This is a genomic window from Aquamicrobium sp. YD-1-mutant5 (assembly GCF_059509755.1).
This window is the reverse complement of sequence record NZ_JCAKKP010000007.1, coordinates 1-53,954: the sequence shown is the minus strand read 5'-3', so window position 1 is coordinate 53,954 and position 53,954 is coordinate 1. Positions and strand designations below refer to the sequence as shown.

Below are 53,954 nucleotides of genomic sequence, written 5' to 3'. Positions count from 1 at the left end.
CCACGATCCTGCGTTCCTCATCGGCGGCAAGCGAGACGGTCAGATCGTGTTTGGCTTTGAATTTGTCATGTTTGGCAGCACTGTCGGGAGAAATGCCGATGACTGTCGCGCCAGCCTTGTCGAATTCGGGTTTGAGCTGCGAAAAGGCGATGGCTTCGCTGGTGCAGCCGCTGGTGTCGTCCTTTGGATAAAAATAGACGATCACCGGTTTGCCGGCGAAATCGGCCAGCCGCAGCGTGGCGCCGCCGTCGCCCGGCAGTTCGAACAGTGGGGCCGTGTCGCCGATCTGAAGTTCGATTTCCCTTGTGGCTGTCATAGCTATGCCCTTGTTTGAGGTTACGCGGTGGGGCTCAGCAATATAAGCTTCTGCCGGGATTCGCGTTTGAGCACAGATGATGGCAAGAGCATAGGATGCGGCAAGCAAAACCCGAAGACGGCTTTGTGGTCTGAGCTTCCAACCGGGCATTGGTGTGGATAAGCAACTTCCGCAACATGAGAAGATCAGGTTTCGGCGCACGGAGATCGTGGATCTCGGCGCCCTGCCTTCTGCCGGCTGCGCCCCGCCGCTTGGACGCGCGTCATTGCGGCGGCGTGCGCGCTGGCTGAAGCGTTTTCTTGCATCCGTCGCCATTCTCGCGGTGCTGCTGTGTGTGGCGGTCTATGGCATCGGTGCGTCGGGTGTCGGAACAGCGCGCCTCCAGCAGGAGGCTGAGGCTGCCATTCGCCGGCTGGCCGAGACCGATGTGAAGGTCGAGAGCGGCCCGGCAGGCGTCACGCTGGACGGATCCAGCTTCCTTGCCCTTCAGGTCCGTGACCTCAGCCTCCTGAGCGAAGATGGCAGGCCCATGCTTCAGGCGGGCAGTGTCCGGTTCGGTATGCGGGCCTTGCCGCTGGTGACGGGCGAGGTTCGCCTGACCAGCGCCAGACTGTCCGATGCGCGCATCGACCTTGCGGCGCTGCCTTCAGCCGGGGGAGACTGGGCGTCCTCGCTGCGAGACGGGCAGGGGCTGATCGATCCCGACAAGGTCATTGCCGCTGTCTTTGACGGGGTTCGCGAGGCGCTGGATGCCGTCAGGCTCGATTCCGTGCGCAGCATCAGGCTGATCAATGTCGAGGTGGCGCTGCCTGAGGCAAGTGGTTTGGGATCCGTGAAGATCGCCGATGCCGTGGTCCGGCAGGCGGGGGCCGATCGCATGGAGCTTTCCACATCGGCCTCGATCGATGGCCGGGCCATCACAGTGGCTGGAACTGCGGCGCAGGAAGCCGGAACGCGGCGCATCACCGATCTCGACGCCACCATCGAGATAGCCGGAGACCGGCGTGAGCTTTTCTGGCCGGGCGCAGGCCATGAAGTTGGTTCGGGAACGCTTCGGCTGACCGGAGCTGAAGGCGCCGGAGAAAATCAGTCGCGGCTGAACGCGGTGCTGAAACTTCAGGGCTCGGCACTGGATCTGGGAAAAAACGGGCTGGTGGCTGGAGACCTTGCCATCGAAGCCGTTCTGGAAAACGGCTCGAACAAGATCGATGTCAGCCGGTTGCAGCTTAACACCGGCCAGTCGAGCTTCGCCTTTGAGGGCTCGATCGGACCCCGGCCGGTTGGCGCGTCGCCGGAGGACAAGCCTGCCTACCGTTATGATTTCGTCAGCGACGGATCGAGCCTTTCTCCGGATGATTCGTCGGAGCCGGCGCTGAAATTCCTGACCCGGATTGCCGGCACTTACGACGTGGAGAGCCGCAGGCTCGTTGCCGATACCATCGCTGTTCGCTCGGGCGCGGGTGGGGATGCCGTCGGCATGGGGGCGGTCCAGTTTGCCGAGGGCAAGGTGCCGGGCGTGTTTCTGGCGCTGACGGTTCACGATATGCCCGTCTCCCATGCCAAGCAGCTGTGGCCATGGATGGCGGCCGGAAGTGCCCGCCAGTGGGTGCTGAAGAATCTCTTCGGCGGGCGGGTGAAGGAAGCCAGCCTGCACTACGATTTGCCGCCGGGACGTCTTGGCTCCGGTTTGCCTCCGGGACCTAAGGAGGTGTTTGGCCGGTTCGATGTCGAAAACACGCGTTTCGATACGGCCGGGCATATCCCGCCGGTGCGCGATGCGGTGGGGCGGATCGAGTTCGAGGGCACGAAAGTGCGCATCTCGCTCGATTCCGGAACCGTCTACATGCCAAGCGGGCGCATTGCTGCGGCAAGCAACGGCACGCTGACGGTCGACGACGCCGAGAAGCGCCCGGTGATCGGCAAGCTGGACATCGATGTCGAGGGCGAGGCCGACGCGATTGTCGAGCTTGCCTCCTACGAGCCGATCAGCGCCATGCGCTATGTGGGCATGAAGCCGGAGGATTTTTCCGGCCATGTGACCGGCAATGTGAAGGCCGATATCCCCCTTCAGTCTGGCGCCGATGTCAGCAAACTGCATTGGCTGGTTGCGCTCGACTACACGGATCTGGGGCTTCAGCGCGAATTCGACGGCCAGAACGTGTCGGGCGCCAACGGCTCGATCGTGGTGGACCCGGATAAGGCCACCATTACCGCTAACGCCACCCTGAACGGCATCCCGGCGGAAATCAGTCTGGTGGAGCCCCTGAAACCGGGGGAGAGTGATGCCCGCAGCCGCAAGGTCGCTCTGATACTGGATGACAAGCTGCGCGAGAAGATGATGCCCGGACTTGCCGGGCTCCTCAGCGGCACGATGAAGGTTGGGCTGGAGAACAGGCCCGACGGCTTGCGCGCCCTTACCACCGATCTGACGTCGACAAAGCTGACGATCCCATGGGTAGGCTGGAGCAAGGGAGCGGGCATCCCTGCCCGGCTTTCCCTTTTGATGAAGACCGAAGGCACCAACACCAGGCTTTCCAATATCAGTCTGGACGGAAAAAGCTTCTCCCTGCGCGGAGAGGTGCAGCTTGCAGGCGGCGCACTGTCTTCCGCGACCTTCGATAAGGTACGGCTGAACCGTGATGACGATGTCGCCGTTTCGATTCGCCGCAACGGGTCTGGCTACAAGGTGGATGTGTCAGGCGCTGTTCTCGATGCCCGCTCGGTGATCAGGCAGTTTACCGCCGAGCCCGCCGGTTCGGGCAAGAAGGGGACGAATCGCGACGCGATTTCCCTGACCGCCAACGTGGCGCGGCTGAGCGGCTTCCATGGCGAGGTGCTCGGCGGCTTCAGGCTGAACTACGACGCGACCGGCTCGCGTATCAACGCGCTCAAGGCAAGCGCGATGACCGGCGATGGCGCCACGGTGACAGCCGAGGCCGGCACAAGCGGCAACCAGCGCACCATGACGATGCGATCCGCCAATGCGGGAGCCGTGCTGCGTTTTCTCGATGTGTACCGGAACGTTCAGGGTGGCGGCATTTCCATTGCCCTGCAAGGTGGCGTTGATGGCCCGCTGCGCGGCAAGATCGATGCGCGCGATTTTCTGGTGGTCAACGAGCCGAAGCTCGCCTCGATCGTATCCACCACGCCAAAGGGCGACAGCCGCAGCCTCAATCAGGCTGTACGCGGTGACATGGACACTTCCCGCGTTCAGTTCGAGCGCGGTTTCACGGAGGTGGAGACTGGCACCGGCTATGTGAAGCTCGCCAATGGCGTGTTGCGCGGACCGCTGATCGGCACCACTTTCCAGGGCATCCTCTACGATCAGAACGACAATATGGACATGACCGGCACTTTCATGCCGGCCTATGGTTTCAATCGCATTTTCGGCGAATTGCCTCTGGTCGGCGCGATTCTGGGCAATGGCCGCGACCGGGGTCTGATCGGCGTCACCTACAGGCTGCGCGGAAAAGTGAAAAAGCCGGAACTCGAAATCAATCCGCTTTCGGTCATCGCACCGGGAATCTTTCGCTCGATCTTTGAATACAGATAGAGCCTGAACGAGGCTGCCCTGCCTGCCATTGTTTAGCAGGCAGGGCAGTGCCGCGCTTACTCCGCCATCAACCGCATCTGCGGCTGGCCATTGCCGCGCAGGGCCGGCGAAACACCGCGCTCGTCCACAGTGGCGGTAACACGCTGGCGCAAAGCGGCGAACATGAGGTTGGGCGTGACGTTCACCGGCTCGTCGAACAGCACCGTGACTTTCAGGCGCCGCATGCCGGAAACAAGCTGCGCGCCGATCAGAACCCCTGAAAAGGGTTGTTCGAGATAGAAGCCACGCACACGCATGCCGATCTGAAAGGGCACGGCCGTGCGTTCCGGCAGAACCGCACGCGCGGTGTTCCAGTCCCGGTAGCCATGGGAGCGGGCTACCGCTTCAAGAGCAGCGCTGTGGGTCATGGGTTGGCCGGACCGGGCGTGATGCTCACGAAGGTTTCTGGCCTCGGTCTTCAGCGATTGTGAAGATGGGGTGTCGAGGGATAAAGACATGTCGGGTCTCTCCGAAATGGAGGCGACTTCCTGCATGGGAGCCCGCATTGCCATGATGCGCCCTGGGAGAAAACAACCGAAGGGTCATCGATAAGGCTGGGCTTCACCATGGATCACGCGATCCGCGGGCGGCAGGCGCCAGCAACCGATGCTCCAGATGGGCTCTCTTCGGCGACAAGTCAAGGGCGACGCGGCCGGACGGGTGCTGCGCGTCGCACCCATCCGGAAAAAGGAATCTGGCCGGTCCGGTCAGGCCGGACGAACCAGAAGGTGTTTTTTCTTGCCGAGAGAAAGCTTTGCGACATTTTCCGGATTCAGATCCTGAGCCGTCACGACGAGCTTGTCATCGGCCACGGGCTGGTCGTTGAGACGGACGGCGCCGCCCTGAATGTGCCGGCGGGCCTCGCCGTTGGACGATGCCAGACCGGCACTGACCAGCAGCGACAGGATGCCGATGCCGGCCTCAAGTGCTGCGCCCTCCACCTCGACGGTGGGCAGGGTCTGCGCCAGTGCGCCTTCCTCGAAGGTTTTGCGCGCCGTTTCCGCGGCCTCTTCGGCAGCCTTGCGGCCATGCAGCAGAGCCGTGATCTCGGTGGCGAGGATCTTCTTCGCTTCGTTGATCTCGGCACCGCCCAGTGCCGCCAGCTTCGCGACCTCATCGAGCGGCATCGTGGTGTAGAGCTTCAGGAAGCGCTCGACGTCGGCATCCTCGGTGTTGCGCCAGTACTGCCAGAAATCATACGGGCTCAGCATGTCCGGGTTGAGCCAGATGGCGCCGCCGAGCGACTTGCCCATCTTGGCGCCCGAAGCGGTGGTGAGCAGCGGCGTGGTCAGCGCGTAGAGCTGCGGCGTACCCATGCGGTGGCCGAGATCGATGCCGTTGACGATGTTGCCCCACTGGTCAGAGCCGCCCATCTGCAGGCGTATGCCATAGCGCTTGTTCAGCTCCACATAGTCGTAGGCCTGCAGGATCATGTAGTTGAATTCGAGGAACGACAGCGACTGGTCGCGATCGAGTCGCAGCTTCACGGAATCGAAGGACAGCATGCGGTTGACCGAGAAGTGCCGCCCCACATCGCGCAGGAATTCCAGATAGTTCAGCGGCAGCAACCAGTCGGCATTGTTGACCATGAGCGCATCGCGCGGGCCCTCGCCAAAGGTCAGGTAGTTGGAAAACACCTTTTTGATACCATCCATGTTTTCCTGAATGGTCTGCGGCGTCATCAGCTTGCGCGCCTCGTCCTTGAACGAGGGATCGCCGACCATGCCGGTGCCGCCACCCATCAGGGCCACAGGACGATGACCGGTCTTCTGCATCCAGTGCAGCATCATAATCTGGATCAGACCGCCCGCGTGAAGGCTCGGCGCAGTCGGATCGAAGCCGATATAAGCCGATACCGTCTCCTTCGCGAACAGCTCGTCGAGGCCGGATTCATCCGAAATCTGGTGGATGAAGCCGCGTTCACTCATGATGCGCAGGAAGTCGGATTTGAAGGCGGTCATTTTTCTTTTCCCGAAAGCACCGGCAAACTGGCACCGGCGTGGCAAGTGTGACCGCGCGCGTTTAGCATCCGTTGACATGGAATCACAAGGACGGCGAGCCAAATGGCGACAATCTGCGCACTCGGCCTGATGAGCGGCACCTCGATGGACGGTATCGATCTCGCTCTGCTGCGGACCGATGGCGTCGATATCGTCGAACAGGGTCCCGGTTCTTTCGTGCCTTATGACGCCGCATTCCGCGCGCGCATCGTGGCGGGGCTGGAAGAGGCAAAGCAGATCGGACAGCGGGTGGAGCGGCCGGGCAGCCTTGCAGCGCTTGAGCAGGAGATAACCCGCCGCCATGCCGATGCGGTGGCTGCATTTCTCGCCGGTGCGGCAGGCTCATGGGGAAAGCCCGAACTCATCGGCTTTCACGGGCAGACGGTCCTGCACCGGCCGCAGCAGGCGCTCACCGTTCAGCTCGGCGACGGGCAGATGCTGGCCGACCTGACCGGTCTGCCGGTGGTGTTCGACATGCGCGCCGAAGACATGCGCCATGGCGGGCAGGGCGCGCCGCTGGTGCCGGCCTATCATGCCGCGCTGGCACGTTCGCTGCCGTCCGGGCTTGCGCGGTTCCCGGTGGTGCTGGTCAATATCGGCGGCATTTCTAACATCAGCTATGTGCCGGAACATGGCGAACCGATCGCGTTCGACACGGGGCCGGGCAACGGGCTGATCGACCAGTGGGTGGCGCGAGAGGCGGGCGTGCCTTTCGATGCCGATGGCGCGATCGCCGGCAAGGGCACCACGGTCCGGGAGGTTGTCGCCCGCTATCTGGCAAAACCGTTCTTTGCGCAGGGCGGGCCGAAGTCGCTCGACCGCAGCGATTTCACGCTAGCTGAAGCCGAGGAGCTGAATGTGGCGGACGGGACGCGCACGCTGGCGGCAGTCTCGGCAGCCGCGATCCTGAAATCGGCGGAGCACCTGCCGGAAAAGCCGAAGCTGTGGATCGTCTGCGGCGGCGGTCGCAAGAACCCGCACATCATGCACGACCTGAAGACTGGAGCAAAAGTCGCCGGCTCCGAAGTGATTTCCGCCGAGCAGGCCGGTTTCGACGGCGACGCCACCGAGGCGGAAGCGTGGGCCTATCTGGCGGTGCGGTCGCGGAACGGGTTGCCGCTCACCTTTCCGACCACGACGGGGTGCGAAAAGCCGGTGAGCGGCGGGGTAATGGTAAAGCCGTTACCTTAGGCGCTTGGGGCGCGGATCGGACAGCTCGCCTGCGAGACGGCGGTCGAGATAGTCGGCACACTCTTCGAGAAGCAGCTCGGCGTCATTGGAGAAGAAATGATTGGCGCCCGGCAGGGTCTTCTGCGTGATGGTGATGCCCTTTTGCGTGTGGAGCTTGTCGACCAGTCCCTGAACATCCTTCGGCGGCGCCACCTTGTCGGCGTCGCCGTGGATGATGAGCCCCGACGAGGGGCAGGGTGCGAGGAACGAGAAATCGTAGGTGTTGGGCTGCGGCGCGATGGACATGAAGCCCTCGATTTCCGGGCGGCGCATCAGCAACTGCATGCCGATCCACGCACCGAACGAATAGCCCGCAACCCAGCAGCTCTTGGAATCGGGATGCAGCGACTGAACCCAGTCCAGCGCGGCGGCCGCATCCGACAGTTCGCCCACGCCATGGTCGAATTCGCCCTGGCTGCGGCCGATGCCGCGGAAATTGAACCGCAGCGTGGTGAAGCCGCGCTTCTGGAACATGTAGAAGAGGTCGTAGACGATCTTGTTGTTCATCGTCCCGCCAAACTGCGGGTGCGGGTGAAGGATGATCGCGATGGGCGCGCTCTTTTCCTTCGACGGCTGATAGCGACCTTCCAGCCGACCGGCGGGACCCGTAAATATGACCTCAGGCATTAAGAACTCCGACTGAAAACCAACCGGCGGTGCCAGAACATTTCTTGAACGCTTCCCACAAGATTCGACCTTGACGTAGGGCGATGACCTTCTTAGAAGCTAGATTAGAATTGTTCAAAACTGAGTGGTCAGCCCACCCACGCCGCGAATGCGTAGATAGGACGGCTGGCCTCATGATTTCAAGGAAATAACGCCAGAGCCTGGCGTGAGCCTTCATGCAGGGAGAATTGGGCAGGGAAATGGCTGCTGTTCGCGCCTATCTCGACTACAACGCCAGCGCGCCGCTGCTTGGCCGCGCGCGCGAGGCCGTGGTCGCAGCGCTGGACGTTGCCGCCAATCCTTCGTCGGTCCATCAGGAGGGGCGCAATGCGCGCCGCCTGATCGAGGAGGCCCGCCGTCAGGTCGCGGCGCTGGTCAATGCCGGGACGCAGCATGTCGTCTTCACATCCGGCGCCACTGAGGCTGCCGCCACGCTGCTGACGCCTGAATGGCGCATGGGCAAGGCCGACCTGCGCATGGGGCGGCTATATGTGTGCGCTGCCGACCATCCCTGCCTGCTGAGTGGGGGGCGCTTCCCTGCGGAACAAGTTGAGCGCATCGGTGTCGATGGCGACGGCGTTCTGAAGCTGGATGAACTGGCTGCTGCTCTGGCGGCTCACGACAAGGAAACCGGCCTGGCGCTGGTTGCGGTTCACGCGGCCAACAATGAGACCGGCGTGATCCAGCCGATCGAGGAAATCGCCGCTGTCGTGAGAGCCGCCAGCGGTGTGCTGGTGCTGGATGCCGTGCAGGCGGCAGGGCGTGTTTCGCTCGATATGTCAAAGCCTTGCGCGGATTATCTGATTCTTTCCGCGCATAAGATCGGTGGTCCCAAGGGCGTCGGCGCGATCGTTGCCGCCGCCGATCTGATGATGCCGAAGCCGCTGGTGAGCGGTGGCGGGCAGGAGAAAGGGCATCGCGGCGGCACCGAGAACCTTGCCGGCATCGCCGGTTTTGGCGCTGCCGCCGCCAGCGCGCTGGAAGCCTTGCCGTCCATAAGCCGGATCGCAAGCCTGCGCGACGGCTTCGAGGCTGCCATTCGTGATCTGGTGCCGGATGCGGTTTTCTTCGGCCGTGCTGCGCCGCGTCTGGCCAATACGAGCTTCTTCGCCATTCCCGGCCTGAAGGCCGAGACGGCACAGATCGCTTTCGACCTTGCCGGTGTGGCTTTGTCGGCCGGCTCCGCCTGTTCGTCGGGCAAGGTCGGTCCCAGCCATGTTCTGGCAGCGATGGGAGTCGATGAAATACAGGGTGCGCTGCGCGTGTCGATCGGGCAGGAGACGAGCGCGCAGAACCTTGAACTGTTCCGGTCGGCTCTGGAGGGCATTGCAGCCCGCCGGGCCGGAGGAAGCAGGGCTGCCTGAGGGTGGCCGCGGGCCTTCGGCCCGGTGAAGCGGTGCGGGATGTGCGGGTGTAAATCCGGGCGCTCCGCACTATATGAAACTTACGTCGCCCCCCCGGCGATGCCATAGTTTGAAAACTGTCGGGCCTTGCCCCCGATAAGGATGGAGAACGCCTGTGGCTGCAGTGCAGGAAACGATCGATGCCGTTCGTGAGATCGACGTCGATCAGTACAAATACGGTTTTGAAACCGAAATCGAGACCGACAAGGCCCCCAAGGGCCTAAACGAAGACATCATCCGCTTCATTTCTGCCAAGAAAGATGAGCCGGAATGGATGCTCGAATGGAGGCTTGAGGCTTTTCGCCGCTGGCTGACCATGGACGAGCCGAACTGGGCGCGCGTTTCGTATCCGAAGATCGATTTTCAGGATATCTACTACTACGCCGCGCCGAAGAACCAGTCCGGCCCGAGGTCCCTCGACGAAGTCGATCCGGAACTGCTGCGCACCTATGAAAAGCTGGGTATCCCGCTGCGCGAGCAGGAAATTCTGGCCGGCGTGCAGAAGCCTGCCGCGGAAAACGGTGAAGCGAGCGACAATGTCTACGCTTCCGGTCGCGTCGCCGTGGACGCGGTGTTCGATTCCGTCTCGGTCGTCACCACCTTCAAGGAAGAGCTGGCCAAGGCCGGCGTCATCTTCTGCTCGATCTCGGAAGCGATCCGCGAGCATCCCGAACTGGTCCGGAAATATCTGGCTTCCGTGGTGCCTGTGTCGGACAATTATTATGCGACGCTCAACAGCGCGGTGTTCACCGACGGTTCGTTCGTCTACGTGCCCAGGGGCGTGCGTTGCCCGATGGAACTGTCGACCTACTTCCGCATCAACGAGAAGAATACCGGCCAGTTCGAGCGCACGCTGATCATCGCCGAGGAAGGTGCCTACGTCTCCTATCTGGAAGGCTGCACCGCTCCCCAGCGCGACGAGAACCAGCTTCATGCCGCCGTGGTCGAGCTGATCGCGCTCGATGATGCCGAGATCAAATACTCGACGGTCCAGAACTGGTATCCGGGCGACGTCGAGGGCAAGGGCGGCATCTACAATTTCGTCACCAAGCGTGGCGATTGCCGTGGCGACCGCTCCAAGATCTCGTGGACGCAGGTCGAGACGGGTTCCGCCATCACCTGGAAGTATCCGAGCTGCATTCTGCGCGGCGACGACAGCCAGGGCGAGTTCTACTCGATCGCCGTTTCAAACGGCTATCAGCAGATCGACAGCGGCACCAAGATGATCCATCTGGGCAAGAACACCCGCAGCCGCATCATCTCCAAGGGTATCGCCGCCGGCTTCTCGCAGAACACCTATCGCGGACAGGTTTCGGCTCACCGCAAGGCGACCAACGCCCGTAACTTCACCAATTGCGACTCGCTGCTGATCGGCGACCAGTGCGGCGCGCACACCGTGCCCTACATGGAAGCCAAGAACGCGACCGCCCAGTTCGAGCACGAAGCGACGACGTCGAAGATCTCCGAGGATCAGAAGTTCTACGTCATGCAGCGCGGCATTCCCGAAGAGGAGGCCATCGCGCTCATCGTCAACGGCTTCGTCAAGGATGTCATTCAGGAACTGCCGATGGAATTCGCCGTCGAGGCGCAGAAGCTCATCGGCATCTCGCTCGAAGGTTCGGTCGGCTGACCGCATACAGATATTCAGGAAGAACACATGCTTGAGATCAAGAATCTGCACGCCCGCATCGCCGAGGACGGCACGGAAATCATCCGCGGGCTGAACCTGACCGTCGAGGCCGGCGAGGTCGCCGCCATCATGGGGCCGAACGGCTCCGGCAAGTCGACGCTGTCCTACATCCTCGCCGGACGCGAGGACTACGAGGTGACGGAAGGCGAAATCATCTATAATGGCGAGTCCATCCTTGAGATGGACCCGGCCGAGCGCGCCGCTTCCGGCATTTTCCTGGCTTTCCAGTATCCGATGGAGATACCGGGCGTCGCCACCATGGAGTTTCTCAAGGTGGCGATGAACGAGCAGCGCAAAGCGCGCGGCAAGGAGCCTCTGAAGATTTCCGAGTTCATCGCCCGTGTGAAGGAAGCTGCCGGCTCCCTCAACATGAACATGGATATGCTGAAGCGCCCGCTCAATGTCGGCTTCTCCGGCGGCGAGAAGAAGCGCGCCGAAATCCTTCAGATGAAGCTTTTGCAGCCAAAGCTGTGCGTTCTCGACGAGACCGACTCCGGCCTCGACATCGATGCGCTGAAGATCGTGGCCGACGGCGTGAACTCGCTGCGTTCGCCCGACCGTGCCTTCCTCGTGATCACGCACTATCAGCGCCTGCTTGAGCACATCGTCCCGGATACGGTTCACGTTCTCTACAAGGGACAGGTGATCAAGTCCGGCGACAAGTCGCTGGCTCTGGAACTGGAAGCCAATGGTTATGCCGGCATAATCGGCGAAGCCGCCTGAGGCGGCGCCAAGGTGAGGTGAATGCAATGAATGTACATGCAACCCCCCAGCGCACGCCGGCAGAGACGGCCCTGATCGAGGCTTTCGGCGAGCGACTCGGTCTTCTGCCGGGCGACAGCGAGGTGATGATCCAGCGCGATGGCGCCATTGAGATGATCAAGGCGGGCTTTCCCACCCGCCGCATCGAGAGCTGGCACTACACGGATCTGCGTCGTCTGCTTGGCAAGGTGCCGGAATTCGATGCCACTGCATCGGTCAGGGCACCGGATCCCATTCTGGAAGGCTCCGGACTGGTTACGCTGATCAATGGTGCGATTTCGGGCAAGCCGTCGCTGGCCGAAGGCGTTTCCTTTGCGTCGCTGGCCGAGAAGCTGACAGATGGTTCTGCCGCGGCTGAGCTGAAGACCTACGGCTCGGATGATACGATCGGAGCCATCAACGCGGCGTTTGTCGCAGACGGTGTTTCGCTCGATATCGCTGCCGGAACGGAACTGGAGAAGCCGGTTGAGCTGCAGAACCTGCAGGCCGGTGGCCAGACCCATGTTCGCATGGTGGTCAATGCCGCGGCAGGCTCGCGCGCCGTGATCGTGGAGCGTCAGACGGGCGAGGGTGCCGGACTGGTCAGCACCGTCAGCCAGCTCACCGTCGGCGATGGCGCTGACGTGACATGGCTGATCATTCAGGAGCAGCCGGAAACCGCCCAGCATCTGGCCCAGTTCAAGGCTGAGATCGGCGCTGACGCTAAGCTCACCCTGTTCATCATGAATGCGGGTGGCAAGCTGGTGCGTCAGGAAGTGCATGTGAAGGTGTCGGGCGAAGGCTCGGACTTCCAGCTGCGCGGCGTCAACCTGCTTTCGGGTGACAGCCACACCGACGTGACCATGGTGCTGGATCACGCCGTTCCGCACACCGGCTCGGTCGAGGTGGTGCGCAATGTGGTGACGGGCAAAGCGCATGGCGTGTTTCAGGGCCGCATCAACGTGCATCAGGTTGCGCAGAAGACCGATGCCCGCATGGCCTGCAACACGCTTCTTTTGTCCGACGATGGCGAATTCTCGGCCAAGCCGGAGCTTGAAATCTTCGCCGATGACGTGGCTTGCGGCCACGGCGCTACGGTGACCGAAATTCACGGCGATCATCTGTTCTACCTGATGTCGCGCGGCATTACCGAAAAGTCCGCCCGTGGCCTGCTGGTCAAGGCATTCGTTGCCGAGGTGATCGAGGAGCTGGAAGACGAGCAGATCGTCGAGGCCCTTGAAGCCCGCCTCGATGACTGGTTCGCCACGCACGGCTGAGTGCCGTTTGCGATTCGATGTCCCGGCCTTTTGCCGGGGCGTCGCAACTGCGGTGCAGAGAAGAGATATGGACCAGAAGATCGAAACCGCACCCTATGATGTCGAGGCGATCCGCCGCGATTTCCCCATTCTTGCCCGGCAGGTGCATGGCAAGCCGCTGGTCTATCTCGACAACGGCGCCTCGGCGCAGAAGCCGCGTGCCGTGCTGGACACCATCCGCCACGCTTATGAGCAGGACTACGCGAATGTTCATCGCGGCCTGCATTTCCTCTCCAATGCGTCGACAGATGCCTATGAAAAGGCACGCGAGAGCGTGCGCCACTTCCTGAACGCGCCGTCGACGGACAATATCGTCTTTACCTCGAACTCCACGGCTGCCATCAACACGGTAGCCTATGGTTTCGGCATGCCGAATATCGGCGAAGGCGATGAGATCGTCCTGTCGATCCTCGAACACCATTCCAACATCGTGCCATGGCATTTCATCCGCGAGCGGCAGGGCGCGAAGCTGGTCTGGGTGCCCGTGGATGATCTGGGTGCGCTGCATCTGGAGGATTTCGAGAAAAGCCTGACCGATCGCACGAAGCTGGTTGCCATCACCCATATGTCGAATGCGATGGGCACGGTGACGCCGATCCGCGAGATTTGCCGCATCGCCCATGCGCGCGGCATTCCCGTTCTGGTCGATGGCAGCCAGAGCGCCGTTCACATGCCGGTCGACGTGCAGGATCTCGATTGTGATTTCTTCGTTTTCACCGGCCATAAGGTCTACGGACCGTCCGGAATCGGCGTTCTTTACGGCAAGAAAGAGCGGCTGGAGGCAATGCGCCCCTTCATGGGCGGTGGCGAGATGATCGAGGAGGTGACCGAGGACAGGGTCACCTACAACGCCCCGCCACACCGCTTCGAAGCCGGCACGCCTCCCATCGTGCAGGCGATCGGGCTGGGGGCCGCGCTGGATTATATGGACAGCATCGGCCGCGAGCGCATTGCCGCCCACGAAGCGGATCTGACCGCCTATGCGCATGAGCGGCTTGGCGCCATCAACTCGCTGCGCATTTTCGGCAATGCGCCGGGCAAGGGCGCCATCGTGTCCTTCGAGTTGCAGGGCATCCATGCGCACGATGTGTCGATGGTCATAGACCGTCAGGGCGTTGCAGTGAGGGCAGGCACCCATTGCGCCCAGCCGCTGTTGAAACGCTTCGGCGTCACCTCCACATGCAGGGCATCGTTCGGCATGTACAACACCAGAGCCGAGATCGACGTTTTGGCCGAAGCGCTGGAAAAGGCGCGGAAATTTTTCGGATGACGGATATGGACGACACCACCACACGTGTTGAAACCGACGGGCAGACTGAGCAGGAAGCCGTCGAAACCGGGCCGGTTTCGACCATTCCCGAGGAAGAACTGGCGCGCCTGACCGACGACATCATTTCCGCGCTGAAGACCGTCTACGATCCGGAGATTCCGGCCGATATCTATGAACTCGGTCTCGTCTACCGCATCGACATCGAGGACGACCGCACCGTGAAGATCGACATGACGCTGACCGCCCCGGGCTGTCCGGTGGCCGGCGAGATGCCGGGCTGGGTGCAGAATGCGGTGAGTGCGGTGGAAGGCGTTTCCGGCGTCGAAGTCAACATGACCTTCGATCCGCCATGGACGCCCGACCGCATGTCGGAAGAAGCCCAGATCGCCGTCGGCTGGTACTGAGGACCGACGCCGCACTTGCCTGCTGTCGGGCGGCAGGAGCCGCTCTTGCAGAGCCTTCCAAATTCCCCCATCTTCAGGGGGAGATATGAAATCATTCCGGCAGGCCTTTAACCTGCATGGCATGGAGAAGACTGAGATGGCACGTTTTTCCATCATGAAGCTGACCGACAAGGCGGCGGAGCGGGTGCGCGAAATCATCGGTGCGCGTTATGGCGCGCACGGCATCCGGCTCGGCGTGAAGAAGGGCGGTTGCGCCGGCATGGAGTACACCATCGATCTGGTCACCGAACCTGACCCGAAGGACGACCACGTCGAGCATCAGGGTGCACATGTTTATGTCGCGCCGGAAGCGGCACTGTTTCTGCTCGGTACCGAGATGGATTTCGAGGTCACCACGCTGCGCACGGGCTTTGTGTTCCGCAATCCCAATCAGTCTTCCGCCTGCGGCTGTGGCGAATCGGTGGAACTGAAACCAGCCGACCTGAAGGCGCTGGCCGAGGCCCGGGCGACAGCCGAGGCCTGATTTCCCTCCATGGACAACGGGCGCATCGAAGAGCTTTTCGAAGGGCTTGGTCCCGTCACCATACGCCGCCTGTTTGGAGGCAAGGGCATCTACCATCGCGGCGTCATCATCGCCATCGTCCTGCAAGGCGAACTGATGCTCAAGGCGGATGCCATAAGCGCTCCCGATTTTGTTTCTGCGGGTGCGCGCCAATGGACCTATGCCGGAAAGGGCAGGGAGGTGGCCATGCCCTACTGGACCACTCCCGATGTTGCGTTCGACGATCCGGACGAAATGGCGGCGTGGGCGCGCAAGGCGTATGATGCGGGTTTACGGGCGACAGCTCAGGAAGCCCGGCGGGAAGGCTGAACGGAACCGGATGCGATTCGGGCGGCCGGAAATTTTCTCCGGGTGTTCGTATTCCCGTTAAACCGGTCCGGTATCGTGGACAAAATGGGAACTTTTGTGGAATTCCAAAATAAAACAATTGGTTAATCCCTCTTGCAAAAATGGAACAAAGAGGGTACAAAAATCTGAGCGGTCAGCGAATTGTCCGTCTGTCATTGACGACCAAAAGGTACTGTATCATGGCTCAGAATTCATTGCGGCTTGTAGAGGACAATTCGGTGGACAAATCAAAGGCTCTGGACGCTGCGCTGTCGCAGATCGAGCGGGCTTTCGGCAAGGGCTCGATCATGCGCCTTGGCGCAAACGAGCAGGTGGTCGAGATAGAAACGGTTTCGACCGGTTCTCTCGGTCTCGATATTGCGCTGGGTGTTGGCGGTCTGCCGCGCGGGCGCATCATCGAGGTCTATGGCCCTGAAAGCTCGGGCAAGACGACGCTGGCTCTCCATACGGTTGCGGAAGCGCAGAAGAAGGGCGGCATCTGCGCCTTTGTCGATGCCGAGCACGCGCTGGACCCGGTCTATGCCCGCAAGCTGGGTGTCGACCTTGAAAACCTCCTGATCTCGCAGCCGGACACCGGCGAACAGGCGCTGGAAATCTGCGACACGCTGGTGCGCTCCGGTGCGATCGACGTTCTGGTGGTGGACTCGGTCGCGGCACTGACGCCGCGCGCGGAAATCGAAGGTGAGATGGGCGACTCGCTGCCTGGTCTTCAGGCTCGCCTGATGAGCCAGGCGCTGCGCAAGCTGACGGCTTCGATCTCGCGCTCCAACACCATGGTCATCTTCATCAACCAGATCCGTATGAAGATCGGCGTCATGTTCGGTTCGCCCGAAACGACCACCGGCGGCAATGCGCTCAAGTTCTATGCGTCGGTACGCCTCGATATCCGGCGTATCGGCTCGGTCAAGGATCGCGACGAGGTGGTCGGCAACCAGACCCGCGTCAAGGTGGTCAAGAACAAGCTGGCTCCGCCCTTCAAGGTGATCGAGTTCGATATCATGTATGGCGAGGGTGTGTCCAAGACCGGCGAGCTCATCGACCTCGGCGTTAAGGCCGGTGTGGTTGAAAAATCGGGTGCATGGTTCTCCTATAATTCGCAGCGTCTCGGGCAGGGGCGTGAGAACGCCAAGCAGTTCCTGCGTGACAATCCGGACACGGCGCGGGAGATCGAACTGGCGCTGCGCCAGAATGCCGGGCTGATTGCCGAGAAGTTCCTGGAAGACGGAGGCTTCGAGGCTGAGGCTGGCGAGGGCTGATGCGCTGATCGGCACGGATTGTCCGGCCCCGGCCGAATGAACTTAAAGTGAAAAACGCCGGTCTCGGGTAGATCGGCGTTTTTCGTTGCGGGCAGCATTTTTTGAAAGAGTGCCTCACCGTTGAGCAAGGCCTCAGCGGTGAGGCACCTGAGGTTTCGCCGGCGATCTTTCCTCATTCTGGACAGGGTGCTGGCCGACCGCTAAAAGGCTGTGTTTTCCGCACTGGCGCCGCAGGCGTTTTCCTGAACAAAGGCATCTTTCATGAGTGGTGTTAACGAGATCCGGTCGGCTTTCCTCGACTACTTCCGCAAGGAAGGTCACGAGGTCGTTGCCTCCAGCCCTCTGGTGCCGCGCAACGATCCGACGCTGATGTTCACCAATGCCGGCATGGTTCAGTTCAAGAACGTGTTCACGGGTCTGGAAACGCGCCCCTATAACCGCGCGACCACCTCGCAGAAGTGCGTTCGTGCCGGCGGCAAGCACAATGACCTCGACAATGTCGGCTACACCGCGCGCCATCACACCTTCTTCGAGATGCTCGGCAATTTTTCCTTTGGCGACTATTTCAAGGAACGCGCCATCGAGCTTGCCTGGAACCTGATCACCCGCGAGTTCGGGCTGTCGAAGGACAGGCTGCTGGTCACGGTCTATCACACCGATGATGCATCTGCCGAATTCTGGAGGAAGATCGCAGGTCTTTCCGACGAGAAGATCATCCGCATCCCGACGAGCGACAATTTCTGGGCGATGGGCGATACCGGCCCCTGCGGCCCCTGCTCGGAAATTTTCTACGACCATGGCGACCATATCGCCGGCGGACCTCCCGGCAGTCCGGATGAGGACGGCGACCGCTTCATCGAGATCTGGAACCTCGTCTTCATGCAGTATGAACAGGTGACGAAGGGAGAGCGCATCGAGCTGCCGCGTCCGTCGATCGACACCGGCATGGGGCTTGAGCGTATCGCTGCCGTGCTGCAGGGCGTGCATGACAATTACGACATCGACCTGTTCAGGGCGCTGATCCGCGCCTCCGAGGAGGCCACCGGCGTACCGGCGACCGGGACGAACCGGGCGAGCCATCGCGTCATCGCCGATCACCTGCGCGCTTCCTCCTTCCTCATTGCCGACGGGGTGCTCCCCTCCAATGAAGGGCGCGGCTATGTGCTGCGCCGCATCATGCGCCGCGCCATGCGTCATGCGCAGCTTCTGGGCGCGCGCGATCCGCTGATGTGGCGGCTGGTTCCCGCGCTGGTGCGCGAGATGGGGCAGGCCTATCCCGAGCTGGTGCGCGGCGAGAGCCTGATTTCCGAAACGCTCAAGCTGGAGGAAACCCGCTTCCGCAAGACGCTGGCGCGGGGCATCACCCTCCTCAACGAAGCGACCGAAGGGCTGGACAGCGGAGGCCGGCTGGACGGCGAGACCGCCTTTAAGCTCTATGACACCTATGGTTTCCCGCTCGACCTGACGCAGGACGCGCTGCGCCAGCGCAACATCGCCGTTGATCTGGAAGGCTTCAACGCGGCGATGGAGCGCCAGAAGGCCGAGGCCCGCGCCAACTGGGCCGGTTCCGGCGAAGCGGCGACCGAGACCGTCTGGTTCGGCGTGCGTGAAAAGTCCGGCGCGACCGAATTTCTTGGCTATGACACCGAGCAGGCCGAAGGTATCGTCCAGGCACTCGTGCAGGACGGCAAGGAAGTGGAGAGCGCTTCCGCCGGCGAGAGCGTCGCCGTCGTCGTCAACCAGACGCCGTTTTATGGCGAATCCGGTGGTCAGATGGGCGACACCGGAATTATTTTGGGCGAAGGATTCTCCATCGAGGTGGAAGACACGCAGAAGAAGGGCGACGGCGTTTTTGTCCATCTCGGCAAGGTGGTGAAGGGCACGGTCCGGCTGGGCGCAGCCGCGGAGCTGAAAGTCGATCATGCTCGCCGCAACCGCCTGCGCTCCAACCACTCGGCCACGCACCTCATCCACGAGGCGTTGCGTGAGGTGCTGGGCACGCATGTGGCCCAGAAGGGTTCTCTGGTTGCGCCGGAGCGCCTGCGCTTCGACATTTCCCACAACAAGGCGATTTCGCCGGAGGAGCTTGAAGAGGTCGAGCGCATGGCCAACGAGATCGTGGTCCAGAACGGCCCGGTCACGACACGGCTGATGTCGGTGGACGACGCCCGCGCCGAAGGCGCCATGGCGCTGTTCGGCGAGAAATATGGCGACGAGGTGCGCGTCGTGTCGATGGGCACGGCTTTGCATGGAGAGAAGGCCAACAGGCCCTATTCGATCGAACTGTGCGGCGGCACCCATGTGAAGGCCACCGGCGACATCGGGCTGGTGCGTATCGTTTCCGACAGCCCGGTGGCAGCGGGCGTGCGCCGCATCGAGGCCCTGACCGGGGACGCTGCACGGCAATATCTGGATGAGCAGGAGCGCCGGCTGAAGTCTGCGGCGGCACTGCTGAAAGTTTCGCCCGCCGAGGTTCCCGCGCGCATCGAGGCTCTGGTGGAAGAACGTCGCAAGCTCGAACGCGAGCTGACCGAGGCCCGTCGCAAGCTGGCGCTCGGTGGCGGTTCCGGCGGTGGCGCTGCGTCCGAAGTGAAGGATGTCGCCGGCACGAAGTTCCTCGGCAAGGTGGTCGAGGGCGTTTCGCCGCGTGATCTGAAATCACTCGCGGATGAAGGCAAGAAGTCGGTCGGCTCGGGCGTCGTCGTCTTCGTCGGCGTGGCCGAGGATGGCAAGGCAAGCGTCGTGGTTGCGGTGACCGACGATCTGACTTCGCGCTTCTCGGCTGTCGATCTGGTGCGCGCCGCATCCGCAGCGCTGGGCGGGCAGGGCGGCGGCGGCCGTCCGGACATGGCGCAGGCCGGCGGGCCGGATGGAGCGAAGGCTCAAGCTGCCCTGGAGGCAGTTTCGCAGGCCCTGGAATAGAGCATTTGCAGTCAGACGGAGTCGTCTGACGTCGCATAAGTTCAGCCATGGGAAAACAAACTGGAGCGGCGGAGCTGTGTTCGTCAGAACGCCCGAAGCTCCAGCGACGAAACTCAGGACGGATCGCGTTTCAGATCCGCTGCGAGTGTTTCAGTCCCGATACAAAAAAGGCGGCCTTAGGCCGCCTTTTTCCGTTTCTGAAGACGTTTTTACTCGTCTGCGAAGATCGCCTTCCAGATGGCTGCGCCAATCGCGGCGCCGACGATCGGGGCAAGCCAGAACAGCCACAGCTGTCCGATCGCGCCGGTCTCGGCAAACAGGGCAACGCCCGTCGAGCGGGCAGGGTTGACCGAGGTGTTGGTCACGGGGATCGACACAAGATGGATCAGCGTCAGCGTCAGGCCGATGGCCAGCGGCGCGAAGCCTGCCGCAGCCTTGGCGGTCGTCGTTGCCAGAATGATGAAGATGAAGAAGGCGGTCAGCACCACTTCGATCGTCAGGCCGGCCAGAAGTGAATATTTTCCGGGCGACAGCTCGCCATAGCCGTTGGAAGCAAAGCCACCGGCGGAGAAGCCGGGTTGGCCGGAGGCTATGACATAGAGCACAGCGCCAGCGACGACGCCGCCGACCACCTGCGCGATGATGTAGCCGACCAGATCACCGGCCGGCATGCGGCCGCCGACGACCATGCCGACGGAAACGGCCGGATTGAAGTGACCGCCGGAAAAGCGCCCCACAGCATAGGCCATGGTGACGACCGTCAGGCCGAATGCAAGCGAAACGCCGAGCAGGCCGATGCCGACATCGGGGAATGCGGCGGCAAGAACAGCTGATCCGCATCCGCAAAAGACCAGCCAGAATGTGCCGAAGAATTCGGCTGCGAGTTTCTGAGGCATTTTCTCTCTCCTTGGGAGTTTTGAAGCGCAGAACGGAACATTTCCAAAATCCGGAACTTCAATGGGCGCTGACAAGGTAAAGCTGAGTGCGTCGTCCCCCACATCACAACCCGACCGGGCAATAAACTACCTTGAGTCGTGACAGGGAGAAAGGCCGGTCGTTGCGGACGGTGGGGCAGCACAGGGTCCACCTCTGCCGCAGGCCTGTGTGGGCGGAATTTCCCGGTAATCAAGCATTATCAGGCGCCAAAGAAAAAGAGCGGCTTCCGTTTCCGGAAACCGCTCTTTTGTCATTTGTCAGCCTGCCGGGCGAACCGGGCAGTCGTCAGTGTCGTGGGGATCAGGCCATGGCCTTCTGCAGGTTCTCGTCCACCTTGTCGAGGAAGCCGGTGGTCGACAGCCACGGCTGGTCGGGACCGATGAGCAGCGACAGATCCTTGGTCATGAAGCCGCTCTCGACGGTCTGGATGCACACGCGCTCCAGCGTCTCGGCGAAGCGCTTCAGCTCGGCGTTGTCGTCCAGCTTGGCACGGTGGGCGAGGCCACGCGTCCAGGCGAAGATGGAGGCGATCGAGTTGGTCGAGGTCTGCTCGCCCTTCTGGTGCTGGCGATAATGGCGGGTCACGGTGCCGTGGGCGGCTTCGGCTTCCACGGTCTTGCCGTCCGGCGTCATCAGAACCGAAGTCATCAGGCCGAGCGAACCGAAGCCCTGCGCAACCGTGTCGGACTGCACGTCGCCGTCATAGTTCTTGCACGCCCACACATAGCCGCCGGACCACTTAAGCGAGGAGGCGACCATGTCGTCGATCAGGCGATGTTCGTACCAGATCTTGCGTTCCTTGAACTGCGCCTCGAATTCCTTCTCATAGACTTCCTGGAAGATGTCCTTGAAGCGGCCGTCATAGGCCTTGAGAATGGTGTTCTTGGTCGACAGGTAGACCGGATAGTTGCGCAGCAGGCCGTAGTTCAGCGATGCGCGCGCGAATTCGCGGATCGATTCGTCGAGGTTGTACATGGCCATGGCGACGCCGGAGCCGGGCGCGTCGAACACTTCGTGCTCGATGGTCTGGCCGTCTTCACCCACGAACTTGATGGTCAGCTTGCCCTTGCCGGGGAAGCGGAAATCGGTGGCGCGGTACTGGTCGCCGAAGGCATGGCGGCCGACGACGATGGGTTGCGTCCAGCCGGGCACCAGGCGCGGCACGTTCTTCATGATGATCGGCTCGCGGAAGATGGTGCCGCCGAGGATGTTGCGGATGGTGCCGTTGGGTGACTTCCACATCTTCTTGAGGTGGAATTCCTCGACGCGGGCTTCGTCCGGGGTGATGGTGGCGCACTTGACGCCGACGCCGTGCTTCTTGATCGCGTTGGCGGCGTCGATGGTCACCTGATCGTCGGTGGCGTCGCGATGCTCGATTCCGAGATCGTAATATTCGAGATCGAGGTCGAGATAGGGGTGAATCAGCTTGTCTTTGATGAACTGCCAGATGATGCGGGTCATCTCGTCGCCGTCGAGTTCGACGACCGGGTTCGCCACCTTGATCTTCGCCATGAAAACTGCCTCGTCTTGGAAAGGGCCTTGCCGGAAGGGTAGGCCGTTTGGGATGCGCCCCTATACCAAAGCAAGCGAAGGTGCGCAAACGGACACGGCGTTCCAAACAGGCCTTCTGATGAGGGCACGCTATCCGCGTTTTAAGAGTTGAGAAGAAACCGGCCGCCGGTGAGCGCCCGGACCACGGCTTCCAGAATGTCCTGCTTGCTGAGCCCGGCAGTGTCGATCCGGTGGTTGTCCAGCCGGTCCAGTTGCGAGAACTGGCTGTGCAGGTCGCTGATCGGGATCGGGTCTGCCAGCGTTTCGCCGCCGCGCAACTGACAGCGCCTTATCGCCTCGTCGAGGTCGGGGCGCAGCACGATGTAATGGAGAGGACGGCTGACGGCGCTGAATGCAGGCAGGAACCATGGGCCTATGATGCCGTCGATCACCACGAAATAGCTGCCTTCCGCATAGCGTTGGGCTGCCGCGCAAAGCGCGCTCATCACAACCTGGTTTTGCCGGCGTGATTCCGGCAGGTATGGCGGGATGGCTCCGTTTCGTATGAAGTGCCAGAAATCGTCGGCATGGATATGCACCGCCGGCTGGCCGCAGCTTTCGACGAGGCTGCGCGCTGTCGTCGTCTTTCCCGCGCCGGGCGTGCCGGTGACGATGAGGATCTGTCCCGAAAGGTCGATCATGGGGTGATGATCGACCTGTATCGGCAAGAGGTCAAGCGCTCCGGGGAAGTGGCCTGTCCTCTCCTGACTGGCCATGTGGGAGCTTCAATTTCGCACCCGGATGTGTCAGGGACAGCAAAAAGCCGCAAAGCGAAATGCATTGAAGCCCATGCCATCTCAAGAACAGCCTTCAAATTCCCCCGTCGCCGGTCCGGTCATCATCCTTGTCGAGCCGCAGCTCGGCGAGAATATCGGCATGGTGGCGCGCGCCATGGCCAATTTCGGGCTGAGCGAGCTGCGGCTGGTCAATCCGCGTGACGGCTGGCCGAGCGATAAGGCGCGGGCGGCGGCAAGCAAGGCTGACCACGTCATCGATGCGGTGCGCGTGTTCGACGATCTGCCGTCCGCAATCGCGGACCTGAATTTCATCTTCGCCACCACGGCCCGCGAGCGCGACGGCTTCAAGCCCGTGCGCGGCCCGGTCGAGGCGGGCAGGGCGCTGCGGACGCGGTGCGTAGCCGGACAGCGAACCGGTATATTTTTCGGGCGCGAGCGCTTCGGTCTCAACAATGACGAGGTGGGCCTTGCTGATGAGATCGTGACCTTTCCGGTCGACCCGGGCTTTGCCTCGCTCAACATCGCGCAGGCGGTGCTGCTGATGTCCTATGAATGGATGAAGTCCGGCTTCGAAGACGAAACCCGCACCAATTTCCGCGGTCCGGACATGGAGCCGGCCACCAAGGACGAGCTGCTGGGGCTGTTCGGCCATCTGGAAGAGGCGCTGGAGGCGCGCGGTTATTTCCGGCCACCGGAGAAAAAGGCGAAGATGGTGGACAATCTGCGCTCCGTCCTCACGCGGGCCGGCTTTGCGGGTGCGGAACTGCGCGTGCTGCGCGGCGTCATCACCTCGCTGGATCGCTTTACCCGCAATTCGCCGCGCGGGGCCGCCTACACCCGCCCGTCATCCGGCCATGCCGCGTCGCCCGGGCAAAACCGGCCAGGCGAAGAGGAGGACACAGGCCGTGACTGAGCAGCCGATCCTGATGTTCGATTCCGGCGTTGGCGGCCTCACCGTGCTGCGCGAGGCGCGGGTGCTGATGCCGGATCGCCGGTTCATCTACGTGGCCGACGATGCGGGCTTTCCCTATGGCGCATGGGAAGAGCCGGCGCTGCGGGCGCATATTCTGGACCTGTTCGCTTCCCTGCTCGATCGCTACCAGCCCGAAATCTCGGTCATCGCCTGCAATACCGCCTCGACGCTGGTGATCGACGATCTGCGCCGGCGCTTTCCGGGGCATCCTTTCGTCGGCACCGTTCCGGCAATCAAGCCTGCCGCCGAGCGCACCCGTTCCGGGCTGGTGTCGGTGCTGGCGACGCCCGGAACGGTGAAGCGGCAATATACGCGCGACCTCATCCATCAATGGGCCACGAAATGCCATGTGCGGCTGGTCGGGTCGGAGCGGTTGGCCTCGCTTTCCGAAATCTACATGCGCGATGGCTTCGTGGATGAGGAGCAGGTGAGGGCGGAGATTTCTCCGTGTTTCGTGGAGCAGGACGGAAAGCGCACCGACATCGTCGTGCTTGCCTGCACGCACTATCCGTTTCTGGCGAACCGCATGCGCAAGACTGCACCCTGGCCGGTTGACTGGCTCGATCCGGCGGAAGCGATCGCAAGGCGCGCGCTTTCCCTGCTGGAGAGCGACGGGCGTTCGCAGCAGGATGCGGCTGTCGCGGAGCCGGATATCGCCGTGTTCACTTCCGGAAAGCCAGACTTCGCCACGCGGCGGCTGATGCAGGGTTTTGGCCTCACCGTTCCGGTTTGATGGAACATGCGGTGCGGACGGTCGTTTTCTCCTGATAAGGAGAACGCCATCATGCCTGCAAAATCGAAAGCCCAGCAGAAGGCAGCCGGCGCTGCCCTGTCTGCCAAGCGCGGTGAAACGCCGAAGAGCAAGCTCATCGGTGCTTCAAAGGAAATGTACGAATCAATGAGCGAAAAAGAGCTCGAGGAATTCGCCGAAACAAAGCACAAGGGCCTGCCGGAGCACAAAAAGAGCGGGTGAGGGCTCTATGGCCCCCACCCGGAGGCGTCAGCCGGCCTGCGTCAGCACCGGCACTGCGTTCCTGGTGAACCATTCCTCGAAGGACTGAGGTTCGCGTCCGGTCAGCGCCCTGAACTCCGCGTCGGAGCCGGCAAGGTTTCCGGCCGCTGCCGCGGCGTCGAACGAGGCGAACACGCGGGCCACTGGCTCGGGCAGTCCGGCACCGGTCATGCCTCTGACCAGATCGTCGACCGAAACCTGCACGACTTCGAGCGGCTTGCCGGTAGCCTTGCGGGTGAGTTCTGCCACCTCGTCAACAGTCCACGGCTTCGCGCCATAGAGGCTGAGCGTGCGCTTGCCGGAAAAGTCGGCGGCGAGTGCGGTGGCGGCCGCCAGCGCGAGATCGTCGCGCGCAATGTAGGACGTGCCGCCATTGCCGGCAGCGGTGAACCATTTGCCGGTCTCCAGAGCATGGGGAAGGGCATGCAGAACGTTTTCCGAGTACCAGCTGTTGCGCAGCAGCGTGTGGCCGGCAATCGCGCTTGTCTTGATCGCGGCTTCAGTGCCGGCGTGGTCGGGGGCGAAGGAGACGGCCGAGGTTTCTGCATCCGGCAGGGATGTATAGACGATGTGCTGAACGCCCGCCTTGTCGGCGGCCTCGATAGCGGCATTGTGCTGGCGCAGGCGCTTGCCCGGCTCGTCAAGGGCGTCGGTGCTGATGAGAACCAGTCGCTTCACGCCGGAAAATGCGGCTGAGAGCGTGGCGGGATCGTCGTAGTCAGCCTTGCGGACGGTGACGCCGCGCGAGGCCCATTCGCCGAGGTCCTCGGGCTTGCGGCTGGTGGCGACAATCCGCGCTGCCGGAACCCCCAGCGTACCGATGAGATGATTGAGCACTGCACGGCCCAGATGGCCGGAAGCGCCGGTGACGAGAAGGTCTGCGGTCTGTGTCATGATGGTCTCCTGCGTTTTTGCCATACAAAGGCACGTTGCATAATCTGGTTACTGACAGTAACTATATAGCCGGGTGCGATGGTGTTTGTAAGAACGCATGATTTCGTGCTCAGGTTACATGAAGGGAACCGCCATGAATGCTATCCTTGGAACGGCTGTTGCGGGCAGACCCGAAAATGAGGCACCCGCCCCCTTGCTGCAAGCTTCGCCGGGCTTTGCCGAAGACGGTAAGGGTGGTTGCCCCATCCGTGACGTTCTCGACCGGGTGGGCGACACGTGGAGCCTGCTCGTCATCATCAGCCTTCAGCCGGCGCCGATGCGGTTCAATGCGTTGCGGCGTTCGATCGAAGGCATATCGCAGCGCATGCTGACCGTGACGTTGCGTTCGCTGGAGCGCGACGGGCTGGTCAGCCGCACCGTGCGGCCGACCACGCCGCCCGAAGTCGAATATGCCCTGACGGCGCTCGGCCGTTCCATCGCCGTGCCCATTGGTGCGCTGGGGGACTGGGCGGCGCAGAACAGGGGGCAACTGGCGGCTGCCCGCGCGGCCTTCGATGCAGCCGCAGACGGCGCCGGCGCTTGACACCGGGGCCCGATCCCTCTAGTGGAAACCGCGAAGCACCGGGCCGCAAGCCCGGTTGTTTCATTTGACGTGTCCCGTGGATCGTCCGTCGCTTTGCGCGGCCGATCCTGTCAGGTCTCGAAAACGGAGGCCAGAGGAGGGCGCGTTTCCTTACCCGCAGCCATGGGGCCGTGGGTGATTTTTTGAAAGGGAATGCGATGAGCAAGCGCGAATCCGCGAAATACAAGATTGACCGCCGTCTTGGCGAAAACATCTGGGGTCGTCCGAAGTCTCCGGTCAACAAGCGTGAATACGGCCCCGGCCAGCATGGCCAGCGCCGCAAGGGCAAGCTGTCGGACTTCGGTCTGCAGCTGCGCGCCAAGCAGAAGCTGAAGGGTCACTATGGTGACATCTCCGAGAAGCAGTTCCGCAAGACTTATGAGGAAGCTGCACGTCGCCGTGGCGATACTCCGGAGAACCTGATCGGCCTGCTCGAATCGCGCCTCGACGCCATCGTCTACCGCGCCAAGTTCGTTCCGACGATCTTCGCTGCCCGTCAGTTCGTCAACCACGGCCACGTCAACGTCAACGGCCAGCGCGTGAACATCGGTTCCTACCGCTGCAAGCCGGGCGACGTCATCGAGGTGCGTGAGAAGTCGAAGCAGCTCACCATCGTTCTGGAAGCCGTGTCGCTCGCCGAGCGCGACGTGCCGGACTACATCGAAGTCGACCACAACAAGATGGTCGCCACCTATGCCCGCGTTCCGGGCCTGTCGGATGTGCCTTTCGCCGTCCAGATGGAGCCGAACCTGGTCGTCGAATTCTATTCGCGCTGATCATACTGCATTTTTTGCACTGGAAAGGCCGCCTTCGGGGCGGCCTTTTCTTTTCCGGGAAATCGCGGCATCGAAACGGAAAAACCCGATTTCACTATTCGCTCCGATGCTCTATTGCGGGCGTTTACAGGAAAGATTGAAGGCACGCTCGTCATGGATATGCCGATGCTTACCGAGGATGCTGCACCAGAAGCCAACGCCGATGGTTGCCACCAGATGTTCAGAGCCGCTCCCGGCGGAGTTGAGTTCAACAAGCTGCGCAAGCGTCTTCTGCGGCTGACGCGGCAGGCCATCGAGGATTATGCCATGGTCAGGCCGGGAGAGCGCTGGCTGGTGGCGCTTTCCGGCGGCAAGGATTCTTACGGGCTTCTGGCACTGCTGCTCGACCTGAAATGGCGTGGTCTGTTGCCCGTCGATCTTCTCGCCTGCAATCTCGACCAGGGCCAGCCGGATTTCCCGAAGCATATATTGCCGGATTATCTCGATGCCAACGGCATCGCGCATCGCATCGAGTATCAGGACACCTATTCGATCGTGACCGACAAGCTGCCGGAGTCGAGCACCTATTGCTCGCTGTGCTCACGGCTGCGGCGCGGCCATCTTTATCGCATCGCGCGTGAAGAAGGCTGCTCGGCGCTGGTGCTCGGCCATCACCGCGAGGACATTCTCGAAACCTTCTTCATGAACCTCTTCCACGGCGGGCGCCTTGCCGCCATGCCGCCCAAGCTCGTTAATGACGAAGGGGATGTGATGGTGCTGCGGCCGCTGAGCCTTTGTGCCGAGGCGGATCTGGCGAAGTTCGCCACCGCCATGCGCTTTCCGATCATCCCCTGCAATCTGTGCGGCAGTCAGGACGGGCTTCAGCGCAACCTGATGAAGGCGATGCTGGACGACATTGAAAAGAAGATGCCCGGCCGCAAGGACACCATGATCCGGGCCCTGGCCAATGTGCGGCCTTCGCATCTGCTCGACCGCAACCTGTTCGATTTCGTGGGGCTGAACCTTGGCGGCGCAGCCCCGCATTGACGGCTGTCAGACCGGCTTGTGGTGCGCGTGGAACAGCTTTCCACGCTCGGCGATCAGAACAAAAACAAGGCCGATCACCGCGACGCTGACGAAACCGAACGCCAGCGGCGTCGTGGTGCCATCGAAAGCCTGACCGATCAGCGCGCCGATCAGGCCGCCACCGGCCGTTCCCATGAAACCCAGGACCGAGGAGGCCGTGCCGGCGACATGGCCGAGCGGCTCCATGGCCAGAGAGTTGAAGTTCGAGCCGATCAGGCCGAACTGGAACATGGCCAGCGCGAACAGGGTGATGAACAGCGGGAAGGGCACCGTTCCGAAAAGCGAAAGCACGAACCAGATGGCGCTGACGATCAGGAAGCCGATCAGCGCGCCATGTGAGATCTTGCGCATTCCGAACCGGCCGACCAGCCGCGAGTTCAGATAGGACGACAGGGCCATGAAGGCAGCCACGGCGGCGAAAGCCACAGGGAACATCGTTCCCAGATCGTAGATGCCGACATAGACCTGTTGGGCCGAATTGATGAAGCCGAACAGCGAGCCGAAGATGAAGGTGCTGGCCAGCGTGTAGCAGAGCGCCAGCCGGTTGCTGAGCACGATGCCGAACGCCTGCGCGATCGCGCGCGGGTTGAAGGGCCGTTTGTCGGCCGGATCGAGCGTTTCGGGCAACCTGAGCGCCATCCAGAGGGTGACAATAATGCCCGCCAGCCCCATGAACACGAAGATCATGTGCCATTCGGCAAACAGCATGATCACCTGTCCGGTGCCCGGCGCGATGACCGGAACGATCATGAACACCATCATGACCAGAGACATGGCCTCCGCCATCTGCCGCCCGCCGAACACGTCGCGGATGATGGAGACGGTGATGACCCGCGTGGCGGCGGAACCGATACCATGCACGAAGCGCAGCAAAAGCAGGCTTGTAAAGGTGGGGGCAATCGCACCCGCGAATGCGGCCACGATGTAGATGCCGAGGCCGATCAGCATCGGCGTGCGTCGTCCGAACCGGTCGGCGAGCGGGCCATAGGCCAGCTGTGCGAAGGCGAAGCCGAGCAGATAGGCCGAAATCACATATTGCCGGTGGTTCTCGTTCTCGACGCCGAGAGTGGAGCCGATTTCCTGCAGACCGGGAAGCATGATGTCGATGGCCAGCGCGTTCAGGGCCATGAGCATCGCCATCAGCGCGATGAATTCCATCTTGCCCATTCCGGCAAGCCGCGGCGGTGCGGTTTGTGCGGATACGTCCATGAAATAACCTTCAAATCTTTCCGACGTTTACGGGCTTGTGAGCGCGTGAAAACGCACCCGGAAACGCAGTTTCCAAAGAGCAGCAAAGGCGCTGGTGGGTGCCAGCGCCTTTGTCCGGAATCTGTGGCGCTGCCGCAGCAGCGCAAAAATCAGGTCAGGCGGCGCCTTTGACCTTTATGCCTTTTTCGTCGAGGAACGACTGCAATTCGCCGGCCTGGAACATTTCGCGCACGATATCGCAGCCGCCGACAAACTCACCCTTCACATAAAGCTGGGGAATGGTGGGCCAGTTGGAGTAATCCTTGATGCCCTGTCGCAGTTCGCTTGAATCGAGCACGTTGATGCCCTTGTAGTCGACCCCGACATAGTCGAGAATCTGCACCACCTGCCCGGAGAAGCCGCACTGCGGGAAGCCCGGAGTGCCCTTCATGAACAGCACGACGTCGTTGTTCTTGACTTCGCTATCGATGTAATCGCTGATTCCGCTCATGGCCAATCCTTTCAGGCCTGTAGGAAATCAGGCCGCAAACCTGCTATTCAAATAGCCCCGAGCGCGCGCAGACACAAGACCGCTGCGTCAGGCTTCGCCCCTGCGGGTGCCTGACCACTGCCAACATCCGGATTGAGGCATGAAAAAACTGGTGCTGTTTCTCTGTGCGGCGCTGCTGCTTGTCATCGCCTGCGCGGTTGTCTGGCAGCTACGTTCCCGAAAAAGCTCCGCGCCGCCCACCAGACCTGAAGCGGCTGTTGCCCTGCCGGAACCGTGCCGCGATGTGACGTTTGAAGGCACGCCCCACATTGTCTGCGTGCTGTCTGCGAACCGCTATGATGTCCGCATCCTGCATGAAGACCCCAGCGGCAAGCCCTTCGGCACGGTCGCCGCCGCTGACCAGAGTATGGCGGCGCAAGGCAGACCGCCGGTGCTTTCCATGAATGCGGGCATGTACCACAAGGATCTTTCACCGGTCGGGCTGCTTGTGGAGGAGGGGCAGGAGAAGGCGGCCCTCAACCTCGACGATGCCGAAGGTAATTTCTTCATGAAGCCGAACGGAGTTTTCATGATCGACCGCAGCGGGCAGGGCGCGGTGATCGAATCGCAAGCCTACCAGAGGGAGAAGCCCGAAGCGCTCTATGCGACACAATCCGGGCCGATGCTGGTGATCGATGGCAACATCCACCCGCGATTCGAGCCCGACGGAGCATCGCGCTACATCCGCAACGGCGTCGGCGTCGATGGCCAGAACCGCATCGTGCTGGCCATTTCGCGCAAGCCCGTCAGCCTCGGCAGTTTCGCCAGACTTTTCCGCGATGAGCTGGATTGCCGCAACGCGCTTTTTCTTGATGGCGCAATATCGACCCTGACCGCAGGCGGACAGACCGTCATCGGCGGCAAACACCCGGCGGGGCCGATCCTCACGGTTTTTGCGAGAAAATAGCCCTTCTCCTTCCCTGATCGGTGGAGAAGGGCGGCTTCACATCAATCCGGCGCGCTGGTCTGGAGAGCGAGCGCATGCAGAACGCCGCCCATATTGCCCTTCAGGGCATCGTAGACCATCTGGTGCTGCTGAACGCGGCTCTTGCCCCGGAAGCTCTCGGCAACCACTTCTGCGGCGTAGTGATCGCCGTCGCCGGCAAGATCGCGGATCGTGACCTGGGCGTCAGGAATGCCTTCCTTGATCAGCCTCTCGATCTCGTGCGCGTCCATTGCCATGTCGTTTTCCCTGTCAGGTACCCATGAAGCCCGGGAACCACGATTCGTGCGTGGTCACCAGTTCACTGACGGGTATGCCACGCGCCTGCCCAAGTTTCAATTCGGCGCCCCCGGTGGTGCCGATGTGGTGGACAACCACGCCGCTCTTCTCAAGATCGGCGAGCAGAGCGGTCCATTCGGCAGTGCTTGGCAGGACCGAAAGCGTGAGCAGGTAGCGGCCCTGATCCTCGCCGAAGAAGGCGGCAACCGGCTCGGCCGGCGGCGCATCCACCGCTGCGCCGATGCCCGACGCCATCGCCATTTCGGCGAGCCCGACGGCAAGGCCGCCATCGGAAAGGTCGTGGCAGGCGGTGACGATGCCGGAGGCGATCAGGCCGCGCACGCAATCGCCCACCCGCTTCTCATGGGCGAGATCGACCGCCGGCGGCGGCCCGTCGGTGCGGCCATGCACATCACGCAGATAGATGGACTGGCCAAGGTGGCCACCCCAGCCTTCCGGTGCGCCGATCATCAGGACCGGCTGGCCCTCCGCTGCGAAGCCGATGCGCGCCATCTTCTGCCAGTCGCCGAGCAGGCCGACGCCACCGATAGTGGGGGTCGGCAGGATGCCCTGTCCATTGGTCTCGTTGTAGAGCGAGACGTTGCCGGAAACGATCGGGAAGTCGAGTGCGCGGCAGGCCTCGCCGATGCCCTTGATAGCATGGACCAGCTGACCCATGATTTCCGGCCGCTCGGGATTACCGAAATTAAGGTTGTCGGTGGCGGCGAGCGGCAGCGCGCCGGTGGCCGTCAGGTTACGCCAGCATTCGGCAACCGCCTGCTTGCCGCCCTCGTAAGGATCGGCCTCGCAATAGCGCGGCGTCACGTCCGAGGAGAAGGCGAGCGCCTTGCTCTCGTGGCCTTCCACGCGCACCACCCCGGCATCGCCGCCCGGCCGTTGCAGGGAGTTGCCCTGGATCATGGTGTCGTACTGTTCCCAGACCCAGCGCCGCGAGGACAGGTCCGGCCCGCCGAGCATCTTCAGGAGTGCATCGGCGATGTCGGCCTGCGGCACATCGGTCGAGGCAAGCGCCACCGGCTTTGCCGGCTCCACCCACGGGCGGTCATATTCGGGAGCCTCGTCGCCAAGCTCCTTGATCGGCAGGTTGGCCACTTCCTGGCCCTGATGAAGCACGCGGAAGCGCAGATCGTCGGTCGTCTTTCCCACGATGGCGAAGTCGAGTCCCCATTTGGTGAAGATCGCCTCGGCTTCCTTCTCCTTTTCGGGACGCAGCACCATGAGCATGCGCTCCTGGCTTTCCGACAGCATCATCTCGTAGGCCGACATGCGCTCTTCGCGCACCGGCACCTTGTCGAGGTCGAGCTCGATGCCGAGGTCGCCCTTGGCGCCCATCTCGACGGCCGAGCAGGTGAGGCCGGCAGCGCCCATATCCTGAATGGCGATGACCGCGCCGGACGCCATCAGCTCCAGGCAGGCCTCCAGCAGGCACTTTTCCGTGAAGGGGTCGCCAACCTGCACGGTGGGACGCTTTTCCTCGATGGAATCGTCGAATTCGGCCGAGGCCATGGTCGCGCCGCCGACGCCATCGCGGCCGGTCTTGGCGCCGAGATAGACGACCGGCAGGCCGACGCCCTTCGCCTGCGACAGGAAGATGCCGTCGGTCTTCGCAAGGCCGGCTGCGAAGGCGTTGACGAGAATGTTTCCATTGTAGCGGGCGTCGAAATTCACTTCGCCGCCCACTGTCGGCACGCCGAAGGAATTACCGTAGCCGCCGACGCCGGAAACCACTCCGGCCACCAGATGCCGCGTCTTCGGATGATCGGGCTCACCGAAGCGCAGCGCGTTCATCGCTGCGATGGGGCGCGCGCCCATGGTGAAGACGTCGCGCAGAATGCCGCCCACGCCCGTCGCCGCGCCCTGATAGGGCTCGATGTAGGAGGGGTGGTTGTGGCTCTCCATCTTGAAGACCACGCAGTCGCCGTCGCCGATATCGACCACGCCGGCGTTCTCGCCCGGACCCTGAATGACGACCTCGCCCGTGGTCGGCAGCGTGCGCAGCCACTTCTTGGACGATTTGTACGAGCAATGCTCGTTCCACATGGCCGAGAAGATGCCGAGTTCCGTAAAGCTCGGCTCGCGACCGATGAGGTCCAGAATGCGCTGATATTCGTCCGGCTTCAGCCCATGGGCCGCAATGAGCTCGGGGGTGATCTGCACGGTGTTCGGAATGGTCATCTGTTCCTGTCTCGACTGCATGGGCTGCGATCGCCTGCGCGGCAGGGATCAGGGAAGGATTTAGACTTTGGCATCGGATAAGTCAGGTGTGGCGGTAAATCCAGATCGAACAGGCCAGCGTGTAGCAATAGGCGAGCATTTCCAGCGTTTCCTCGATGCCTTCCTGATTGTAGTGCTCGGCCAGTTCTCCAGCCAGCAGCATGATGAACGCAACGCCCAGCGGCCAGAACACAAAGCTCCAGCGCGGCTTCAGGGCGTCCAGAAAGTCGGCGCGCCTGAGGAACAGAAGGACGGCAAGACCAACGGTGAATATGACCCACAGTGCTTCTTTCGCTGTTCTCGTCAGACAGATGCCGCCGGGATAGAAAGGACTGTCGCAACGCGGCGTCTCCCGGACCATGGCATGCAGGAGCACGTAAACAACGGCGATGCACAGGAATGCCACAGGGCCTTTGCTGCGCCAGCCGCGCGCGGCGAAAATGGCGGCAGCGACGCCCAGAACAATGGTTTGCGAGCCTTCCACAGGTCCGTTTTCGGCAAACAGATAATAATCGAGATCGGTATAAACTTCCCCCAGATATCCGGCCAGCGCCCCGCCCAGCAACAGGACAAGGCCCCAGCCGATCCACGTCGCGGGCCGGGGGTAGATAATGGTCTTCTGCACTGGCGTTCCTGTCGGTGGTCATTGCCGGAAAACACACCGGCTGCTTTTCAGATTTCTGTACCTATGCCGAAGCAGAGCAGGCCGGATTGCCACTTTGCCAGCGTGTAATATCAGCACTGATGCGGGAGCCGAGGGCATCGCCCATCAGCGGTCCGAAAACATCGACGCGACTTGAGTTGCCGGTCGCCTGCACCACCAGAAGCGGCTTGGCGCCGTAATTTCGTGCAGGAACCAGAAGGAAGCGCGGCGTGCCTCCGAAATTATTGAGCTCATTGGCCATCTGGTAGGAACGGAAAGCGGGATCCTTGCTGGCAAACCAGCATTTGTGGGCTGCCGTCGCCACCTGCTCCATAGATCTCAGGGCGGCGCTCTTTCCTGTGGGTTGCGAAGGCGCCTTTGAGCCCGACTGACAGGAGGCGAGCGCAAATGTCGCCGCGACCAGCACCGCAAACCTGAGTGTCATCGAGGTAGCCGTCATCTGCCCGCCTATATCGAACCGCAACTCTTTCAGCAGAAGCCACGCCGCACCGGGGCGGGGCTGCCACAGTGCATCAGGCCGCTATGCCCAGTGCACTTTCAAACAAGGCACGGCCGTCGGTCCCGCCATGCGCTGCTTCAATCAGATTTTCCGGGTGAGGCATCATGCCAAGGACGTTGCCCTTGTCGCTGACGATACCCGCTATGTCGTTGACGGAACCATTGGGATTGGTGCCCTCCGCATAGCGGAACACGACCTGCCCCTGACCTTCCAGCCTGGCCAGCGTCTCCGCGTCGGCGAAAAAGTTGCCGTCGTGATGCGCGACAGGGCAGCGGATGATCTGGCCGGCCTGATAGTTGCGCGTGAAAGAGGTGTTGGCGTTAGCCACCTGAAGCTTCACTTCACGGCAGACGAACTTCAGCGAGGTGTTGCGCATCAGCGCGCCGGGCAGCAGGCCGGCTTCCACGAGAATCTGGAAACCGTTGCAGACGCCGATCACCATCACGCCCCGGGCAGCGGCTTCCGCCACGGCGCGGAGGGCGGGCATGCGCGCTGCGATCGCGCCGCAGCGCAGATAGTCGCCATAGGAGAAGCCGCCGGGAATGACGATGAGATCGACATCGGGAATGGTCGTGTCGGTTTCCCAGACGGTCACCGGCGGCTTGCCGGAAATCTTCGTCAGCGCCGCGATCATGTCGCGGTCGCGGTTGAGGCCGGGGAGGAGGACGACGGCTGACTTCACTTCAGGCGATCTCCACCGCGTAGTTTTCGATCACGGTATTGGCCAGAAGCTTCTCGCACATGGCCTTGAGGTCGGCTTCGGCTTTCGCCTTGTCGCCATGGGCAAGCTCGACATCGAACACCTTGCCCTGACGCACGGGACCAACGCTGTCGAAGCCCAGTCCGCCGAGCGCATGCTCGATGGCCTTGCCCTGCGGGTCGAGCACGCCGTTCTTGAGAGTTACGATAACGCGGGCCTTGATCACGCTCAGATGCTCCTCTCGGAAAAGGTCAATGCGGTTTTGTGCCCTTGGGCAAACCGGATGAAACGAGTACCGGGCCGGCGGGGCGCGGCGGTTCGTTCTCGTTCATGATGCCGAGGCGGCGGGCCACTTCCTGATAGGCCTCGACGAGGCCGCCCATGTCGCGGCGGAAACGGTCCTTGTCGAGCTTGTCCTGAGTGGCAACATCCCACAGGCGGCAGGAGTCCGGCGAAATCTCGTCAGCGACGACGATACGCATCATATCGCCCTCGAACAGGCGTCCGCATTCCATCTTGAAGTCGACGAGATGGATGCCGACGCCGAGGAACAGGCCGGAGAGGAAGTCGTTGACGCGAATGGCGAGCGCCATGATGTCGTCGATTTCCTGCGGGCTTGCCCAGCCGAAAGCGGTGATGTGCTCTTCCGAGACCATCGGGTCGTCCAGTGCATCGGCCTTGTAGTAGAACTCGATGATCGAGCGCGGCAGCACCGTGCCTTCATCGATGCCGAGGCGCTTGGCCAGCGAGCCGGCGGCAACGTTGCGCACCACCACCTCAAGGGGGATGATCTCCACTTCCTTGATGAGCTGCTCACGCATGTTCAGCCGGCGAATGAAATGGGTCGGAATGCCCATGCGGTTCAGATGGGTGAAGATGTGCTCGGAAATGCGGTTGTTGAGCACGCCCTTGCCATCCACCACTTCATGCTTCTTGGCGTTGAAGGCGGTGGCGTCGTCCTTGAAGAACTGGATCAGGGTGCCAGGCTCAGGTCCTTCATAGAGAATCTTGGCCTTGCCTTCATAGATGCGGCGGCGTGACTTCATCGCGGTGTTTTCTCTGGTTCGAAGGAAGGGCCACGGCGACCATCCCTTTACAGGCCGCTGTTGCGGCAACCATGGGGCTCAGCCGGGTCTCTAGCGCAAACGAACCGTTTGCTCAATTGGAATCGCGGACATGCACCGCTTTCGACAGCTGTTGAGGCACATGCGGCCGGATCGCGCCATGCAAGATCGCATATTGACCGCCCGGCAGCCTTTTGGTTTGTGGGTTGTGAGCCCATATTGCATGGGCAATTCGAATCGCTTGCAGCCGGAGATTAAGGCCATGACCAATATGAAGGACCGTCAGGAGGGCTTCGAGCGCAAGTTCGCGCTGGACGAAGAGCAGAAATTCCGGGCAATCGCCCGCCGCAACAAGCTTCTGGGCCTCTGGGCCGCCGAAAAGCTCGGCAAGAGCGGCGCCGATGCGGAAGCCTACGCCACGGAAGTGGTGCAGGCCGATTTCGAGGAAGCGGGCGACGAGGACGTGTTCCGCAAGGTGCGCAAGGATTTCGACGCCGCCGGTGTCGCACAGTCCGACCACCAGATCCGCCGCACCATGGAAGAATTGCTGGCGACTGCCGCCGAGCAGGTCAGGAACGGCTGAGGCAGCGGTGTTGCGCGAGGTTTTTCAGCTTCGCTGCACGCCTGATCAAGGCTGAGAAATGGAGCCGCCCGGTTAGTCCGGGCGGTTTTTTCGTTTAAAAGACAGAAGGTTCCCGTCTTTTCCGGAATCAGATTGTGAGAAAAACATGTCGCTCAAACAACGCCTTGAATCTGATGCGGTGGTGTTCACAAGCTGGTCCGGCGTGCCTGATGCTTTGACCGTCGAGATCATGGCAGCGCAGGGCTTCGATGCCGTCACGCTCGACATGCAGCATGGCGGCCATAACGAAGACAGCGTTCTGCGCTGCCTCGTTCCGGTTCTCTCCGCGGGAAAGGCTGCAATCGTGCGCGTGCCGGTGGGCCGCTTCGACATGGCCAGCCGTGCGCTCGATTTTGGAGCCGAAGCGGTCATCGCGCCGATGATCAACTCGGTGGCGGATGCGCGGGCATTCGCCGCCGCCATGAAGTACCCACCGCTGGGCGGGCGCTCATGGGGCCCGACCTATGCCTTTCCGCGCCACGGGCAGGGCGATCATCAGCAATGGCTGCGGACGAGCAACGAACGCACGCTGTCCTTCGCCATGATCGAGACGCGTGAAGCGCTGGATGCCCTGGACGGCATTCTGGCCACGCCGGGTATCGACGCCATATTTCTCGGGCCCGGCGATTTCTCGATCGCGTGGACCGAAGGCCGTCAGGTCGACTCGACGCTTGAGGCGATCATGGAAACCGTGGCTTCGGTGGCGAAGCGGGCGAGGGCGGCCGGCAAGCACGCAGGCATCTATGTCACCGATCCGGCAATTGCCGGCAGTTTCGTGGATATGGGTTACCGCCTGCTGGCCACCGGCTCGGAGCACCAGCTCATTGCGCAGGGAGCCGCCGGCCTGCTGTCGAGCCTGAAGCACTCCGTCGGCTCCAGATAGGGCGCCTTACAGGCGGCTCATGAAGTGGGCAAAGGTCATTGATCCTTCCGGCCATGGGCCATGACCGGAATCGGCATTGATATGGCCCGATTCCCCTGCATCGATGAACAGCGAGCCCCATGCCGAGGCGATGTCTTCAGCCACCTCGAAAGCGCAATAAGGATCATTGCGGCTGGCTATCGTGATCGAGGGGAAGGGCAGCGGATCGCGGGGATACGGGCCGAAGGTCATCAGATGCCTGGGCCTGATGGCGGGATTGGCGACATCCGGTGGCGCGACCAGAAAGGCGCCTGCCACCGGCTTGTTGAAAAGCGGCAGCGCATGCATGACCGTGGGCACGCCGAGCGAATGGGCGACAAGGACGACCGGCTTTTCAGCCGTGTTGACTGCGTCGGCAAGCGTCGCCGTCCAGTCCTCGCGTACGGGTTTCGACCATTCCGCCTGCTCCACGCGGCGCGCGCTCGACAGCCGGGCTTCCCAGCGGGATTGCCAGTGATCGGGGCCGGAATTGGTATAGCCGGGAACGATGAGGAGTTCTGCGTCTTTGACTTTCATGGGCCGCATGTAGCGATGCTGTTTTGCGGGTGCAAGCCCGGCACAGCCCCGGTATAGTGCCACAGCGCAAAGCGGTTGCTGTGCCTCAAAGCTCCATGTGCACGATCTCGATCGGATCGCCGCCGAGCCCATGTGAGAAAAATCCTCGCCCTACGGGGCGGAAACCGTGGCGCCGATAGAAACCCTCGGCATTGATCGTGGATTCTATGCGGATGGAGCCTTCATGGTCGCGCCGCGCATTTTCCACCCCGATTGCCAGAAGACGCTTGCCGAGCCCATAGCCCGCCACCCGTTCCAGAATGAACAGGCGTGTCACCTCGCCGGGTTCGGCATCGACGAAGCCCACGATCTCACCCTCGAGTTCGGCAACGACCATGCGCCCCTGGGCGATGAGTTGTTCGTAATAGTGCGGCGTACGTGCGCCCATCCACCCCTCGATCTGCTCCGCTGAGTAGTGGCCTCTTGCCAGAGCGCGCACGGAGAGCTGTGTGACCTCGAAGACGGCAGCGCCGTCGCCTTTACGGGCGGGACGCAGGCGGGGAGAGGGGGTTGCGCTCATGGGGAATGATCTCATCTGGAAGGAAGGAATTCATCTTAACATGAGGAATTGCGGCGGGGTCAGGCATACTGGCTTCTGGCACAAGCAGCCGGTCGATCAGCAATAATTGTTATCGGAAAAGTGAACGAAATGTTCGATATCTGCATTATTGTATGAACAACGTCGTTGAACGATATTGAGGATGAAAAATCGTGCCGGAGGTTCCATTGAAACTGACACGACGCAGCTTTGCCGGTGCGGCCGCCGTCCTGCCCTTCATGGCTGGAGCGGGCGGAGCGCAGGCGCCTCGAATGGAGACAACAATGAGTGGACTTCCCTTTGCCGCCACGACGCCGGTCAGCGTTTCCCGCGTCGGCCTGCGCGCCCGCGATGCTGAAGCGCTGGCCGCCTATTACCGCACGATCGTCGGCCTGCAGGAACTGTCGCGTGACGGCGAGACGATCACGCTGGGTGCCGCTGGCCGGCCTTTGCTGGTGATCGAATCCGACAAGTCCGCGAAGCCTGACGATCCGCGTTCGGCGGGCCTCTTCCACACGGCCTTTCTGTTGCCGTCACGCGCGGATCTCGGGCGCTGGATCAACCATGCCATAGCCGACAAGATCAGGATCGACGGCGCCTCAGACCACATCGTGTCCGAGGCCCTCTACCTGACCGACCCGGAAGGCAATGGCATCGAAATCTACGCCGACCGCCCGCATGAAGGCTGGAAATGGCAGAACGGGCAGGTGGAGATGGCCACCGCGCGCATGGATGTCGAGGGCGTCATCGGTTCCGTCCCCGCCGGCGAGGCCGGCTGGCAGGGTGCGCCTGAAAATACGGTTGTCGGCCATGTCCATCTGCGCGTCGGCGATCCGTCGCAGGCGGAGAACTGGTGGCACAAGGAGTTCGGCTTCGACACCGTGGCGCACTATGGCGACAAGGCCGTCTTCATGTCGTCCGGCGGCTATCATCACCACATCGCCGGCAACATCTGGCAGAGCCCCGGCGCAGGCCGTCGCGACCCCGGCCGCAGCGGCCTGTCATGGGTGGAGATGCGGTCGTCGCTAGCCTCCGCCGAGAGCAGCCGCGAAGATCCGTGGGGCACTCTGATCCGGACCGTTCCCGGCAAGGCGGCGTAAATACCATAACCTGCCGTCGCGACGTTCTTTCCCTCGCGGCGCCAGATAAAAGTTACCGTCTTGCTTCGGTGGCCATCCTCACCGCAAGCGCAGCCAGGACCGTTCCCATGACCCAGCGCTGGAGAACGGCGAAGGACGGGCGCCGCACGAGAAAGAGCGCGATCGTGCCGGCCGATATGGCAATCATCGCGTTGACGATGACGCTGATGGCAATCTGTGTCGTGCCAAGGATGAGAGCCTGCGCAAGCAGGTTTCCGTTTGACGGATCGATGAACTGCGGCAGCAAGGACAGATACATGACCGCGATCTTGGGATTGAGCAGGTTGGTCAGGAATCCCATGAGGAAAAGCTTGCGGGGACTGTCTTTCGGCAGGTCCCGCACCTGAAACGGAGAGCGTCCGCCTGGACGAAAAGCCTGCCAGGCAAGCCACAGCAGATAGGCGGCTCCGGCGAACCGGATCGCATCATAAGCGTAAGGCACAGCCATCAGCAGTGCCGTGATGCCGAAGGCCGCACACAGCATGTAGAACACGAAGCCGAGTGCAACGCCGCCGAGCGATATGAGCCCGGCCGTACGCCCCTGAGAGATTGAGCGCGACACCAGATAGACCATGTTCGGCCCCGGCGTGAGAACCATGCCAAGCGCGATCAGGGCGAAGGCCAGAAGATTGTTCGGATCGGGCATCGGGATACTCCGGCGTGGGAGAGTGCCTGCCGTCAGGCTTACAGCATATTTCCGCAGTCGAACAGATCACGTCACATTCTGCGCCCGGATGCCAACCCTCCTGACATGTTCTGATCGCGCTATGTGTCAGATGAAGCGTAAGCCCGGGTCCGATTCCATTTCCGGGCAAGGAGTTGCGCCATGCTCAAGGTTATCGCCGAAGACTTCATCAAGCCGGATCGAATCGGCATCGTCACACCGCTTTATGCAGAGCTGGTGGAAAAGACGCGGCAGGAACCGCTCTGCATCGCTTATGATCTGTTTGTGGACCAGAAGGATGCCGGGCATTTCGTTTTCATCGAAGAGTGGCCGGATCGGGCAGCGCTCGATGCTCATTGCCGCAGCGAACACTTCAGGCGACTGGTGCCGCTCATCAATCAGCACCAGCGCAGGGAAGGGACGTTCATTCTGATGGATGCGTTCGCGTCCTGAAACTCTTGTCCACCTGCCAGTCGGGAGATCGGCAGGTGGTTAATCGGGGGACTTTCAGCTTTTGCCGAACACCCGCCTGAAGATCGTGTCGACATGCTTGGTGTGATAACCGAGGTCGAACTTCTCGCGGATTTCGGCTTCGGAAAGGGCGGCTGTGACTTCCGCGTCGGCCAGCAGTTCCTCAAGGAAATCCTTGCCCTGCTCCCACACCTTCATGGCGTTGCGCTGCACGAGACGGTAGGAATCCTCGCGCGATACCCCCGCCTGCGTCAGCGCCAGCAGCACACGCTGCGAATGTACCAGACCGCGGAAGCGGTTGAGGTTGCGCTCCATGTTCTCCGGATAGACCAGCAGCTTGTCGATCACGCTGGTGAGGCGCGCCAGCGCGAAGTCGAGCGTCACGGTCGCATCGGGGCCGATCATACGCTCCACCGAGGAGTGCGAGATGTCGCGCTCATGCCAGAGCGCCACGTTCTCCATGGCCGGGAAGGCGTAGGAGCGCACCATGCGGGCGAGGCCGGTGAGGTTCTCGGTCAGAACCGGATTGCGCTTGTGCGGCATGGCCGACGAGCCCTTCTGGCCCGGCGAGAAATATTCCTCCGCCTCCAGAACCTCGGTGCGCTGGAGGTGGCGGATTTCGATGGCTACGCGCTCGATCGACGAAGCGATGACGCCAAGCGTGGCAAAGAACATGGCGTGGCGGTCGCGCGGGATGACCTGCGTGGACACGGGCTCCGGCTTCAGGCCGAGCTTCTTGGCCACATGCTCTTCCACATAGGGATCGATGTTGGCGAAGGTGCCGACCGCGCCGGAAATGGCGCAGGTGGCGATGTCCTCGCGCGCATGCACCAGCCGCTCGCGGCAGCGGCTGAACTCGGCATAGGCCTCGGCCAGCTTGACGCCGAAGGTGGTCGGCTCTGCATGGATGCCATGGCTGCGGCCGATGGTGACGGTGTCCTTGTGCTCGAAGGCGCGGCGCTTCAGAGCTTCCAGCAGGGCGTCGATGTCGGCCAGCAGCAGGTCGGAGGCGCGGGTGAGCTGCACGGCGAGGCAGGTGTCGAGAACGTCCGAAGAGGTCATGCCCTGGTGGATGAAGCGCGAATCCGGGCCGACGAACTCGGCCAGATGGGTGAGAAAGGCGATGACGTCATGCTTGGTGACGCGCTCGATCTCGTCGATGCGCTCGACATCGAAGGTGGCGCTGCCGCCCTTTTCCCAGATCGTTTTCGCTGCTTCCTTCGGGATGACGCCAAGCTCGGCCAGTGCGTCGCAGGCATGGGCCTCGATCTCGAACCAGATGCGGAAGCGGGTCTCGGGAGACCAGATGGCGACCATTTCCGGCCGGGAATAACGGGGGATCATCAGCAGGCCCTTAACTCTAGAGGGAAGTCGTCCGCCTCCTAACAGAGTGAGCGCCTTTGCTCAACGCGGGATGACAAATGCCGCTGACGAAAAGGCCGGACAGATGCCTGGCCTTCCCGTAAAAATCGATCTGCAGGATCCTCAGTACTTCCCGGTGACTGCCATCCAGCGATGGTCGGGACCCTCAAAGCCAACCTTCTGAACGGCAATCAGCACGGCATAGTGGCTGACGCTGCCCTCGCTGGCGAAGGTCTGGATCGCGCCGATCGAATATCCGGTCGGGCAGCCACGGCTTTGCGGTATCGACTTATCGTCATGCACGAGCTGGTTCTTGCCGCCATCGGTGGCGTCGATGCGCATGAGGCGGAAGCCCTGTGCCTCGCCCATGCCGTGGCACTGTTCCAGCTCGCCGAAGGGGATGGTTTCCAGACGAAATTCCAGCGGCTTGTCGATAGCCGGGAAGACAGGGCGCGGATTGACCGCCATGCGCGACGGATCGGCCGAAAGTTCGGTGACGGCGTTCTGGCCGGCCGTGTAGCCGCGATTGGCCGCAAGCTCGGCCTGTTTGACGATGGCCTCGCCCTGTTCGCGCGCCTTGTCGCGGGCGGCCTGAAGTGTCGCGCTCTCGTCATCGATGCGCACACGCACGGGCGAGCCCTTCACATAGCTGTCGGTTGCCGTGTCGATGTAGTAGCGGTTGGCGTAAGGGAAGCCGGAGCCGTCCTGCACCCCATATTCCTCGAAGGCGAAGACATTTCCATTCTGGCTGAAGCCGAGAATGTTCAGCTCTGCCGTGTCACCAGAATGGGCGGCGGTGGCAAAGACACCGGCAAGGATCAGAGCGGACGAAAATGAGGCAAATCGCAAGGCAGGCTCCTGTGGAATGAAAGCACGGTCATCAGCCGTGCTTTCGCCGGAAAATCAGGCTTTATAATGGGAGAAATGGGTGCTGCGAACGTGGCAGGATCATTTTTCAGGGATCGGAAACGATGATTTTCGTGGCCCCGTCTTCGTTGCGTTCGATGCGGATTTTCCCGTTGTCGGGTATGGGGGGCGCGCTGATGACCGTCGGCTTGTGACTGTCCAGATTGGTGTCGAAGAGAAGTTTCTCGCCTCTCATGGTCTTTTGCCGCTCAAGCTGATCGAAATAGAGGGCAGACATGCGGCTCTCCCAACAATGGCTAGGATCAGGATAGAGACGCTGCCTCCGTGCGTCCAGCCATCATGGGCATGTGATGCTCAGCTGGCCGACCACACCGGAAACGGATCGCCTTCCACCCGCATCGCGGCATGTACTCCACGCGCGATGGCCCGCGCCATGGTGGCGCCGGCGACGGCGCCGAGTTCGATGGCCTGTTCGGGCGATACCGTGATGCCGCTGCGCCCCGTTGCCAGTGCGAAGACCAGATCGCCGTCGAACGGCGTGTGGCTCGGCCATATCGCGCGGGTAAATCCGTCATGGGCAGCGATGGCCAGCCGCTTCGCGGCGGCTTTGGTGAGGACCGCATCCGTGGCGATGATGGCGATCGTGGTCGCTGTGCCCTGCGGTTTTTCGCTGAATTTCAGGCGGATTTCGCGGGCATCGTCCGGCATCGGTGAGGGCAGGCCGAGCCCGCCGAACTCGTCGCTGATCTCGAAGGGGGCGGCCCAGAAGTGGCGGCTGCGTCCCACCGTCACCGACCCCAGCGGGTTGACCGCCACCAGTGCGCCGACGGTGATGCCATTGTCGAGAACCGTCGAGGCCGAGCCCAGCCCGCCCTTCAGGCCGGCCGTCATCGCGCCGGTGCCGGCTCCCTGCGTGCCGATGGCGAAATCCGGGGCGGCGAGGCGGGCCGCTTCATATCCGAGTTCGCGATAGGGCGGATAGCGGCCCCAGTTCTTGTCGCCGCCATTGGTGAGGTCGAACAGGATGGCGGCCGGCACGATCGGCACGACCTGATCCTGTACGGCAAAGCCGACGCCCTGTTCGCGCAGAAAGGCCTGCGTTCCGGAGGCGGCATCGAGCCCGAAGGCGGAACCACCAGCCAGCACCACGGCATTGACGGCCTCGACCGTGTTGTGCGGCTCAAGCAGATCGGTTTCGCGGGTGCCGGGCGCGCCGCCCAGAACCTGCACCGCCGCCACGGCCGGCTCGTCGCACAGTACGGCTGTGACGCCGGACCTGATGCGCAGGTCAGCGGCATTGCCGACGCGAAGTCCTGCGACATCGGTTATGAGGTTGCGCGCACCCGTGCGGAACATCAGGGAACCTCCTGTTCAGCGAAACGCTGCCCGTCGAAACGGAACAGGCGATAGGGGCTTTGGGTCAGGTCGCCTTTTTCATCGAAACGGATCTGGCCGATGGCTGTCGAAAACGCCTGTTGCGACAGAGCGTCCGCCAGAGGTTGGCCGCTTGCGGCGGCCTGCTCGGCAATCTGCACCGCCGCATAGGCCGGCAGGGCATAGCCCTCGGCAAGCTCGCCGGCGGCATTGAACGCTTCAATCACCTGCGGCTCCGCCACTTCCGACCATTCCGGCAGGCCGATCATCAGCGTCCCGGTTGCGAGCGGGACGTCTGCGACGGCGGCGCGCAGCGCTTCGCCTCCGGCGAAAGTGATGCCGGCATCCAGCCCGGCGGCATCGCGCGCCATGATCGCGACGTCCTCGGCTTCGCCGCCGACGAACACATGCGTGGCGCCGGCGCGGCGAAGCCGTCCGACCAGAGCGATCTGATTGTCGAGGCCGGGCCGGAACGTGTCCGTGAAAACCGGCTTGAGGGCGGCCTGTTCAGCCTGCGCGCGCAGCGTTTCCGCCAGTTCACGGCCGTAGATCGTGCCATCGTCGACAATGGCGAAATGCTGATCCTTCCACAGCCTGGTCAGGATCGAGGCGACCGCGTTGCGCTCCCCGTCGCCGCGAGGCCCGAGGCGGAACACCGGCCAGCCGCTGCGGGCGCGCTGGTCGGTCAGGCTGTCGGCGCGCACGCCGATGGCGATGATGGGGATGCCCGCTTCCTTCAGGATTGGCGCTGCCGCCTCGATGGATTCGATGCAGAGAAACCCGATGGCCACCTTCACGCCGGCCTGCACCAGCGTTCTGGCGGCGCTTGCACCGCCCCCGGCCGTGCAGGCATCGTCGGCGATGGTAAGGCTGGCCTGTTTGCCGGCCCCAAGCGTAGCGCCGGTCAATATCTGCTTTCCAAGCAGTTCCGAAGGACCGGAAAGCGGAGCGACAATCCCTGCTGCAGGCTGCTCCGCATGGGCGCCGCCGGTGAGCATGAGGCCGGTCAAGGCTGCTGCAAAGGCCTGTGCAATGCGCATTGGTGCCGAAATATATCCCTGAAGGGTCCGTGCGTGTTCGCTTTGCTGTAGAGGTTGCAGACTTCTTAAGCAACATGGCACAGGGTAAGGAACGAAACAGCCCGTCTCGCCCGCCGGCCTTGCTTGTGGCCTGTGAGCGATCGCCTTATATAACCGTCTGTCGCAAACTGGATTTCCGCTGGTGCTGAAGAAGAACGATATCGGACCACAGGCTTATCGCGATGCGATGGCCCAATTTGCCGGACACGTCCATATCGTTACCACCGATGGTCCGGCCGGGCTCCGAGGTGCCACGGTAACCGCGACCTGTTCGGTATCCGACACGCCGCCGATCGTTCTGGTGTGCCTGAACCGGGAAAATCCCAAGAACGAAATCTATCTGGCCAACGGCAACTTCGCGCTCAATACTCTGGGCGAGCAGCACCGTGCGCTTGCGGCCTCCATCTCCGGCCAGACCGGCATCGCCGATATGGCCGAGCGTTTCAGGGCAGGGAAGTGGGACCGGATCGCAACGGGAGCACCGACGCTTGAGGATGCCGTGGCTGTGTTCGACTGTGAACTCATCGATACCAAGGATGTCGCCACACATCGTGTCCTGTTCGGGCGTGTGGTTGGCTTGCGGATAGGTGAGGCCCAGCGGCCGCTGATCTATCACGATCGCCGGTACGACGTTCTGTAGTGCGCCTCACATCCGGATCCGCACTGTAACGGCTTGATTCAAGGGGAGAAGCAAGGCGTGGGAGTGCCCGAAAACATTGAGGAAATTAACGATCCGCTTCGCGTCGCGGAGGAATGGCTGAAGCAGGGGCGGCAAGTTGCGCTTGCCACTGTCATCGAGACATGGGGCTCGGCGCCGCGTCCATCCGGCAGCCATCTGGTCGTTGATGCAGACGGCAATTTTCAGGGCTCCGTTTCGGGAGGCTGCGTCGAGGGGGCGGTTGTCTCCGAGGCGCTTGACGTGATTGCCGCTGGCAGCCCAAAGCTGCTTGAGTTCGGTGTTACCGATGAGACGGCATGGCAGGTCGGGCTGTCCTGTGGTGGACGCATCCGGGTGCATGTCCGAAAGATCGGGGCTCCGGAACAAGGCAATCTGGAAACGCTGAACGCTGCCCGCCTCTCACGCAGGGCGGTGCTTGTTGCGACCGATCTGGCTGATGGCACAAACAGCCTGCTGCGGCAGGGCGATGCCGTTGACGCGGCGATGAGCGATGCTGTCGAACAGGCGCACCGTACCGGAAGATCCCGCAGCGTCGAGGTTGACGGCAAAACCCTGTTTCTCAATGCCTATGTGCCGCAGCCGCGACTGGTTGTCGTCGGTGCCGTGCATATCACGCAGGCTCTGGTGCCCATGGCGCGTCTTGCCGGCTATCCGGTCGAGATCGTCGACCCGCGAAGCGCGTTCGCAACGCCCGAGCGCTTTCCGAACGTGCCATTGCATGCGCGCTGGCCACAGGAAGTATTGCGGGCGGAGGTCCCGCTGGACAGTTACACGGCCCTTGCCGCGGTCACGCATGATCCGAAGATCGATGATGTTGCGGTTCGCCTCGCGCTGGAAGCCGGTTGCTTCTACGTTGGCGCGCTCGGAAGCCGCAAGACGCACGCCGCCCGTGTCGCCCGGCTTGCTGCTGCGGGCCTGAGCGCGGAAAGCGTGGCGCGTGTGAGTTCTCCGATCGGCCTGAACATCGCGGCGGCCAATCCGGCCGAGATAGCGGTCGCCATACTGGCCGAAGTCATCCAGTCGTTCCGCCTGCGTGGGTTGCAGGCGCGGGACGACGCGGCATGAGGCGCGTTTTCGTTCCGCTGCTGTCGCTGCTGCTGCTCGCCGCCTTTCCGGCCAGCGCCCGATCAGCAACGCTGAAACCCTACAAGGATGACCTGTTCGCCTATCCCGCTCTTTTGTCGGGAAAGCCCGGCGATCCCTATTTGGTCGTCGATTATCAGGAAATGCGCGACATCAACGGGCGCGACCAGATTCCCGAGCGCAGGGTGAAGGGCGCCTATGTATCGACCGGCGTGCGCAAGGTTCAGAAGGATCTGGCGCTGAAGACGGAGGTGGGCACCATCCGCCATTTCGCCGTGGGGCGCACCGAGGGTGCCAGCGTCATCGTGCTTTATCTGCACGGGCAGGGCGGAAGCCGCCGTCAGGGCGTCGACGATTTTACCTTCGGCGGCAATTTCAATCGCATCAAGAACCTGATGGCGCAAAATGGCGGGCTTTACCTGTCGCCTGATTTTTCTGACTTCGGCGACAAGGGCGCCGCCGAGATCGCGGCCCTGATCGGCCACTACCGGGCGCGCTCGCCGGGCGCCAGGATATTCGTCGCCTGCGGCTCCATGGGCGGTGCGTTGTGCTGGAAACTGGCATCTGGCAAGGGTGAGGGGGCTGAGGTGGACGGGCTGCTGCTGCTGGGCTCACTGTGGGACGACGGTTTCCTGTCCAGCCCCGCCTTTCAGCGGCGTGTTCCGGTCTTCTTCGGGCAGGGTAGCCGGGATCCGGTGTTCCCGGTGGAAAAACAGGAAGCCTTCTTCCGCGCTATTCTGGCAAAGTCGAAAACCTATCCTGCGCGCTTCGTGCGTTTCGAGACGGGCACGCACGGAACCCCGATCCGCATGACGGACTGGCGCGAAACGCTCAACTGGATGCTGTCCGAAGCCAGATGATCCGTCGGTTCACGGTGCCGAATTGTAGTCGAGAACAGTTTCGGGATTGATCTGGCCGTCATAAGACGCATCGACATCATACTGGACGAGCGCAAACCTGCCATTGCGGAACAGCCATGTCGCCGTTGAAGAAGCATCCCCAACGCCGCGCCATTTTGCGTGCGAAACGATCATGTGACTGGTTTCATCGTAATCGGCATTCACCAGCTCATCGGTAACAGTGTATCCGATGACGTTCACGGCCTCCAGTTCGCCTTCGGGATCGTTGTTGGCGTAGTGAATGTCGAGATCCGGCTCGGAGAACTGTAGCTGGCGCACGCCGCCGTCCTCGTCGGATATGAAGAAGGCGAATGTCTCGTTGTAGGCGCCGCGCATGCACAGGAAACGGAACAGCCGCGCTTGCCTTTCCGCATCGTCGGTTTTGGTGCTGTAGCGGATGGTATAGGCGGACGGCTCCTGCGCCTCATCGCCCGAGGTGAGGGCGGCATCGCAACGATCGCCATAGTTTGCTGCGAAAACGACCCTGGCCTTCTCAAGCAGCGTGTCGCGCTCGGGAACCATCTGGCCATCCTCGCAACTTGAAGGAAGCGCCTTGTCGAAATCCGATGTACTGGGCTCCAGCGCTCCCTTTTCGATATGCAGCGGCCTGAAGGGCGGCTCCTGCGTCTGGGCGCTGAGCTGGCGCAGCGTGTAGCAGCCGGCGAAAACCTTGTGGCTGCCATCCTCCTGCTCAGCGCGGATCGCCACAGGCAGGGTGTAATAAATGCTGCCGGCAGCACCTTCCTCCAGAACACCGCCGGTTTCGACATCGACCGAAACCGTGCCTTCATAGCCCCCGGCAAAGCTCTCGAAATCGGCCGCGGGCTTGGTTTCGCCGAAATAGTCCCATGCGCGCGCATATTCGTGGCGATTGATGGCGCTGTAGAGCGAACGGATCAATGCAGCGGGATCGGAACGATCATCGATATAGGGGGCATCCGTCTGCGCTGCGGCCTGTGATGAAACGGCCGGTATCATCACGCACCCGCTGAAAAGCGCCACAAAGGTCCGCGCCAACATTTCTTTCATGAGGCTGTCTCCTGCCTGTACAGGTCGCCGGAATGCTTCCGGTTCTGACGAATCACGAATCTCCGTCCGGAATTTCGCGAAAACAAGGCAACTGACCGTCTCATGAAGCGCCGGAACGGCTGCCGCAAAAACAAGCGAGGTGCCTCAGGACAAGCTTATGGGACGAGCCAGCGATTCGCCATGCAGCGGCGCGGCGGCCCATGGTCAGCGCAGTGACATTTCGCGGGCGATTCGGGGGAAGTCAGCCGGTTTGATGCCTATATCGGCGCGGTCGGCATTGCTCATAGCGTTGAGCAGGGCGAGCGCCGTGCGGTAGCGCACTTCTTCCTGAGGGCGGGGGCGCGCGAAAAGTTCGGTGACAAAACCCATGACAGGGCTCCTGCATTGTCCTCCCGCTTGGCTTTCAATATACCTTGTTTGTGACAATTGTGCGGTGCAGCATTCGCATGGCAGATATGCAGGGGCACAAATTAAAGTTCTTCCCACATAAGGCATCCATTTTTAACCGGCGGGCAATAGAATCCGCCTCCGTGAGAAACGGGGGGAGGCTGCCATAGCCAGCAGCACCAAAATGGATTTTGCGTCTTTGCTGGACGATCTCTTTGCGCCCCCTCGCGAGGAGGAGCCGGCAGCGCCGTTGCCGTCCATACCATTCGATTATCTGGCTGTGGTGGAAGAATTGCATTCGGGACGAATCAAAGTTTCGGATGAGGCTCTGGCTGCCCGGTATCTGGAAAGCGAAGCCGACACCGGCCTTGATTTTTCCGCTCTCCTTGATCAGGCGCGGGCCGCACTTGCGGGCGAAGCGCCATCCCAGCGCGAAGAACTGCCCTCCATCGATCCGGATCGCATCGCGGCCGAGCTTGGCCTTGGCGAACCCGCGGTTAACCTGCGCGAGGTGCGCCGCCGGTTCGCTCTGTCGAATCATCCGGATCGAATGCCGCCGCATCTGCGCCATCGCGCCATGATCCGCATGCAGATCGCCAACATGCTGATCGATGAAGCGGGCCTGAAGAAGAAAAGACGCTGAGCCCGTATCGCGTTGCCGTCCTTGCATCGGCCGCTTACATTGCTTCTGCCGAAGGTGGCTTTTCGCTGCCCGGGGAAAAGGGCAGGCCGACATGATGAAAATCCAGAAAGTGCCGGTGGACGACATTTACGTCCCGGCTGCGCGTCGCAAGACGCTGCATCCTGAAACGGTTCGCCATCTGGCCGAAGACATTCTCGAGAACGGCATGAAGACGCCTGTTCAGGTCCGCCATGACGGCAAGCGGTACATTCTGGTGGAAGGCTTGCACCGGCTGGAAGCCGCCAAATGGCTGGGCGAGGCTGCCATCGACGCTTATCTTGTGCAGGCCAGAAAGCACTAAGCCGACGAAGCAGCAGCTCCCCGGCACTGCAAAATTTCACGCATTTGCCATAGCTTAGTCGCCTTGGTGCCATTGGCGCGTCAAGATTGGGTTCCTATCTATGACCCATCGGCGGGGGCCGAATAAAGAGGCACGATATGAGCGCGACACAGAGCAGGCTTGATGAGTTGCTGGACGACCCAATGGTCCAGCTTGTCATGCAACGCGACCGGGTAAACCCGAAAGGCCTGCGCTGGATGCTGGAGCGTGCGCGTGCCCGTATCGAAGATCCTTCGCTGCCGCCGGCCTATATGGTGGCGCGTGATTGCTGCGAGCAGAACATCGGCTGCTGAAAACCTTTCCGCCGCCCTTCAGCCGGCACACCGGGTGAAGGGCGGCGGAAAGGCAGGAAAGAATCGGGTGACTTTTCGCGTTCGCCCGCAAAAGTTAAAAATTTGATTCAAACTTTGTTGGTAATTCATCCTTCATAATTGTCTGCGAGTTCCGGAGTGGCTCCAGTCTGCCGGCCGGCCGATGTGTTTTGCGTACAGGTCCCGGATGCGTTCTTCAGCTTACCTTGCTTTTCTCGTTCTCGGTCTTGGTGTCTCCGGCTGCTCGTCGAGCGTCGGCATAGAGGACATTGTTCCGCGTCCGTCGCAGGAGACCACCAGCTCGATAGCGCGGCCGCTGACACCCTCGGCCAGGGTTGGAAATGCTGCTCAGATCGCAGATACGTCTGCGCAAAACAACAACTCCGATGCGCTGGCAGCGCTGGTCGAAAGCGAGAGCCAGTCGGATTCCGGCTTCGCCATGCCGTCTCTTGAGACGGCTGCGCTGGTGCCGACGCCCCGGCCGGCGACAAAGTCGCAAAAAGCCATCGATGCGGTCATTCATCCCCAGCAGTTCCGCGATGCCAAGCCGATCAATTTCGGCAAGGTCGCCCCGCGCCATTATGCGGTGCACGGCGTCGATGTCTCGCGCTGGCAGGGCGAGATCAACTGGCCCAAGCTGCGCAGCCAGGGCGCCAATTTCGCCTTCATCAAGGCCACCGACGGCGGCGATCATCTTGATCCGATGTTCATGAAGAACTGGAACGGCGCGGCTGCGGCCGGCATCCGGCGCGGTGCCTATCACTTCTTCTACTGGTGCCGCCCGGCCAGCCAGCAGGCGGACTGGTTCATCCGCAACGTGCCGAAGGTTGCAGGCGCGCTGCCGCCGGTTATCGACGTGGAATGGAACGGTGAATCGCGCTGCCGCAAGCGCCCGTCTCCGGCACAGGTGCGCGAGAAGATGCAGGTCTTCATGGACCGGCTGGAGCGCCATTATGGCCAGCGTCCGATCATCTATACCGCCCCCGACTTCTACGCCGACAACCTGAAGGACGCGTTCCGGGACTATCCGTTCTGGCTGCGTGCCGTCGCCCAGCACCCCTCCAAGGTCTATCCCGGCCGCAAATGGGTGTTCTGGCAGTATTCGGGGTCCGGCCTGTCGCACGGGGTCAAGGGCAACATCGATCTCAACGTGTTCAACGGCACCGAGGCGCAATGGCGCAACTGGGTGAGCGGGCGGCAGCTTGTGGCGGACGCGAACTGAACCATTCCGGGCGGCGGCGCCGGTCAGTTGACGATGCGGCTGCGGCGCATGTTTTCCCGCGAAAGAATATCGGCAGCCGGATGGCTGGCGATCGGCACGCCAATGTCCGCAGATACGTCGCCGGCGGCGATCAGCGCGTGATAACGCGCACAGCAGACGCGCAGGAATGACGTGAAATTGCCAAGGTCGTGATCGGCATCCATGGCTTCGTGCCACAGGCGGGTGATGAGTTGCGCGACGCTCATGCCGTCGCGCAGCCCGATCTCGGTCAGCGTGTCCCAGAAATGGTTCTCGATGCGGATTGAGGTGGCCACTCCATCGATGCGCAGGCTGTGGGTACGGCTTTGCCACTGGCTGGCATCAGCTTTGATGAAAAGCTCACACATCGCGGACCACCTCCTCAAGAGCCGCAAGGACACGCGCGCACTGGCTACAGGATGGCGAGAAACTGCTTCAGCCACGCCGGATGTGCCGGCCATGCCGGTGCGGTTACCAGATTGCCATCGGTTACCGCTTCTGTCACCGCAATATCGGCGAAGGTGCCGCCTGAAGCCGTGACCTCATAGGCGCAGGCCGGATAGGCCGAGCAGGTGCGCCCCTTGAGCACGCCTGCCGCCGCCAGAAGCTGTGCGCCGTGACAGATCGCGGCCACCGGCTTGCCGGCATCGAAGAAGTGCCGGACCATGTCGAGCACCTCGTTGTTCATCCGCAGATATTCAGGCGCGCGACCGCCCGGAACGACCAGCGCGTCATATGCGGTGGCGTCGGTCTCGCTGAAGGTGGCGTTGAGTGCGAAATTATGACCGGGTTTTTCCGAATAGGTCTGGTCGCCCTCGAAATCATGGATCGCGGTCCTGACCGCATCGCCTGCCTTCTTGCCGGGGCACACGGCATCCACCTGATGTCCCGTCGCCAGCAAGGTCTGGAACGGGACCATGGTTTCATAGTCCTCGGTGAAATCACCGGTAATCATCAGAATTCTGGCCATCATCTATCCTCCTCTGCCGATGGAGCAGGCAGGATAGGCGCGGTGCAGCGGGAGCGGGTGTTACCCGCATACTACGCGGTGGCCATTGCCGGGCCCGTCCGGCGAATCGAACCTGACGTCCGGGTGCAGGTGCTGCGCTTTTTTCCATCTCCAATGACAAAACGGCCCGCCTGAAAGACGGGCCGTTTCCATCATTTTAAAGCGTGTCGTGTTTAATAGGCCTCATATCCTGCGGCTTTGAAGAAGTTTCGGCATTGTGTTGGATCGAAGAGGCCACAGATGTCGCCGAGTGCATGGCATAGGGTGTCGAAGGTTCTGGCCGCGCACTTGCGCAGCA

At 62.0% G+C, this 53,954-nt stretch carries 59 protein-coding genes (1 of these 59 running past the window's edge); 30 read left to right on the top strand and 29 right to left on the bottom strand.

From position 1 onward, the window contains the following. Positions 1-316 carry the 5' portion of a thioredoxin-dependent thiol peroxidase gene (gene bcp, locus AC5XE7_RS12200; protein ID WP_183829050.1) on the bottom strand. The gene continues 167 nt to the left of window position 1, outside the view, so 316 of the gene's 483 nt are visible here — the first part of the coding sequence; its start codon is at positions 314-316; the stop codon falls past the left edge of the window. A 154-nt stretch (positions 317-470) separates the two neighbouring features. Here bcp and AC5XE7_RS12195 point away from each other — a divergent pair, with 154 nt between their 5' ends. Next, a complete protein-coding gene (locus AC5XE7_RS12195; RefSeq protein ID WP_495366235.1) occupies positions 471-3,869 on the top strand; it encodes a hypothetical protein in 3,399 nt (1,132 codons plus the stop codon). A gap of 56 nt (positions 3,870-3,925) precedes the next feature. Here the strand turns inward: AC5XE7_RS12195 and AC5XE7_RS12190 are convergent, their stop codons facing one another. Next, complete coding sequence (locus tag AC5XE7_RS12190) at positions 3,926-4,366, bottom strand: glyoxalase superfamily protein (protein WP_287948535.1); 441 nt, start codon at positions 4,364-4,366, stop codon at positions 3,926-3,928. Between the two features lie 249 nt (positions 4,367-4,615). Continuing rightward, positions 4,616-5,869, bottom strand: coding sequence for a tyrosine--tRNA ligase (gene tyrS, locus AC5XE7_RS12185; RefSeq protein ID WP_495366234.1), 1,254 nt, complete (start codon positions 5,867-5,869; stop codon positions 4,616-4,618). 102 nt (positions 5,870-5,971) lie between these two features. Here tyrS and AC5XE7_RS12180 point away from each other — a divergent pair, with 102 nt between their 5' ends. Beyond that, positions 5,972-7,099: an anhydro-N-acetylmuramic acid kinase gene (locus AC5XE7_RS12180; protein WP_495366233.1), complete on the top strand. Its 1,128-nt coding sequence runs from the start codon at positions 5,972-5,974 to the stop codon at positions 7,097-7,099. Here AC5XE7_RS12180 and AC5XE7_RS12175 read toward each other — a convergent pair. Then, positions 7,091-7,765: an alpha/beta hydrolase gene (locus AC5XE7_RS12175; protein WP_183829067.1), complete on the bottom strand. Its 675-nt coding sequence runs from the start codon at positions 7,763-7,765 to the stop codon at positions 7,091-7,093. The two genes, AC5XE7_RS12180 and AC5XE7_RS12175, sit on opposite strands and share 9 nt — an antisense overlap. Positions 7,766-8,004: 239 nt before the next feature. Between AC5XE7_RS12175 and AC5XE7_RS12170 the strand changes: the two genes are divergently transcribed. The 10 genes from AC5XE7_RS12170 to alaS all read left to right on the top strand — a co-directional run bounded on the left by AC5XE7_RS12170 (position 8,005) and on the right by alaS (position 19,716). Beyond that, positions 8,005-9,168, top strand: a complete 1,164-nt coding sequence (locus AC5XE7_RS12170) for a cysteine desulfurase family protein (RefSeq protein ID WP_495366232.1) — start codon at positions 8,005-8,007, stop codon at positions 9,166-9,168. Between the two features lie 154 nt (positions 9,169-9,322). After that, positions 9,323-10,837, top strand: coding sequence for a Fe-S cluster assembly protein SufB (sufB, locus tag AC5XE7_RS12165; protein WP_495366231.1), 1,515 nt, complete (start codon positions 9,323-9,325; stop codon positions 10,835-10,837). A 27-nt stretch (positions 10,838-10,864) separates the two neighbouring features. After that, positions 10,865-11,620, top strand: a complete 756-nt coding sequence (gene sufC / locus AC5XE7_RS12160) for a Fe-S cluster assembly ATPase SufC (protein ID WP_495366230.1) — start codon at positions 10,865-10,867, stop codon at positions 11,618-11,620. A gap of 26 nt (positions 11,621-11,646) precedes the next feature. Further along, entirely contained in the window at positions 11,647-12,915 is a 1,269-nt protein-coding gene (gene sufD / locus AC5XE7_RS12155) for a Fe-S cluster assembly protein SufD (protein ID WP_495366229.1), read from the top strand. Positions 12,916-12,982: 67 nt separating this feature from the next. Then, positions 12,983-14,224, top strand: a complete 1,242-nt coding sequence (locus tag AC5XE7_RS12150; protein ID WP_495366228.1) for a cysteine desulfurase — start codon at positions 12,983-12,985, stop codon at positions 14,222-14,224. Further along, positions 14,221-14,628, top strand: a complete 408-nt coding sequence (locus tag AC5XE7_RS12145) for an SUF system Fe-S cluster assembly protein (protein ID WP_495366227.1) — start codon at positions 14,221-14,223, stop codon at positions 14,626-14,628. The genes AC5XE7_RS12150 and AC5XE7_RS12145 overlap by 4 nt, the downstream gene beginning before the upstream one ends. A 136-nt stretch (positions 14,629-14,764) precedes the next feature. Then, positions 14,765-15,151 carry a Fe-S cluster assembly scaffold SufA gene (gene sufA, locus AC5XE7_RS12140; RefSeq protein WP_495366226.1) on the top strand — a complete coding sequence of 129 codons (387 nt, stop codon included), beginning with the start codon at positions 14,765-14,767 and terminating at the stop codon, positions 15,149-15,151. A 9-nt stretch (positions 15,152-15,160) separates the two neighbouring features. Further along, positions 15,161-15,499: a TfoX/Sxy family protein gene (locus AC5XE7_RS12135; protein WP_495366225.1), complete on the top strand. Its 339-nt coding sequence runs from the start codon at positions 15,161-15,163 to the stop codon at positions 15,497-15,499. A 218-nt stretch (positions 15,500-15,717) separates the two neighbouring features. Continuing rightward, positions 15,718-16,794 carry a recombinase RecA gene (gene recA, locus AC5XE7_RS12130; protein WP_183829090.1) on the top strand — a complete coding sequence of 359 codons (1,077 nt, stop codon included), beginning with the start codon at positions 15,718-15,720 and terminating at the stop codon, positions 16,792-16,794. A gap of 261 nt (positions 16,795-17,055) precedes the next feature. Further along, complete coding sequence (gene alaS / locus AC5XE7_RS12125; protein WP_495366224.1) at positions 17,056-19,716, top strand: alanine--tRNA ligase; 2,661 nt, start codon at positions 17,056-17,058, stop codon at positions 19,714-19,716. 209 nt (positions 19,717-19,925) lie between these two features. Here alaS and aqpZ read toward each other — a convergent pair whose 3' ends face one another. From aqpZ to AC5XE7_RS12110, 3 genes are all read right to left on the bottom strand, one after another. After that, complete coding sequence (gene aqpZ, locus AC5XE7_RS12120; protein ID WP_183829095.1) at positions 19,926-20,612, bottom strand: aquaporin Z; 687 nt, start codon at positions 20,610-20,612, stop codon at positions 19,926-19,928. A gap of 340 nt (positions 20,613-20,952) precedes the next feature. After that, positions 20,953-22,164: an NADP-dependent isocitrate dehydrogenase gene (locus tag AC5XE7_RS12115; RefSeq protein WP_183829096.1), complete on the bottom strand. Its 1,212-nt coding sequence runs from the start codon at positions 22,162-22,164 to the stop codon at positions 20,953-20,955. Between the two features lie 140 nt (positions 22,165-22,304). Further along, positions 22,305-22,841 (bottom strand): AAA family ATPase, encoded by a 537-nt coding sequence (locus tag AC5XE7_RS12110; RefSeq protein WP_495366298.1) that lies wholly within the window; start codon positions 22,839-22,841, stop codon positions 22,305-22,307. Between the two features lie 151 nt (positions 22,842-22,992). Here AC5XE7_RS12110 and AC5XE7_RS12105 point away from each other — a divergent pair, with 151 nt between their 5' ends. Genes AC5XE7_RS12105 through AC5XE7_RS12095 form a run of 3 tightly spaced genes read left to right on the top strand, consistent with a single transcriptional unit; the run spans position 22,993 to position 24,886 of the window. Beyond that, positions 22,993-23,853: an RNA methyltransferase gene (locus AC5XE7_RS12105; RefSeq protein WP_495366223.1), complete on the top strand. Its 861-nt coding sequence runs from the start codon at positions 22,993-22,995 to the stop codon at positions 23,851-23,853. Next, positions 23,846-24,646 (top strand): glutamate racemase, encoded by an 801-nt coding sequence (murI, locus tag AC5XE7_RS12100; protein ID WP_495366222.1) that lies wholly within the window; start codon positions 23,846-23,848, stop codon positions 24,644-24,646. Before AC5XE7_RS12105 ends, murI begins: the two co-directional genes overlap by 8 nt. Positions 24,647-24,697: 51 nt before the next feature. After that, positions 24,698-24,886 carry a DUF3008 family protein gene (locus AC5XE7_RS12095; protein WP_183829105.1) on the top strand — a complete coding sequence of 63 codons (189 nt, stop codon included), beginning with the start codon at positions 24,698-24,700 and terminating at the stop codon, positions 24,884-24,886. Positions 24,887-24,913: 27 nt separating this feature from the next. On the opposite strand, the gene AC5XE7_RS12090 is transcribed toward AC5XE7_RS12095, so the two are convergent. Continuing rightward, a complete protein-coding gene (locus tag AC5XE7_RS12090; RefSeq protein WP_495366221.1) occupies positions 24,914-25,819 on the bottom strand; it encodes an SDR family oxidoreductase in 906 nt (301 codons plus the stop codon). A 133-nt stretch (positions 25,820-25,952) separates the two neighbouring features. Between AC5XE7_RS12090 and AC5XE7_RS12085 the strand changes: the two genes are divergently transcribed. The 3 genes from AC5XE7_RS12085 to ttcA all read left to right on the top strand — a co-directional run bounded on the left by AC5XE7_RS12085 (position 25,953) and on the right by ttcA (position 28,243). Continuing rightward, the gene (locus AC5XE7_RS12085; protein WP_495366220.1) at positions 25,953-26,402 is read left to right on the top strand and encodes a winged helix-turn-helix transcriptional regulator; all 450 of its coding nucleotides are present in this window, start codon (positions 25,953-25,955) and stop codon (positions 26,400-26,402) included. A gap of 197 nt (positions 26,403-26,599) precedes the next feature. Then, complete coding sequence (gene rpsD, locus AC5XE7_RS12080) at positions 26,600-27,217, top strand: 30S ribosomal protein S4 (RefSeq protein WP_495366219.1); 618 nt, start codon at positions 26,600-26,602, stop codon at positions 27,215-27,217. 159 nt (positions 27,218-27,376) lie between these two features. Next, positions 27,377-28,243 (top strand): tRNA 2-thiocytidine(32) synthetase TtcA, encoded by an 867-nt coding sequence (gene ttcA, locus AC5XE7_RS12075; protein ID WP_495366297.1) that lies wholly within the window; start codon positions 27,377-27,379, stop codon positions 28,241-28,243. 6 nt (positions 28,244-28,249) lie between these two features. Here ttcA and AC5XE7_RS12070 read toward each other — a convergent pair whose 3' ends face one another. After that, entirely contained in the window at positions 28,250-29,449 is a 1,200-nt protein-coding gene (locus AC5XE7_RS12070) for a multidrug effflux MFS transporter (protein WP_495366296.1), read from the bottom strand. 196 nt (positions 29,450-29,645) lie between these two features. Then, entirely contained in the window at positions 29,646-29,981 is a 336-nt protein-coding gene (gene grxD, locus AC5XE7_RS12065; RefSeq protein ID WP_183829117.1) for a Grx4 family monothiol glutaredoxin, read from the bottom strand. 139 nt (positions 29,982-30,120) lie between these two features. Here grxD and AC5XE7_RS12060 point away from each other — a divergent pair, with 139 nt between their 5' ends. Further along, positions 30,121-30,927 (top strand): phosphodiester glycosidase family protein, encoded by an 807-nt coding sequence (locus AC5XE7_RS12060; RefSeq protein ID WP_495366218.1) that lies wholly within the window; start codon positions 30,121-30,123, stop codon positions 30,925-30,927. Positions 30,928-30,968: 41 nt separating this feature from the next. Here the strand turns inward: AC5XE7_RS12060 and AC5XE7_RS12055 are convergent, their stop codons facing one another. From AC5XE7_RS12055 to purC, 7 genes are all read right to left on the bottom strand, one after another. Further along, positions 30,969-31,202 carry a BolA family protein gene (locus AC5XE7_RS12055; protein WP_183829123.1) on the bottom strand — a complete coding sequence of 78 codons (234 nt, stop codon included), beginning with the start codon at positions 31,200-31,202 and terminating at the stop codon, positions 30,969-30,971. A gap of 13 nt (positions 31,203-31,215) precedes the next feature. Beyond that, positions 31,216-33,438, bottom strand: a complete 2,223-nt coding sequence (purL, locus tag AC5XE7_RS12050; RefSeq protein ID WP_495366217.1) for a phosphoribosylformylglycinamidine synthase subunit PurL — start codon at positions 33,436-33,438, stop codon at positions 31,216-31,218. 82 nt (positions 33,439-33,520) lie between these two features. Next, positions 33,521-34,102: a hypothetical protein gene (locus AC5XE7_RS12045; protein ID WP_495366216.1), complete on the bottom strand. Its 582-nt coding sequence runs from the start codon at positions 34,100-34,102 to the stop codon at positions 33,521-33,523. 61 nt (positions 34,103-34,163) lie between these two features. Then, positions 34,164-34,565 (bottom strand): hypothetical protein, encoded by a 402-nt coding sequence (locus tag AC5XE7_RS12040; protein WP_495366215.1) that lies wholly within the window; start codon positions 34,563-34,565, stop codon positions 34,164-34,166. A gap of 88 nt (positions 34,566-34,653) precedes the next feature. Next, positions 34,654-35,322, bottom strand: a complete 669-nt coding sequence (gene purQ, locus AC5XE7_RS12035) for a phosphoribosylformylglycinamidine synthase subunit PurQ (RefSeq protein ID WP_280200280.1) — start codon at positions 35,320-35,322, stop codon at positions 34,654-34,656. A gap of 1 nt (position 35,323) precedes the next feature. Beyond that, positions 35,324-35,566, bottom strand: a complete 243-nt coding sequence (gene purS / locus AC5XE7_RS12030; protein ID WP_495366214.1) for a phosphoribosylformylglycinamidine synthase subunit PurS — start codon at positions 35,564-35,566, stop codon at positions 35,324-35,326. 25 nt (positions 35,567-35,591) lie between these two features. After that, on the bottom strand, positions 35,592-36,386 hold the full coding sequence (gene purC, locus AC5XE7_RS12025; RefSeq protein ID WP_495366213.1) for a phosphoribosylaminoimidazolesuccinocarboxamide synthase: 795 nt from the start codon (positions 36,384-36,386) through the stop codon (positions 35,592-35,594). A gap of 280 nt (positions 36,387-36,666) precedes the next feature. Between purC and AC5XE7_RS12020 the strand changes: the two genes are divergently transcribed. Then, positions 36,667-36,987 carry a DUF1476 domain-containing protein gene (locus tag AC5XE7_RS12020; RefSeq protein ID WP_495366212.1) on the top strand — a complete coding sequence of 107 codons (321 nt, stop codon included), beginning with the start codon at positions 36,667-36,669 and terminating at the stop codon, positions 36,985-36,987. Between the two features lie 145 nt (positions 36,988-37,132). Next, the gene (locus AC5XE7_RS12015; protein WP_495366211.1) at positions 37,133-37,909 is read left to right on the top strand and encodes an HpcH/HpaI aldolase family protein; all 777 of its coding nucleotides are present in this window, start codon (positions 37,133-37,135) and stop codon (positions 37,907-37,909) included. 6 nt (positions 37,910-37,915) lie between these two features. Here the strand turns inward: AC5XE7_RS12015 and AC5XE7_RS12010 are convergent, their stop codons facing one another. Continuing rightward, on the bottom strand, positions 37,916-38,464 hold the full coding sequence (locus AC5XE7_RS12010) for an RBBP9/YdeN family alpha/beta hydrolase (protein WP_495366210.1): 549 nt from the start codon (positions 38,462-38,464) through the stop codon (positions 37,916-37,918). 85 nt (positions 38,465-38,549) lie between these two features. Continuing rightward, the gene (locus AC5XE7_RS12005) at positions 38,550-39,023 is read right to left on the bottom strand and encodes a GNAT family N-acetyltransferase (protein WP_495366209.1); all 474 of its coding nucleotides are present in this window, start codon (positions 39,021-39,023) and stop codon (positions 38,550-38,552) included. A 302-nt stretch (positions 39,024-39,325) separates the two neighbouring features. Here AC5XE7_RS12005 and AC5XE7_RS12000 point away from each other — a divergent pair, with 302 nt between their 5' ends. Continuing rightward, complete coding sequence (locus AC5XE7_RS12000; protein WP_495366208.1) at positions 39,326-40,141, top strand: VOC family protein; 816 nt, start codon at positions 39,326-39,328, stop codon at positions 40,139-40,141. Between the two features lie 52 nt (positions 40,142-40,193). Here AC5XE7_RS12000 and AC5XE7_RS11995 read toward each other — a convergent pair whose 3' ends face one another. Next, positions 40,194-40,826, bottom strand: coding sequence for a LysE family translocator (locus AC5XE7_RS11995; protein ID WP_495366207.1), 633 nt, complete (start codon positions 40,824-40,826; stop codon positions 40,194-40,196). A gap of 180 nt (positions 40,827-41,006) precedes the next feature. Between AC5XE7_RS11995 and AC5XE7_RS11990 the strand changes: the two genes are divergently transcribed. After that, on the top strand, positions 41,007-41,297 hold the full coding sequence (locus tag AC5XE7_RS11990; protein ID WP_495366206.1) for a putative quinol monooxygenase: 291 nt from the start codon (positions 41,007-41,009) through the stop codon (positions 41,295-41,297). Between the two features lie 54 nt (positions 41,298-41,351). Here the strand turns inward: AC5XE7_RS11990 and purB are convergent, their stop codons facing one another. The 5 genes from purB to AC5XE7_RS11965 all read right to left on the bottom strand — a co-directional run bounded on the left by purB (position 41,352) and on the right by AC5XE7_RS11965 (position 45,958). Continuing rightward, on the bottom strand, positions 41,352-42,659 hold the full coding sequence (gene purB, locus AC5XE7_RS11985; protein ID WP_495366205.1) for an adenylosuccinate lyase: 1,308 nt from the start codon (positions 42,657-42,659) through the stop codon (positions 41,352-41,354). Positions 42,660-42,800: 141 nt separating this feature from the next. Further along, positions 42,801-43,526 (bottom strand): DUF2259 domain-containing protein, encoded by a 726-nt coding sequence (locus tag AC5XE7_RS11980; RefSeq protein WP_495366204.1) that lies wholly within the window; start codon positions 43,524-43,526, stop codon positions 42,801-42,803. Positions 43,527-43,632: 106 nt separating this feature from the next. Beyond that, entirely contained in the window at positions 43,633-43,821 is a 189-nt protein-coding gene (locus tag AC5XE7_RS11975) for a hypothetical protein (RefSeq protein ID WP_495366203.1), read from the bottom strand. Between the two features lie 77 nt (positions 43,822-43,898). Continuing rightward, entirely contained in the window at positions 43,899-44,900 is a 1,002-nt protein-coding gene (locus tag AC5XE7_RS11970; protein ID WP_495366202.1) for a P1 family peptidase, read from the bottom strand. Continuing rightward, positions 44,900-45,958: a branched-chain amino acid ABC transporter substrate-binding protein gene (locus AC5XE7_RS11965; RefSeq protein WP_495366201.1), complete on the bottom strand. Its 1,059-nt coding sequence runs from the start codon at positions 45,956-45,958 to the stop codon at positions 44,900-44,902. Before AC5XE7_RS11965 ends, AC5XE7_RS11970 begins: the two co-directional genes overlap by 1 nt. Before the next feature lie 181 nt (positions 45,959-46,139). On the opposite strand from AC5XE7_RS11965, the gene AC5XE7_RS11960 reads away from it, so the two are divergent. The 3 genes from AC5XE7_RS11960 to AC5XE7_RS11950 are packed head-to-tail and all read left to right on the top strand — an operon-like array spanning position 46,140 to position 48,619. Next, positions 46,140-46,637, top strand: a complete 498-nt coding sequence (locus tag AC5XE7_RS11960; protein WP_183829171.1) for a flavin reductase — start codon at positions 46,140-46,142, stop codon at positions 46,635-46,637. 57 nt (positions 46,638-46,694) lie between these two features. Next, positions 46,695-47,741: an XdhC family protein gene (locus tag AC5XE7_RS11955; protein ID WP_495366200.1), complete on the top strand. Its 1,047-nt coding sequence runs from the start codon at positions 46,695-46,697 to the stop codon at positions 47,739-47,741. Then, positions 47,738-48,619 (top strand): alpha/beta hydrolase, encoded by an 882-nt coding sequence (locus AC5XE7_RS11950; RefSeq protein WP_495366199.1) that lies wholly within the window; start codon positions 47,738-47,740, stop codon positions 48,617-48,619. The genes AC5XE7_RS11955 and AC5XE7_RS11950 overlap by 4 nt, the downstream gene beginning before the upstream one ends. Positions 48,620-48,628: 9 nt before the next feature. Here the strand turns inward: AC5XE7_RS11950 and AC5XE7_RS11945 are convergent, their stop codons facing one another. Together AC5XE7_RS11945 and AC5XE7_RS11940 are read right to left on the bottom strand one after the other, a co-directional pair. Then, complete coding sequence (locus AC5XE7_RS11945; RefSeq protein ID WP_495366198.1) at positions 48,629-49,687, bottom strand: DUF1176 domain-containing protein; 1,059 nt, start codon at positions 49,685-49,687, stop codon at positions 48,629-48,631. A gap of 204 nt (positions 49,688-49,891) precedes the next feature. Continuing rightward, complete coding sequence (locus tag AC5XE7_RS11940) at positions 49,892-50,056, bottom strand: hypothetical protein (protein WP_183829173.1); 165 nt, start codon at positions 50,054-50,056, stop codon at positions 49,892-49,894. 202 nt (positions 50,057-50,258) lie between these two features. Here AC5XE7_RS11940 and AC5XE7_RS11935 point away from each other — a divergent pair, with 202 nt between their 5' ends. The 4 genes from AC5XE7_RS11935 (at position 50,259) to AC5XE7_RS11920 (ending at position 52,629) form a co-directional block, all read left to right on the top strand. Then, on the top strand, positions 50,259-50,717 hold the full coding sequence (locus AC5XE7_RS11935) for a hypothetical protein (protein ID WP_495366197.1): 459 nt from the start codon (positions 50,259-50,261) through the stop codon (positions 50,715-50,717). A 91-nt stretch (positions 50,718-50,808) separates the two neighbouring features. Further along, positions 50,809-51,057 carry a ParB N-terminal domain-containing protein gene (locus AC5XE7_RS11930; RefSeq protein ID WP_495366196.1) on the top strand — a complete coding sequence of 83 codons (249 nt, stop codon included), beginning with the start codon at positions 50,809-50,811 and terminating at the stop codon, positions 51,055-51,057. Between the two features lie 137 nt (positions 51,058-51,194). Further along, positions 51,195-51,389 carry a hypothetical protein gene (locus AC5XE7_RS11925; protein ID WP_280200306.1) on the top strand — a complete coding sequence of 65 codons (195 nt, stop codon included), beginning with the start codon at positions 51,195-51,197 and terminating at the stop codon, positions 51,387-51,389. Positions 51,390-51,594: 205 nt separating this feature from the next. Then, on the top strand, positions 51,595-52,629 hold the full coding sequence (locus AC5XE7_RS11920) for a glycoside hydrolase family 25 protein (protein WP_495366195.1): 1,035 nt from the start codon (positions 51,595-51,597) through the stop codon (positions 52,627-52,629). 23 nt (positions 52,630-52,652) lie between these two features. Here the strand turns inward: AC5XE7_RS11920 and AC5XE7_RS11915 are convergent, their stop codons facing one another. Further along, a complete protein-coding gene (locus AC5XE7_RS11915) occupies positions 52,653-53,015 on the bottom strand; it encodes a ribbon-helix-helix domain-containing protein (RefSeq protein ID WP_183829189.1) in 363 nt (120 codons plus the stop codon). A 44-nt stretch (positions 53,016-53,059) separates the two neighbouring features. Continuing rightward, positions 53,060-53,620, bottom strand: a complete 561-nt coding sequence (locus AC5XE7_RS11910; protein WP_495366194.1) for a DJ-1/PfpI family protein — start codon at positions 53,618-53,620, stop codon at positions 53,060-53,062. Positions 53,621-53,954: the final 334 nt, after the last annotated feature.

Bases quoted from the DNA above. Each gene is read 5' to 3' on its own strand.
- AC5XE7_RS11990 (WP_495366206.1), top strand. From the start codon at position 41,007: ATGCTCAAGGTTATCGCCGAAGACTTCATCAAGCCGGATCGAATCGGC.
- purB (WP_495366205.1), bottom strand. From the start codon at position 42,659: ATGATCCCCCGTTATTCCCGGCCGGAAATGGTCGCCATCTGGTCTCCC.
- AC5XE7_RS11910 (WP_495366194.1), bottom strand. From the start codon at position 53,620: ATGATGGCCAGAATTCTGATGATTACCGGTGATTTCACCGAGGACTAT.
- AC5XE7_RS12000 (WP_495366208.1), top strand. From the start codon at position 39,326: ATGAGTGGACTTCCCTTTGCCGCCACGACGCCGGTCAGCGTTTCCCGC.
- AC5XE7_RS12190 (WP_287948535.1), bottom strand. From the start codon at position 4,366: ATGTCTTTATCCCTCGACACCCCATCTTCACAATCGCTGAAGACCGAG.
- AC5XE7_RS11925 (WP_280200306.1), top strand. From the start codon at position 51,195: ATGAGCGCGACACAGAGCAGGCTTGATGAGTTGCTGGACGACCCAATG.
- AC5XE7_RS11915 (WP_183829189.1), bottom strand. From the start codon at position 53,015: ATGTGTGAGCTTTTCATCAAAGCTGATGCCAGCCAGTGGCAAAGCCGT.
- AC5XE7_RS12180 (WP_495366233.1), top strand. From the start codon at position 5,972: ATGGCGACAATCTGCGCACTCGGCCTGATGAGCGGCACCTCGATGGAC.
- AC5XE7_RS11920 (WP_495366195.1), top strand. From the start codon at position 51,595: ATGCGTTCTTCAGCTTACCTTGCTTTTCTCGTTCTCGGTCTTGGTGTC.
- AC5XE7_RS12115 (WP_183829096.1), bottom strand. From the start codon at position 22,164: ATGGCGAAGATCAAGGTGGCGAACCCGGTCGTCGAACTCGACGGCGAC.
- AC5XE7_RS12150 (WP_495366228.1), top strand. From the start codon at position 12,983: ATGGACCAGAAGATCGAAACCGCACCCTATGATGTCGAGGCGATCCGC.
- AC5XE7_RS11935 (WP_495366197.1), top strand. From the start codon at position 50,259: ATGGATTTTGCGTCTTTGCTGGACGATCTCTTTGCGCCCCCTCGCGAG.
- rpsD (WP_495366219.1), top strand. From the start codon at position 26,600: ATGAGCAAGCGCGAATCCGCGAAATACAAGATTGACCGCCGTCTTGGC.
- grxD (WP_183829117.1), bottom strand. From the start codon at position 29,981: ATGAGCGGAATCAGCGATTACATCGATAGCGAAGTCAAGAACAACGAC.
- AC5XE7_RS12095 (WP_183829105.1), top strand. From the start codon at position 24,698: ATGCCTGCAAAATCGAAAGCCCAGCAGAAGGCAGCCGGCGCTGCCCTG.
- alaS (WP_495366224.1), top strand. From the start codon at position 17,056: ATGAGTGGTGTTAACGAGATCCGGTCGGCTTTCCTCGACTACTTCCGC.
- AC5XE7_RS12060 (WP_495366218.1), top strand. From the start codon at position 30,121: ATGAAAAAACTGGTGCTGTTTCTCTGTGCGGCGCTGCTGCTTGTCATC.
- AC5XE7_RS11975 (WP_495366203.1), bottom strand. From the start codon at position 43,821: ATGTCTGCCCTCTATTTCGATCAGCTTGAGCGGCAAAAGACCATGAGA.
- sufC (WP_495366230.1), top strand. From the start codon at position 10,865: ATGCTTGAGATCAAGAATCTGCACGCCCGCATCGCCGAGGACGGCACG.
- AC5XE7_RS12015 (WP_495366211.1), top strand. From the start codon at position 37,133: ATGTCGCTCAAACAACGCCTTGAATCTGATGCGGTGGTGTTCACAAGC.
- AC5XE7_RS12105 (WP_495366223.1), top strand. From the start codon at position 22,993: ATGCCATCTCAAGAACAGCCTTCAAATTCCCCCGTCGCCGGTCCGGTC.
- AC5XE7_RS12145 (WP_495366227.1), top strand. From the start codon at position 14,221: ATGACGGATATGGACGACACCACCACACGTGTTGAAACCGACGGGCAG.
- AC5XE7_RS11930 (WP_495366196.1), top strand. From the start codon at position 50,809: ATGATGAAAATCCAGAAAGTGCCGGTGGACGACATTTACGTCCCGGCT.
- purL (WP_495366217.1), bottom strand. From the start codon at position 33,438: ATGACCATTCCGAACACCGTGCAGATCACCCCCGAGCTCATTGCGGCC.
- sufA (WP_495366226.1), top strand. From the start codon at position 14,765: ATGGCACGTTTTTCCATCATGAAGCTGACCGACAAGGCGGCGGAGCGG.
- AC5XE7_RS12010 (WP_495366210.1), bottom strand. From the start codon at position 38,464: ATGAAAGTCAAAGACGCAGAACTCCTCATCGTTCCCGGCTATACCAAT.
- AC5XE7_RS12040 (WP_495366215.1), bottom strand. From the start codon at position 34,565: ATGACACTCAGGTTTGCGGTGCTGGTCGCGGCGACATTTGCGCTCGCC.
- AC5XE7_RS11945 (WP_495366198.1), bottom strand. From the start codon at position 49,687: ATGAAAGAAATGTTGGCGCGGACCTTTGTGGCGCTTTTCAGCGGGTGC.
- AC5XE7_RS12135 (WP_495366225.1), top strand. From the start codon at position 15,161: ATGGACAACGGGCGCATCGAAGAGCTTTTCGAAGGGCTTGGTCCCGTC.
- purC (WP_495366213.1), bottom strand. From the start codon at position 36,386: ATGAAGTCACGCCGCCGCATCTATGAAGGCAAGGCCAAGATTCTCTAT.
- recA (WP_183829090.1), top strand. From the start codon at position 15,718: ATGGCTCAGAATTCATTGCGGCTTGTAGAGGACAATTCGGTGGACAAA.
- AC5XE7_RS12020 (WP_495366212.1), top strand. From the start codon at position 36,667: ATGACCAATATGAAGGACCGTCAGGAGGGCTTCGAGCGCAAGTTCGCG.
- AC5XE7_RS11965 (WP_495366201.1), bottom strand. From the start codon at position 45,958: ATGCGCATTGCACAGGCCTTTGCAGCAGCCTTGACCGGCCTCATGCTC.
- AC5XE7_RS11940 (WP_183829173.1), bottom strand. From the start codon at position 50,056: ATGGGTTTTGTCACCGAACTTTTCGCGCGCCCCCGCCCTCAGGAAGAA.
- AC5XE7_RS11995 (WP_495366207.1), bottom strand. From the start codon at position 40,826: ATGCCCGATCCGAACAATCTTCTGGCCTTCGCCCTGATCGCGCTTGGC.
- sufD (WP_495366229.1), top strand. From the start codon at position 11,647: ATGAATGTACATGCAACCCCCCAGCGCACGCCGGCAGAGACGGCCCTG.
- AC5XE7_RS11970 (WP_495366202.1), bottom strand. From the start codon at position 44,900: ATGTTCCGCACGGGTGCGCGCAACCTCATAACCGATGTCGCAGGACTT.
- tyrS (WP_495366234.1), bottom strand. From the start codon at position 5,869: ATGACCGCCTTCAAATCCGACTTCCTGCGCATCATGAGTGAACGCGGC.
- aqpZ (WP_183829095.1), bottom strand. From the start codon at position 20,612: ATGCCTCAGAAACTCGCAGCCGAATTCTTCGGCACATTCTGGCTGGTC.
- ttcA (WP_495366297.1), top strand. From the start codon at position 27,377: ATGCCGATGCTTACCGAGGATGCTGCACCAGAAGCCAACGCCGATGGT.
- AC5XE7_RS12090 (WP_495366221.1), bottom strand. From the start codon at position 25,819: ATGACACAGACCGCAGACCTTCTCGTCACCGGCGCTTCCGGCCATCTG.
- AC5XE7_RS12170 (WP_495366232.1), top strand. From the start codon at position 8,005: ATGGCTGCTGTTCGCGCCTATCTCGACTACAACGCCAGCGCGCCGCTG.
- AC5XE7_RS11950 (WP_495366199.1), top strand. From the start codon at position 47,738: ATGAGGCGCGTTTTCGTTCCGCTGCTGTCGCTGCTGCTGCTCGCCGCC.
- AC5XE7_RS12175 (WP_183829067.1), bottom strand. From the start codon at position 7,765: ATGCCTGAGGTCATATTTACGGGTCCCGCCGGTCGGCTGGAAGGTCGC.
- AC5XE7_RS12070 (WP_495366296.1), bottom strand. From the start codon at position 29,449: ATGGGCAAGATGGAATTCATCGCGCTGATGGCGATGCTCATGGCCCTG.
- AC5XE7_RS12055 (WP_183829123.1), bottom strand. From the start codon at position 31,202: ATGGCAATGGACGCGCACGAGATCGAGAGGCTGATCAAGGAAGGCATT.
- AC5XE7_RS12005 (WP_495366209.1), bottom strand. From the start codon at position 39,023: ATGAGCGCAACCCCCTCTCCCCGCCTGCGTCCCGCCCGTAAAGGCGAC.
- AC5XE7_RS12085 (WP_495366220.1), top strand. From the start codon at position 25,953: ATGAATGCTATCCTTGGAACGGCTGTTGCGGGCAGACCCGAAAATGAG.